Origin of the sequence: Curvibacter microcysteis, assembly GCF_028649455.1 — a bacterium.
Taxonomy (GTDB): Bacteria; Pseudomonadota; Gammaproteobacteria; order Burkholderiales; family Burkholderiaceae_C; genus Curvibacter; species Curvibacter microcysteis.
Genome location: NZ_JAQSIO010000014.1, coordinates 1 through 50,970, shown reverse-complemented (window position 1 = coordinate 50,970; position 50,970 = coordinate 1). Strand labels below are relative to the sequence as shown.

Sequence of the window (50,970 nt, the reverse complement as noted above, 5' to 3'; positions counted from 1 at the left end):
GGCATTGCCCAGGTGGGCGACGCGGTGAACCAGCTGGACCAGGTGACGCAGCAAAACGCGGCCTTGGTCGAGGAGAGCGCGGCCGCCGCCGACAGCCTGCGCAACCAGGCGGCACGCCTGGCGGAGGTGGTCAGTGCCTTCAAGCTCCAGGGGGGTGCGGGTCTGTCGATGGCCCAGCCCCTGCGCTCGCCGCATCCCGCAGCGTGGCGGGCTCCCACGCCAGCCCCGGTCGCTGCGTCCGCCCCCAAGCCCACCTTGGCGCGCGCAGCGCCTGCCAAAGCGCCGGCGCTCGCTGCCGCTCCCAAGCCTGTCGCACCCGCTGCAGCGGGCGCAGACGACTGGGAATCCTTTTAAGGGTGTTCGTCCCGGCCCTGCTTGCCGCGACCCGGCCGCCCACCAGCCAATGGGCCGTCAGGCCCAAAGCCACCGGCCAGCCGGTGATGCAGCCGAGGGCGAGGGGGCGTTGGTTGAGCCGTGATCCATGAAAAAAGCCACCGCGAGAGGGTGGCTTTTGAATGGGCGGGCCAGCCTCAAGGGCTGACCTGCCTGGGTGCCCGTCACGAGCCGTGACCAGCACCCTGTGTAGGTGTCTGCGAGTACCACCGGACCGGCATCCTGAACCGGGGGTTCAGGTGGGCAAGGGCAGACTGACGTTGGGTTCATCTGACGCGAGACGATCACGCTCACCAGCCAATGTACCAAGCCCGGGCTCAATGAGCATTGGTTCAAGGAAATATAAAGCCCGGCGCGTACCGCAGACGGTTTCTATTGTAGGCCCGACTGGGGGGCTTGCCAGGCTTCGTGGTCTGAGAGACAGCGGCTTGAAGGGCTTTTATTTGACGCACGCCCTGCGCGGGTGCAAGGCAGATTCAGATCAGGTGGCCGTCGTCACCCAAAGCGGCGTCGAGCTGGGCCATGAGCTGGCTGAGGCGGGCTTGCCGCGCGGGGTCCTCCGCGGCGTGTGTCGCGGGGTCTGGATTGGGCTGCGCGGTGGAGCCCGCCTGCTGGGCCTGGCGCGCCAGGGCCTGGGCTTGCAGGTCGGCGGTTTCACGGTCGGCCAGTTCAAAGGCAAAGTTCAGGGCGGCCAGCACCGCAATGCGGTCCCGTGCACGCACCTTGCCGGCGTCGCGGATCTTGCACATGGCGGTGTCGAGCCGTTCAACCGCGTCCAGCAAACGCGACTCGCGACCTTCGGGGCAGGCCAGCAAGTAGCTCTGCTGCATGATCTGAACTTCGACTTGTTTCATGTCCTTAGGCGGCGTCAGTGGGCGGCGGGGGCAGGCGTTCCAGCAGGGCTTCGACCCGTGAGCGCGCGGCGTTCAAGCGGGATTTGAGGCTGTCACGCTCGCGGGACAGTGCAGACACTTGCTCGGTGAGCAGTTGGTTGGTGCGCTGCAACTCTTCGTGGCGCAGCAGCAGCCGCTCAACTCGATCGGCGATCTGGTCAATGGGGTGCGGGACTGCGTTGGACATACAGCCCGTCATTGTAGGCCGAGCGTCAGTGAATAGTTTTAAAATGAAAGGGTTGGTGCTCGCGGTGTGGTTCGCATGCCGCAGTTCAACGGGAAGCAGGAACGGGCCTCGCCGCTGGCGAAATCTCCCCAAACCTGCGCTGCCCCCGCAACGGTCAAGCAGACGGGTCGCTCCGCGATCCGGCCTTTTTCACATCAGCCACTGGATGCTCTGAACACGCATCTGGGAAGGCGAGAAAGGTAGGTCTGCCAGCCCGGATACCGGCCAACAAGGTGGTGACCACCCCAGACGTCTCGCGACGGCTGAGGTGTTTGCCGTGACGTCCAATGCTGGCGGGGATGCCGGCGCGGACCAACTTGCTTTGTTTGTTTTCCATGAAGAACCCCACCGTTCGCTTGTGCGCTGCTGCGCCCGCTGTCTCCGCACGCCTGGCCTTGTTGCCGCTGGCCCTGTCGGCTTTCACCTTGCCCGCTTTGGCTCAAACCGCTTCGTCTGCGCCCGTGTTGCTGGCGGCCCTCAACCCGCTCAAAGAAACCGTGGTCACCGCCACCCGCACCGAGCAACCCCTGGCCGACCTGGTGGCTGATGTGTCCATCATCGACCGCGAGACCATTGAAAACAGCGGCCTGGGCGGCTTGGCCGATGTGCTCGCCCGCTTGCCCGGGGTTGAAATGTCGCGCAACGGCGGCCCGGGTGCCACCACCAGCCTGTTCCTGCGTGGCGCCGAGACCCGCTTCACAGCCGTCTACATCGACGGCGTGCGGGTGGATTCACAGTCCACCGGCGGCGCGGCCTGGGAGTCCATTCCCCTGGGCCTGATCGATCGCATCGAAGTGCTGCGTGGCCCGGCCGGCGCCGTCTACGGCTCCGACGCGATCGGTGGCGTGGTGCAAATTTTCACCAAGAAGGGCGAGGGCGCGCCTCAGCCCACCGTGGGCGTGGGGCTGGGCAGCCTGCGCAGCACCCATGCCGAGGCCAGCCTGAGCGGCAGCCAAAATGGGATCGATTACGCGCTGGGCGTGCAAAACAACACCAGCCTGGGTTTCAACGCCCGCACGGTGGCTACCGCCAATCCAGATCGCGATGGCTACCGCAGCAACTCTGGTTACGCCCGATTGGGTGCCCAGCTCAACCGGGACCACCGCCTCGAAGCCACGCTGCTGGCCAGCAACATGAACTCAGGCTACGACGCCAGCCTCAAGGCCGACGACCGCAACATGCACCGCCTGTATGCCGCTGGTCTGAACTGGATGACCCGTTGGAGCGACACCTACACCAGCCGGGTCAGTGTGACCGAGTCCTCGGACCACTACACCACCCAGCCCTCGCCCTACCAGACCACCACCCGCTTGCGCGGTTACCTGTGGCAAAACAACTGGAAGATCGGCCTGGCCTCGGTCTCTGCCGCCTTGGAGCGCAAGGAAGACCACTTGGTCAACAGCCCCATCGACCGCAGCCGTTCGCAAGACGCCCTGGCCCTGGGCTATGGCTTGCGCCTGGGTGAGCACACGCTGCAACTCAATGTGCGCCACGACCGCGACAGCGAGTTCGGCGCCCACAACACGGGCAGCGTGGCCTATGGCTATGCGATCACGCCCGCCTGGCGCGCCACGGCCTCGGCCGGCACGGCTTTCCGCGCGCCCACGCTGTACCAGCGCTTCAGCGAATACGGTCTGGCCAGCTTGCAACCAGAGACCAGCCGCAACCTCGAAGTGGGTCTGCGCTACCAGCAAGGCGGCAGCCTGTTCGGCGTGGTGGTCTACCAGAACAAGGTCAGCAACCTGATCAACTTTGGCGGTGCGGGCGCGTGCCGCTCGCCGTTTGGCTGCTACGCCAACACCGGCCGAGCCGAGTACTCGGGCGTCACCTTCACGGGTGAACAACGCGTGGCCAGCGTGCTGCTGCGCGGCTCGCTGGACGTGCAAGATCCCAAGGACCTGACCACCAACAAGCAACTGGCCCGCCGCGCCCGCCAGCACGGCACCCTGGGGGCGGAGACCCGTTACGGTCAGTGGCTGCTGGGTGCTGAAGCCCAATGGTCGGGTCGCCGCTACGACAACGCCGCCAACACCGTCACCCTGGGGGGCTACACGCTGTTCAACCTGCGTGCCAGCACCGAGATCGCGCCGGACTGGAAGCTGTTGGCCCGGGTCGACAACCTGGCCGACAAGTCCTACCAGTTTGCCAACACCTACGCCAATGCGGGGCGCCAGCTCTACGTCGGCCTGCTCTGGTCGCCGCGCCGATGAGCCACAGCCGGGCTTGGTGCCCCGTCGTCCTGGTGGCGGCCCCGGCCTCGGGCCAGGGCAAGACCACCGTCGCCTCGGCGCTGGCGCGGCTGCACCGCCGCGCCGGGCGCCGGGTGCAGGCCTTCAAATGCGGGCCTGATTTTCTCGACCCTTTCTGGCTGAGCCTGGCCAGTGGCGGACCCGTGCATTCGCTGGACCTGTGGATGAACGGCGAGGCCGATTGCGCCCGCCGTTTGCAGCAAGCGGCCAGCCAGTCCGATCTGGTGGTGGTCGAAGGGGTCATGGGCCTGTTCGATGGCCAGCCCAGCGCCGCCGACCTGGCCCGGCGCTTTGGCCTGCCGGTGCTGGCGGTGGTGGATGCCTCGGCCATGGCAGGCACTTTTGGCGCCTTGGCTTTTGGCCTGCAGCACTACCAGCCGGGCTTGCCCTGGCTGGGCGTGCTGGCCAACCGCGTGGGCAGTGAGCGCCACGCACAGATGTTGCTCGACGGCCTGCGTGAGCCCAGCACCTGGCTCGGGGCCCTGCCGCGTGACGGTGCCTGGACCTTGCCCGAGCGCCACCTGGGCCTGGTCTCTGCGCAAGAACTGCCCGACGCCCTGGCCCGCCTGGACGCGGCTGCCGACGCCTTGGTGGCCACCCCTCTGGGCCAGCGCGATCTGGCCGACGCCACCCAGTGGCCACGCTGGGACGGCCCCGGCTTGATCGACCCTGCTGAGCCCGTGGCGCCTCGCCTCGCGGGTCGCCGCATCGCGGTGGCGCGCGATGCCGCGTTTTGCTTCATCTACCCCGCCAACCTTGACACCTTGCAGGCGCTGGGAGCGGAGCTGTGTTTCTTCTCGCCCTTGAGTGACGAGGCCGTGCCGGCTTGTGATGCGCTGTGGCTGCCCGGCGGCTACCCCGAGCTGCACGCCCAAGCCCTGGCCGCCAACCCGGCCATGCAGGCCAGCTTGCAGGCCCATGTGGCGGCCGGCCGGCCGGTGTGGGCCGAGTGCGGCGGCATGATGGCTTTGTTTGACGAGTTGGTCGGTGTGGACGGCCAGGTCCACGCAGGCTGGGGCCTGTTGCCTGGCCGGGTGCTGATGCAAAAGCGCCTGGCTGCCTTGGGCCCGCAACAGTGGGACACCGGTGCCGGCGTGCTGCGTGGGCACACCTTCCACTACTCGCGCTGCGAGACGGCGCTGCAACCCATCGGCCACAGCCAACGCCCCAACCAGGCCGGCCCCACCCACGAGGGCGAGGCGGTGTATGCACAGGGCTCCGTGCGGGCCAGCTACTTCCACGCCTGGTTCGCCTCGGCTCCCGAGGCCGTGGCGCGCTTGTTTTTACCTGCGGAGGCCGCATGAGCCAAGCGACGCACGAGTTCATTCTGGGCGGTCAGAAAAGCGGCAAATCGGCGCGTGCCGAGACCCTGGCCCAGGTCTGGCTGCAAAGCCCGCAGCGCCAGGCCTGGCTGATCGCCACCGCCCAGCCCTGGGACGATGAGATGAGCCAGCGCATCGCCCGCCACCAGCAAGACCGCGCCCTGCGCGTGCCGGGGCTGCGCACCCACGAAGAACCGCGCCAGCTCGCCGAGGCCCTGCGCCGCCTGAGCGCCCCCGACACCCTGGTGGTGGTGGATTGCCTGACCCTGTGGCTGACCAACTGGCTCATGCCCGCCCCGGGCCAAGCGGCCCAAGATGCCGAGGCCCCGGTGGCCGAGTTGCTGCGGGCCCTGGCCCAGGTGCGCGGCCCGGTGGTGCTGGTGGGCAATGAGATCGGTCTGGGCGTGATCCCCATGGGCCGCGAGGTGCGCCAGTTTGTCGACCGCCTGGGCCGACTCAACCAGCAAGTGGCTGCGGCCTGCGATCGGGTCACCCTGATGGCGGCTGGCCTGCCCCTGAGCCTCAAAGCCGAGAATCCGCAGCCATGACCCAGCCCTTCCTGATTTTGATGCGCGCCACCTGGGCCTGCGCCTTGGCCGCCGCCACCCTGCTGGGCCCAGCCTGGGCCGCCTACGAGGTGCAAGACGACCGGGGCCAGTCGGCACGGTTTGAGCAGCAGCCGCAGCGCATCATCAGCCTGCTGCCGTCCCTCACCGAGTCCTTGTGCGAGATGGGCGCCTGCGCCCGCCTGGTCGGGGTGGACCGCTATTCCACCTGGCCGGCCAGTGTGCGCGCCTTGCCCCACCTGGGGGGCTTGGACGACGCCAATGTCGAGGGCATCGTGGCGCTGCGTCCCGATGTCGTGCTGCTGGCCAAGTCGGCCCGCGTCACGCCCCGGCTGGAGCAGTTGGGCCTCAAGGTGTTGGCGCTCGAGCCCAAAAGCCATGCCGACGTGCAGCGCGTGCTGCAGAAGATCGGCCAGGTGCTGCAGGTGCCTGAGGCCCAGGGCGCGGCCCGCATCTGGCGCGTGATCGACGCCGAGGTCTCGGCAGCGGCCCAGTCCCTGCCGGCGCGCGTGCGCCAGACCCGCGTGTACTACGAGGTCAACCGCGCGCCCTATGCCGCCAGCGAATCCTCTTTCATTGGCGAAACCCTGACCCGCCTGGGCGCGCGCAATGTGGTGCCCGCCTCGCTGGGGCCGTTTCCCAAGCTCAACCCTGAATTTGTGGTGCGGGCCAACCCCGACCTGATCATGATCGGCGACCGCAACTTTGAAGGCCTGAGCCAGCGCCCGGGCTGGGAGCGCATCCGCGCGGTGCGCGAGAACCGCATCTGCCGCTTCCCGCCCGAGCAGTCCGACGTGCTGGTGCGCCCGGGCCCGCGCATGGGCGAGGCCGCCCGGCTGATGGCGCGCTGCCTGCAGGAGATGGCCCCGTGAGCGCGCCCAGCTGGCCTGTGCCCCCGTCCTCCGTCCCTGCGGCCTGGACGCGCGCGGGCCTGCACCCGCTGTCTTTGCTCTTGGGCTTGCTGGCGCTGGCCGGGGTGTTGTTGGTTTTGGGCCTGTGCGTGGGCAGCACCGGCCTGAGCCCACTCAGCGAGCTGCTCAACGACCCCTTGGCGGGCCAGATCGTGCTCGACATCCGCCTGCCGCGCACCCTGGGCGCGCTGGCCGCGGGCGCCTTGCTGGGCCTGGCCGGCGCCGTGGCGCAAGGCCTGTTTCGCAACCCCTTGGCCGACCCGTATTTGCTGGGCAGTGCCTCGGGCGCCTCGCTGGGCGTGGCCACCGCCCTGGTGCTGTTGGGCCTCAAGCCAGCGTCCATGCTGATGTCCCCCGACTGGCTGACGCGGCTGGGCCTGACCGGCGCGGCCTTTGTGGGCGCGGTGCTGGCGGTGGGCCTGACCTTGCTGCTGGCCCGTGGCGTGCAGCAAACCCTGCGCCTGCTGCTGGCCGGGGTGATCGTGGGCGTGGTGCTGGGCGCCATGACCTCGCTGCTCTTGCTTCGCGTGCCCGACATCATGCAGCCCATGCAGGCCTTCATGCTGGGCAACACCGGCTTTGTGGGCTGGACCTCGGTGCTGCTGATGAGCTCGGTCTGGGGCGTCTGCGGCCTGGCCGCTTTGGGCGCTTCGCGGGTGCTCGATGGCCTGTCGCTGGGCGAGGCCACGGCCCTGAGCCTGGGCCTGCCCCTGGGCGCTTTGCGCGTGCTGCTGGTGGGCGTGCTGGCGCTGGCCACGGGCACCGCCGTGGCGCAGACCGGTCTGATCGCCTTTGTCGGCCTGGCCGCACCGCACTTGGTGCGGGGCCTGGTCAAGGCGGGCCACGCCTGGCAGCTGGTCTTGGCCAGTCTGGCTGGCGGCTGCCTGCTGTTGGTGGCCGATGTGTTGGCCCGTTGGTGCACCGCGCCGCAAGAGCTGCCCGTGGGCGTGCTGACGGCCGTGCTGGGCGGCAGCTACCTGCTGTGGCTGATGCACCGCCGCGGCGGCCTGGGAGGGCGAGCATGAACCGCTGGCCTCCCACCACCACACTGGCGCTGCAGGCGCGCGGGCTGAACGCCGACTTGGGCGGCCGGCCGGTGCTGCATGGCATCGACCTCGCTTTGCCGGCGGGGCGCTGGACCAGCATCGTCGGCCCCAATGGCGCGGGCAAATCCACCTTGCTGCGCGCGTTGGCCGACCTGTTGCCGCACCAGGGCACGGTCGAGCTGCAAGGCCGGCGCCTGGCCGACTGGCCCGCGCGTGAGCGCGGCCAGCGCCTGGCCTGGCTGGGCCAGAGTGAACACGCGGCCGACGACTTGCTGGTGTGGGACGTGGCCATGCTCGGTCGCCTGCCGCACCGTGGCTGGTTGGCCGCCCCCGACGCCCGCGACCACGCGGCGGTGGAGCAGGCCTTGCGCTGCACCCAGGCCTGGGATTGGCGCCACCGCAGCCTGGGGCAACTGTCGGGGGGGGAGCGCCAGCGCGTGTTGCTGGCCCGTGCCCTGGCCGTGCAGGCGCCGGTGCTGCTGATGGACGAGCCCCTGGCCAACCTCGACCCACCGCACCAGGCCGACTGGCTGACCACCGTGCGCACCCTGGTGCGCCTGGGCCACACCGTGATCAGCGTCCTGCACGAGGTCAGCATGGCCTTGCAGGCCGACGACGTGGTGGTCATGGCCGCCGGCCGAGTCTTGCACCACGGTGCTGCGGCCCAGCCCGAGACCCAGCGTTGCCTGGAACGCGTGTTCGACCACCGCCTGGCCATCCACGCCCTGCAGGGCCAGTGGGTGGCTTTGCCCGTGCTGACGCCTTTTGAATCCCACCTCCGAGACCCCCATGCAGATTGAAACCCCGCCCACCGAGAAGCCCTATGACAAAGCCGAGGGCGAACGCCGTGGCCTGATCATCATCAACACCGGCGACGGCAAGGGCAAAAGCACGGCCGCCTTTGGCCTGGCCCTGCGCGCCCATGGACGCGGCAAGGCCGTGCACATCTACCAGTTCATGAAAGTGCCCAGCGCCCGTTTTGGCGAGCACCGCATCTTCGAGCAACTGGGTGTGCCGGTCGAGGGCCTGGGCGACGGCTTCAGCTGGAAGAGCAAGGACCTGGAGCACTCCGCCCAGCTGGCCCGCGACGGCTGGCAGCGCGCGCGGGACCTGATCCTGGCGGGTGAGCACTTCCTGGTCGTGCTCGACGAAATCACCTACCCGTTGATCTACGGCTGGCTGCCCCTGGACGAGGTGCTGCAGACCTTGCGTGACCGGCCCCGCCATGTGCACGTCGCCCTGACCGGCCGGCGCTGTCCCGAGGAGTTGATCGCCATCGCCGACACCGTGACCGAGATGACCCTCATCAAGCACGCCTTCCGCGCCGGCATCCCCGCGCAGCGCGGCATCGAGGACTGAGCCGCTTGAGCCCACCCAACTCCGCGTCCGAGCACGGCGACCTGGTGAGCGCCGCCCCATTCACCGAGGCCGATCGCGCCGCGGTCTACCGCGCCATGGCGCAGCGCCGTGACATGCGCCACTTCAGTGGTGGCACAGTGGCGCCGGCGGTGCTGCGCCGCCTGCTGCAGGCGGCGCACGCCGCGCCCAGCGTGGGCTTCATGCAGCCCTGGCGCTTTGTTCGCATCACTGACGGAGCCACCCGCCAACGCTTGCACGGTCTGGTCGAGGCCGAGCGCGTGCTCACGGCCGAGGCCCTGGGGCAGCGCCAGGACGAGTTCATGCGCCTGAAGGTGCAGGGCGTGCTGGAGGCGGCCGAGCTGCTGGCCGTGGCCTTGTGCGACGGGCGCGAGCGCCATGTCTTTGGCCGCCGTACCCTGCCGCAAATGGACCTGGCTTCGGCCAGTTGCGCCATCCAGAACCTGTGGCTGGCCGCGCGCGCCGAGGGCTTGGGGCTGGGCTGGGTGTCGATCTTCGACCCGGCCGCCGTGGCGCGCGAACTGGCCTTGCCTGACGGCGCGGAGGTGATTGCCCTGCTGTGCCTGGGCCCCGTGCCCGGTTTTTATGAGCAGCCCATGCTGCAGCAGCAGCGCTGGGCGCAGCGCCAGCCCTTGCACGAGCTGGTGTTCGACCAGCGCTGGGGCCAGGCGTCGTCCTTGTTCGCTGCGGAGGATTCAGGTGCTGCGGCTTCGCCAACCCCCGCCAGCGCCTGGGGGTCTGGCGGTGTTTGAGTTCAGCCCGGACCTGTGGGTCGCCCCTGTCCCCCCGCTGTACCTGGCCGCGGCCGTGCCCGTGGCCCTGCTGCTCGACCAGCTGTTTGGCGAGCCACCGCCACGCCTGCACCCCGTGGTCTGGATGGGGCATTACCTGGGGAGGGCCGGGCGTTGGTTGGCGCCGCAGCAGGGCGTGGGCCCTTCACCCGAGGGCCGGCGCGACCTGTGGCGTGGCCTCGCAGGGGCTGTGCTGTGGGCTGTCGGCGCGGCCTGCGCCGTGGGCCTGGCCTGGCCGTTGCAGCAAGCCCTGATCCACCTGGGACCGGTGGCGGCAGTGCTGGGCCTGGGCCTGCTGCTCAAGCCGCTGCTGGCCTGGCGCATGCTGCGCCGCGAGGTGCAGGCGGTGGAAGCCGCCCTGGCCCAGTCTCTGGAGGCGGGGCGCAGCCGCCTGGCTTGGCTGGTGAGCCGCGACGTCAGCGCGCTCAGCGCCACCGAGGTGCGTGAGAGCGCACTGGAGTCCTTGTCTGAAAACCTCAACGACTCGGTGCTGGCGCCCCTGTTCTGGTTTGCCGTGGCGGGCCTCCCAGGGGCAGCCCTGTACCGCTTTGCCAACACCGCGGATGCCATGTGGGGCTACCCGGGCTGGCGGCGCAGTGCCTCGGGTGAGTGGCGCTACTGGGCCTGGGCCGGCAAATGGGCGGCCCGCGCGGATGATGTGCTGTCCTGGCTGCCGGCGCGCTTCACGGCGCTGCTGCTGCTCGGCCTCCGGCCTGGGCTGTGGGCTGGCTTGCCGGCACAGGCCCGCCAGACCCCGTCACCCAACAGCGGTTGGCCCATGGCGGCGCTGGCCCTGCGCCTGTCGGTGCGCCTGGCCAAGCCAGGGGTCTACACGCTCAACCCCGGCGCGCCGGCACCGGAAGCCCACCACACACCGCGTGCGATCGCCTTGTGCGGTCGCGTCGTGCTGGCAGGGGCCTTGCTGAGCATGGCGCTGGGCGCCGGGAGACCTTGGTGATCGCGGATTGGAAGCCCATCGTCCCAGGGCTGAGCCGTGAGCACGGCGGCCCCGACGCCGCCGGCGTGCCCGAGCACGACTTCTCCACCAACAGCAATGCCTGCGGCCCTTGCCCCAGCGCCTGGCATGCCGTGCAGCGCGCCGATGTCACGCGCTACCCCGACGCGCAGTACCAGCAGCTGCGCGCGCAGCTGGCCCAGCACCACGGGGTGGATGGGGCCCGCGTGGTGTTGGCGGGCAGCGCCAGCGAGTTCATCTTCCGCCTCACCGCCTGGGCGGCGCGCCAGGGCGTGCAACGGGTTGAGCTGCCGCGCCACGCTTACGGCGACTATGCCCACGCGGCTCAGGCCTGGGGCCTGGCCACGCAGCGCTATGCCGACTCGGGCCGGCTCGACCCCGCGCCCGGCGCGGATCCCGCCGCCGATGGCGTGCCCAGCCTGTGGCCGCCCGCACCCCGCCTGCGCTGGGCCTGTGACCCCAGCAGCCCGCTGGGGCAGGGCGTGGGCGTCGGTGTGTTCCAGGACTGCGACATCGCCGTGCTGGACCGGGCCTACCACCCGCTGCGTCTGAGCGGCCCCAGCGCCTGGGACGAGGCGCGCTTGCAGCGCGTCTGGCAGCTGTTCTCACCCAACAAGGCCTTGGGTCTGACGGGGGTGCGTGGCGCCTACGCGTTGGCGCCAGAGGGCGCCGAGGAGGCCGCTCAGGCGCTGGCTGCGCTGTGTCCGTCCTGGCCTTTGGGCGCCCAGGGCGTGGCCCTGCTGCAGGCCTGGTGCCAGCCAGAGAGCGCCGCCTGGTTGGTCGAGTCCCGGGCCACGCTGCGGCAATGGAAAGCCCGCCAACAAGCCTTGTTCCGCGACCAGGGTTGGACCGTGCGGCCCAGCCAGGCCAACTTCTTTTGCGTGCGCGTGCCGCCCGAATGGTCGCCCGCCTTGCCGGTGTGGCGCCAGGCCGGTGTCAAGCTGCGCGATGCGCATTCCTTCGACCTGCCAGGCCACTGGCGCCTGGGCGTCTTGCCGCCCGCGTCTCAGGACGCCTTGCAGGCTTTGTTGCAGCAGGGGCCGCCGCCCGTGCTGGCGGGTCCCCATCCTTCAAAATCCAGCCCATGACTGCTCCCCAACGAATCACCTCTGGCCCCGCGCACTGCGTGATGGTGCTGGGCACCACCAGCGGTGCTGGCAAAAGCTGGCTCACCACGGCGCTGTGCCGCTGGTACAGCGACCAGGGCTTCAAGGTCGCGCCCTTCAAGGCGCAGAACATGAGCAACAACGCCCGCGTGGTGGCGGGCCAGCAGGGCGGCGAGGGCGAGGTGGGCAGCGCCCAGTACTTCCAGGCCCTGGCCGCCCGGGCCGAGCCCGAAGTGCGCATGAACCCCTTGCTGCTCAAGCCCGAGGCCGACACGCGCAGCCAGGTGGTGCTGCTGGGCCAGGTCAGCCAGGCCCTGACCGAGATGCCCTGGCGCGGCCGCAGCGAGCACGTCTGGCCCGCCATTGCGCAGGCCCTGGACGACTTGCGTGCTGACTACGACGTGGTGGTCATCGAAGGCGCGGGTTCCCCGGCCGAGATCAACCTGCACGCCAGCGACATCGTCAACATGCGCGTGGCGCGCCACGCCCAGGCTGACTGCCTGTTGGTCAGCGACATCGACCGCGGCGGGGCCTTCGCCCACCTGTACGGCACCTGGGCGCTGCTGCCCGAGGACGAGCGCGCCTTGATCAAAGGCTTTGTGCTCAACAAGTTCCGGGGCGACGCCAGCTTGCTGGCCCCGGCGCCTGAGATGCTGCAAGCGCTGACCGGCGTGCCCACGGTGGCCGTCATCCCCATGCTGTGGGAGCACGGCCTGCCGGAGGAGGACGGCGTGTTTGACGACCGCAGCCGAGGGGCCGCCGGGGCGGTCCACACCCGCATTGCGGTGCTGGCCTACCCCCGCATCAGCAACCTGGACGAGTTTCAACCGCTCAAGAACGTGCCCGGTGTGCGCCTGCAATGGGCCCGCACCCCGGCCGAGTTGCAGGGCGCGGACTGGATCATCCTGCCCGGCAGCAAGGCCACCGCCGCCGACCTGGCTTGGCTGCGCGCCCAGGGCCTGGACCAGGCAGTGGCTGAGCATGCGGCCCGTGGCGGGCGCGTGCTCGGCGTGTGCGGCGGCCTGCAGATGCTGGGCGAAGCCTTGGTCGACACCCACGGCATCGACGGCAATGCACCCGGCCTGGGACTGCTGCCCCTGGTCACGGCTTTTGCGCCCGACAAAACCGTGCGCCGCGCGCGCAGCACGTTTGGCGCGGTGCAGGGCGCCTGGTCGGCCCTGGCGGGCTGCCCGGTGCAAGGCTATGAAATCCACCATGGCCAAACCGCCCAACACCCCGCCATGGCGGCCGCGGGGGACGTGGCCCTTGAGCTGCTCCCGGGCCTGGCTTGGCAGAACGCGGCCGGCAACGTGCTGGGCCTGTACCTGCATGGTTTGTTCGAGGACGCTCAGGTGTTGCAGGCCTTGTTTGGCGCCCAGGCGCGCACCCTGGAGCAGGTCTTCCAGGGCCTGGGGCAGGGCATTGACCAGCACTTCGATCCGGCTTGGCGTGCCGCGGCCCGGGCTGCCGCGCGCGCGCCGCGCTGAGGCCGCGGTCTGCCGAGGGCTGGGTGTTTTCTTGTAGACTGTGGCGCATGTCGTTCCAGAAATCTCCCTCGTCCTTGCGCTGCGCCCTGTGGTCGCGCGCTGGCGTTGCCGTGTCCGCACGGGGCGGGGCGGCGAGCCTGGACGGCATGAACGTCAGCACCATGATTATTTGCACCATGACCACCGCGGCCCCCTAGCAGCGTTGGGGTGGCCGTCACGGCTGCCCCTGGTGTCTTGTCCCCGAACGAACCCAGCCAGGCAGCTGGGTTTTCTTTTTGTTCGGAGATGTTTGTGTACCAAGATCCTGAAAGTCTTTATGCGCCCGCCTCGGGTCTGAAGTCGCCGGTCCGCGCCTTGCGCGTGGGCCTCATCGGCCTGGGCCATGTGGGCCTGGGCACCTACCGCGTGTTGTTGCGCAACCAGGCCGCCATCGCGGCGCGGGCGGGGCGGCCCATCGTCATCACTCAGGTGGCCGTGCGCGACCGCCAGCGCGCTGCTGCTTTGTTGGCGCCGCAGGTGCGCCTGGTCGAGGTCGAGGCCTTGCTGCGGGACCCCGACATCGACGTGGTGGTTGAAGCCGTGGGCGGCACCACCCTGGCCCGCGATTGGGTGCTGCAGGCCATCGCCCAGGGCAAGTCGGTGGTGACCGCCAACAAGGCCCTGCTGGCGCAGCACGGCGACGAGCTGTTTGCCGCCGCCGCTGCGCGCGGCGTGAGCGTGGCCTTTGAGGGCGCGGTGGCGGTCAGCATCCCGATCATCAAGGCCTTGCGCGAGAGCCTGAGCGCCAACCGCATTGACTGGGTGGCCGGCATCATCAATGGCACCAGCAATTTCATCCTGTCCGAGATGCGCGACAAGGGCTTGGGCTTTGACGCGGTGCTGCAAGAGGCCCAGCGCCTGGGCTACGCCGAAGCCGATCCGAGTTTTGATGTGGATGGCATCGACGCGGCGCACAAGCTGTCCTTGTTGTCGGCGCTGGCCTTTGGCACGCCGCTGCAGTTCGACCAGATCACGGTGCAGGGCATCCGCGACCTGCAGGCACAAGACGTCGGCCTGGCCGAGGCCCTGGGCTACCGCATCAAGCTGCTGGGCGTGGCGCAACGCCTGGGGACGGACGAGGCCTCGCCCGTGTCCCTGCGCGTGCAGCCGGTGCTGCTGCCGCGGCGCCACCCGCTGGCCAGCGTGGAAGGCGCCATGAACGGCATCCTGGTGCACGGCGATGCCTCGGGCCAGTCCTTGTTTTGCGGGGCCGGTGCCGGCGGCGAGCCCACGGGCGCGGCCGTGATTGCCGACCTGGTGGACCTGGCACGCCAGCCCGTGGGCCCGGCGGCGGCGCTGCGCGTACCGCACCAGGCCTTTCATGCTCAGGCCTTGCGTGCGCTGCCGGTCCAGCCCCTGGCCGAGTCCTCGGCCGCTTGTTATGTGCGCTGGCCGGTGCAGGACGCGCAGGCGGGCCTGGCGCTGCTCAGTGAGCGCCTGGCCGCGCAGGGGATTCCGGTGCGCAGCCTGCAGCCGCACCAGGTGCCCGGGCAGGCGCCGGCCTGGGTCCTGCTCAGTGCGGCGGCGCCTGAGTCGGCCTGGCGCGCCTTGCAAGCGGATTTGGGGGCCAGCCCCGTGTCGGCGGGGGCCTGGACGCGGCTGCGCATCGAGACCCTGGGCCAGGCCACCGACGTGGGGTGAGCCCGCATGGTACAAACCCAAGGCTGCACCGCCCTGGGTGCGGCCTGATTGATTGTTCCCCTTGGAGTTGCCCATGACCGCCTGGCCCCTGACCACCTTGATCACCTTGTTGATGGTGCTGCTCCTGCTGGGCACTGGCATGCTGGTGGCGCGCGCCCGGGGGCGTCATGGCATCGAGGCCCCGGCGGTGACGGGTCACCCTCTCTTTGAGCGCGCTTACCGCATCCAGATGAACACCCTGGAGAACACCGTGCTGACCCTGCCACTGCTGTGGCTGGCAGCCGGTTGGGGCCAGGACCGTTGGGCCGCGCTGGCGGGCGCGGTCTGGTTGCTGGGGCGGCTTTGGTATGTGAAGGCCTATCTGGACAACCCGGCCCGGCGCGGCCCCGCCTTTGGCCTGGCCTTGCTGGCCAGTGCCGCCCTGGGTTTGCAGGCCGCCTGGGGGGTGTTGCACACGCTGCTGGGCTGAGCGCGCCCCCCTGCGGGCATCAGGCCCAGGCTGGCTACACTCAAGCTCTTTTTGGCACTGAAGCGCGCGCACGTCATGGATCTCTTTTTGCTGGCCCTGCTGGGGGGCATCGCCGTTCATTTCTTCAAGACCCAGGAGCAGCGTCGACGCATTGTCTTGCTGGGCAGCGTGCTGGGTCAGTACCAGATCGAAAAGCTCATGGAGACCCTGACCGAGGGCTACCTTCGTGCCTTGGGCGAAAGCGACCCCGCGCGGCGTGACCAGGTCTGGCAGGTGCTGACCGGCTGTGAAACCAGCCTCAGCGACCAATTCAATCGCTTTGCCAGCGAATTTGCCCGGGTGGATGGCGCCCTGACCCGGGTCAGCCGCCTGCCCCTGGCCCTGCCTTGGGCGGACCGGCTGCCCCAGAGCCTGTCCTTTGATTTGCGCGAGCTGCTGAAGATCCATGCCCGAGGCCTGGCCCAGGGGGTGCAGTCGGGCAGCGTGGGCGTGGGTTTGTCGCCGCGCGACCGGGCCTTTCAATTGTCGGCCGAGCTGTTTTTGATGCAGCACAGCTGCCACTGGTTTTGCAAGTCCAAGGCCGTGGCCTCGGCCCGCTTGCTGGCCCGCCACAAGACCTCGCATGCCCAGGTGCTGGCGGCGGTGTCCCCCGAAACGCGCCAGGCCTACCTGGCTTTGGTCGGCGCTTGAGTCCTCGGGCAGGGGCTTCAAAGTCCCCTCGATCCGGGTATAAACCCTAGGCCCGTTACACTTCGCCGGCTTGCTCAGCGCATGGTGCCTGGGCGCTCCTCTCCTGACCTTTGACGCATCTCCACGCACGATGAGTGACTTGCTCCCCCTGGGCCACAGCACCTGGGAAACCATCACCCACTTGGGCTCGGCGGGCTTGATCCTGCCGGTCTGGCTGCTGGCCGCCTGGGGCGTCTGGTGGGGCGGGCAGCGCAGTGCCTTGCAGGTCTGGGGGCTCAGCCTGTGTGCCGCTGCGGGCCTGACCTTGATCACCAAGCTGATGTTCATGGGCTGGGGCTACGGCATCGCTGCGGTCAATTTCACGGGCATCAGCGGCCACGCCTTGCTGGCCACCTCGGTGCTGCCGCCTTTGCTGGGCGCCTTGCTGGCGCCGCAGGGCGGGCGTCTGCGTTGGCTGTCGGCGGGTTTGGGCCTGGCTTTGGCCGTGCTGGTAGGCGTGTCGCGCGTCAAGCTGGGCGCGCACAGCTGGAGCGAGGTCATGTCGGCCTGGTTGCTGGGCACGGCCGTCAGTGCCTGCGCCTTGCTGGCCTTGGGCCGGCTGAGCCCGGCCCCGCCCTGGGCCCGCCTGCTGCCCCTGGCTTTGTTGCTGGCCTTTGCTGGCCGCCAAGCCACGTACCTGCCCACGCACGAGTGGGAGATGCGCCTGGCGATTCGCCTGTCTGGTGCCGAGAAGCCCTTCACCCGTGAGCAGCTCAAGGCCTCGGGCGGCTGGCGGGCGCGTTCCCAGGCGTCCAACACCTCCAGCCTCTCTGACCGCCCTCAAGCTTTCGCGCCCCACTGAAGCAGCAGGCTGCCGCACGGCACCCGTGCGTGCAATGCGCTGGTGCTGGCGCTGGCTGGGATACCCAGTCGGGCCCAGCGGCCTGTGAGACCCCAGAAACATCAAAGCCCGCTGCGGTGAATCACCGTGGCGGGCTTTGTGCTGTGGGCTGGGGCGCAGGCCCCCGGACTCAGGGAGTCCGTGGCGATCAGAAGCTCAGTTCGCCGGTGTGCAGTTGGCCAGCGCGGTTGGCGGTGGCAGCGGCTTGACGCACTTCGGTGCGGGTCAGAGCCGACTTCACTTCCGGCAGCACGCGGGACTTGGAGTCCACCGACACAGCGGCGTCACGGGCCGCCTTGTTGGCTTCAGCGGTCACTTCAGCGCGGCTGCGTTGCGACACGGTGGCGGCGAATTGGTCGTTGTAGTCGGCTTCGCCGGCAGCAAAGCTGGGGGCGGCGGCGAAAGCGGCGGCGGCGATCAGGGCGGCGGAGATGATGTTGCGGTTCATGGTGTTTCCTTCAGGGGTGTCTGTCCGGAGGCTGCTGGCCGACATGGTCATCAGCGCGTCGATGGATGAACTTTATAGGGTTAACCATGACAATAAAAGAAGCTAACAAGCAAAATACTATTTCGTAATTGGCAACAAATGAGCTTGGGTCGCCTGAGGCCCGCCAGCGAAGCCGCGCCAAGCCGGGCAGAATCGCGCTTTTGTGAACGGCGCCGCATGAACTCCCTGCAACTCACCCTGAGGCTGATTGGCCTGGCTGCTTTCGGCAGCATGGCCTCCATGCGCATCTGCGATCCCATGTTGGTGGCCCTGGGGCATGACTTCCAGGTCAGCACCGGCGAGGCCTCGCGCGTGATCGCCTCGTTTGCGGTGGCCTACGGCACGCTGCAACTGTTCTACGGCCCCTTGGGCGACCGCCTGGGCAAGGTGCGGGTGATCGTGTTGGCCACCTTTGGCTGTGCGCTGTTCAGCGCCATCACCGCGCTGGCGCCGACCTTGGACTTGTTGGTGCTGTCGCGTGCGGCCATGGGCGCGGCGGCGGCCGGCATCATCCCGCTGTCCATGGCCTGGATTGGCGACCAAGTCAGCTACGACAAGCGCCAGGAGACGCTGGGCCGTTTCATGGGGGCGACCGTGACCGGCATGATGGCCGGCCAATGGTTTGGTGGCTTGGCGGCCGAGCACCTGGGTTGGCGCTGGGCGTTTGCGGTGTTGTCGCTGATTTTTTTGAGCGCCGCCTTGACCTTGGCCCACAAAACCGGGGCCTTGCGCGCTGGCTCCGTGCACGGGGGGCAGGGGGCCGCGATCAGCTTCGCCCAGTCGGTGCGCAACAGTGTGGGGCTGCTCAAGATCCCGCGCGTGCGCTGGGTGCTGGGGGTGACGGCGGTCGAGGGCGCCTTGGCGTTTGGCACCCTGGCTTTTGTGCCGAGCCGCATGGTCAGTGCCTTTGGCTTTTCGGCCTCGGCGGCGGGGGGCGCGATGATTCTCTATGGCGTGGGTGGCCTGCTGTACAGCCAGTTCGTCAGCCGCTGGCTGCGCTTGCTGGGCGAGCGCGGCCTCGCTTTGACCGGGGGCAGCCTGATGGCCGTGGCGCTGGCCGCGCTGGCCTGGGTGCCGGTCGCGGCCGTGGCCGTGGGCGCGTGTTTTTTCGCAGGCTTGGGCTTTTACATGCTGCACAACACCTTGCAGACGCAAGCCACGCAAATGGCGCCCCATGCCCGAGGCAGCGCAGTCACCTTGTTCGCGTGCCTGCTGTTTCTGGGGCAGTCGGTGGGGGTCTTGCTGGTGGCCTGGACGGTGGACCGCGGCGGTCTGTCTTTGGCTTTGGGCGGCGCTGGCCTGGCCTTGCTGGCCCTGTCGGCCTGGGTGTCGCGCCGGGTCGCGCCTCGGGCGGCGGTGGTGCCGGCCTGAGCCCGGGCGCCGCGCTGGCCCTTGGCTCAGGTCTGTGGCCGATCTCAGTAGCTGCTGAGCGGGCGTTCGCTGCGGGCGGCTTCCCAGGCCGCTTGGCGCACTTCAGTGCGGCTCACAGCCGACTTGACGTCGGGCAGCACGCGGGACTTGGCGTCCACCGACACCGCCGCGTTGCGGGCCGCCGTCAGGGCTTCAGCCTGCACTTCGGCGCGGCTGCGCTGGGCGGTGATCGGGGGGAACTGGTTCTGGTAGTCGCTCAGGCCATCAGCAAAGCTGGGGGCGCTGACAAAAGCAGCCGTGGCGGCGGCTGTCACAAGGGCGTAAGCAATCAGGGAGCGGGACATGGTGATTTCCTTGCAAGTCTGACAAAACGTTCCGGGCAGGTCGGGCCGGGGGCCTGGCTTGTCCAGCCTCGATGAAGCGTTGTTGCGTTGGCGACTCATCGATGGAGTGACTGTAGGTCATCGTTTGAAACAATAAAACAGGGAATGAGGCAAATGAAAATTCCTGAAATAGAAACAATCAGCGTGGGTTGAGGCAACCGTGCCGGCTCTGCGCTCAGTCGCTGCGGCGACAGGTGCCCTACCGGGGGGCGTCTTTATCATTCCGCCACCTCCTTTTGGCTGCCCCATGACTGTTCAAACTGCTTCCCCCCCGACTGACTTTCAATCCATTCCCGAGCGCATCCGCGAGCACGCGCGCACTGAGCCCCAGCGAGCGGCCTTGCTTGACACCCCAGAGGGCGGCGGGCGGCGACTCAGTTACGGCGACTTGGATCAGTTGATGGACCGCGTGGCGGCCAGCTTGCAGCGCGACGGTGTGAAGCCCGGTGAGGCTGTGGCCATCTGTGCCAGCAGTTCGACCCTGTACGCCGCGGTGTTCCTGGGGGCCTTGCGTGCGGGCGTGGTGGTGGCCCCACTGGCCCCGGGCAGCACCCCGCAAGCCTTGGCGGGCATGCTCGGTGATGCCCAGGCGCGCCTCTTGTTCTTGGACGCAGCCTCAGCCGCCACGGTGGCCGAGGCCGGGCGCGGCCAGATCGGCCGCATTGCCTTGGATGGCTCTGACGTGGGGCCAGCACTGGACGCCTGGCTGGTGCCCGCCGGCACCCCGGTGCAGGCGCTGACGCTGCAGCCCGCCTGGCCCTTCAACATCATTTACTCCTCAGGCACCACGGGCACGCCCAAGGGCATCGTGCAGTCGCACGGCATGCGCTCGGCCCACGTCAACCGGGGGGCGGTCTATGGCTATGGCCCGCAGTCGCTGACCTTGTTGTCCACGCCGCTGTACTCCAACACGACGCTGGTGGTGTTTTTCCCGACCCTGGCTTTCGGCGGCACCGTGTTGTTGATGCCCAAATTCGATGCGGGTGCCTACCTGCGCTTGGCGCAACAGCACCGCATGAGCCACACCATGCTGGTGCCGGTGCAGTACCAGCGTTTGATGGCCCACCCCGCGTTCGGCGAGCACGACCTGTCCAGCACCCACGTCAAGTTCTGCACCAGTGCGCCCTTCCATGCCGAGCTGAAGGCCGATGTGCTGCAGCGCTGGCCTGGCGGTCTGGTCGAGTTCTACGGCATGACCGAAGGCGGCGGCACCTGCATCCTGGAGGCCCACCTGCACCCCGACAAGCTGCACACCGTGGGCCGCCCGGCCGAAACGCACGACATCCGCTTGATTGACGACGAGGGCGTGGAGGTGGCACCCGGCCAGGCTGGCGAGGTGGTGGGCCATTCCGCCGGCATGATGACCGGCTACCACGGTCAGCCCGAGAAGACGCGCGAAGCCGAATGGTTCGCCCCCGATGGCAAGCGTTTCATCCGCACGGGCGATGTGGGCCGCTTTGACGAGCAAGGCTTTTTGACCTTGTTCGACCGCAAGAAGGACATGATCATTTCGGGCGGCTTCAACATCTACCCCAGCGACCTCGAAGCCTTGCTGCGCGAGCACCCCGCGGTGGCCGAAGCGGCGGTGGTGGGGGTGCCCTCCGTGGCCTGGGGTGAGACCCCTGTGGCCTTTGCCGTGGCACGTGCAGGCCAGGCCCTTGAAGCATCGGTTTTGCGCGATTGGCTCAATGAGCGGGTGGGCAAGACCCAGCGCCTGAGTGACCTGCAGTGGGTGGAGGAGCTGCCACGCAGCGCGATTGGCAAGGTCCTCAAGCGGGAACTTCGCGACGCCTACCAGGCGCCGGCAGCCTGAGGCAGCGGGGGGCTGAACCACCCCCGGGTCGCCGGGGGCTTCAGGGTTGCTTGATGCGCGAGACCTTGGTGCCTTCGAGACCCAGGGCGCCCATGATGCCGTTTTGGTCGAAGACGAAGGCGTAGACATCGTCCTTGAGGGTGGTGGTGGTCAGTCTTTTGGCCAGGCCCGCGTCGACCACCACGACACTGGGGCCCACGCCGACTTCCCAGCCGCTGCTCTCTTTGACGGACGCCAGGGCTTTGTCGGTCATGACAAACATCGCATAGCCGAAAGTCTGGGCGCCAATCTGCAGGCCGACGGAGGCGCTCACGGCGCTGTAGTAGCCATTGAACTTCTGGTTTTCAAACAGCACTCCCTCACCATAGGCGCCCCCAAAGACGAGACCTGCTTTGAAAATGCTCGGAAAGACCATGATGGCCTTGGCTTTTTGACCCAGGGCGGCTGCACCAGCCTGGGCCTTGTACAGGCTTGCCAGGGCGTCCTGGGCTTGGCGCTGCAGGTCATCACCCGTGGCAGCCTGGGCAGAAGGGGCCACCAGTGGGGTGCTGATGGCGGCGGCCGCACTGAGCAGCATGGCGGGAAGGGAACGTCGTTGAAGTTTCATGGGGGTGCACAACAGAAATCGACCACGGCGTCAGCCCGGCGGGCTGATCTGCGGGGGAGGACCGCGGTCGTAACGCGAACCCAAGCTTAGGTGCCTCCCCTCGGCAAATGCTTCTGCTTCCCGGCCTGTGCAATAGCTCTTACAAGCCGCAACCATTTGCGGTTCTGCCACTGGATTCGCTGTGGCAAATCTGCTCAAACCGACCGGCTCGGCCGCCTGGGAGGCGTCTGTCAGTTCGCGGGGCGCCCCATGGCAGACCGTCCCTGTGGCGCTCGCCTGCCGCCAAGTCGCCGAAGCGCCAAGCCGCTCACCCTGGCTTGCGCCCCACCCGGTAGCGCACCCCTTGTGGGCCGTAGGTTTCGGCATGGGGCTCTTCGTGTTGCAGGTGGAAGATGTCGCCGGGCTGGTAGCGCTGGCTGCCGCTTTGGGTCTCGATGGTGATGTCACCCTCCAGGATCAGCGCGCGGGCCTCAAAGGCGTGGGTGTGTTCGTCCATCTGGCCTCCAGCCTCACGCTGCACGGTCGACACCTCGGTGAAGCCCCGCGTGGCCAGGTCGGCATTGAATTCGGCTTCGGTCATGGGGGCTCCTTAGGGTGTAGTCCGGGTAGTCTAAAGCGCGACCCTTGCGTTTTTGATCCCTGGCAGGGAAAGCCCAGCCCGCATCAGGGCTGCTGTGGTTCGGGGGGCTCAAGGGCCTGGATGCGTCTGGCGCTGGCCCTGCGGCGGCGCAGCCCGCATAATCCCGCCCTTGGCTGTCGCAACCCGTGGCGGGCCGGCAGCGGTTTTTGAAGGGCCATTGTGAGAAAAGTATTCAGTTTCAAGGCCGAAGGCCGCCACCCGGACCGGGTGCTCGATGCGGTCAAGCACGAAATCCGCAAGTACCTCAAGCGCGAGCGCCGTCGCGTGCTGCCGGAGGGCACTGACTTCTGGGATTTCGACTGCCGTTTCGGCCTTGAAAAAGACAGCGCCGAGGTCGTGCTGCTGTCGACCCTGATCGCGCAGGTGGACGCGGCCGCCAAGGGCGGCGCCGAGCACGCCTATGTCGAGATCCTGGCCCGCGCGGCCCAACGTCCCCCGCGCCCACCCCGCGTGGAAGGTGAGGACGATGCCGACGACGCGGCCGATGACCAGCTCAACGACGAGGACGCCTTGCCATGATCCTGACCGACATCGCCATCCCGCATGAGTACAAGGGCCGCAAGACGGACACGCCCCTGTCCTTCATCGTCCACCCCTTTGCCGAGACCGAAGGCGAACATGCGGGCAAGTTCGAGGTCATGCTCAGTGGCCGCGGCGCGGGTGAAGACAAAGCCCGTTCGGGCTGGGTCACGCTGGATGAGCTGGCGGAGCTGTATGCGCGCGACCTGATGGTGCGCAAAGGCCTGCGCCTGCGCCTGCGTCCGCTCGAAGACGGGGTCTACCCCGACACCTACCCTGGCAAGAAAGTGCCCCGCACCGCCATTCCCAAGGGCAGCTCGTTTGACTTGCGCATCCTGGCGGTGGACCGCGCCAAGCAGGTGTCGCCGGGCGTGCGCGCCCTGATCATCCACCTCGAGACCCCACCCGAGTGAGGGGACGCGGCGGCCCTGGTCGCTGACGCCGGCGGTGGTGCTGCGCCTCAGGCGGCCGAAGCTTGTGACGCCGTCGCGCTCGTGTCGCTGCGGGCCTGGGGCCAGCCAAAGAACTGCGCCACCTCGTCGCGCCGGGCCATCGCATCGGCCCGACCCAGGGCCATCAATTCGCGCGTGAAGGGCGCCTCGAACAAGAGGTAGCTGGCCAGGGCCGAGCCTTGGGTCTGAGGCCCACCGGCCCGTCCCACCCCCACGCCGTGAAGCAAGCTGCGCACCGGGGCGGGCAGTGCGCCGACATGGCGCGCTGCAATGTCATCCAGGCGCTGGCTGGGCGCAATCACCAGGCACTCCACTGGGCGCAAGGGCGTTTGCGCCAGCGCCGCCGGCGGCAACAGGGACAGGGTGCGGTTGATGCGGGCCAGGCGCTCCACGTCCACCGCCAGTGCGTCCAGAAAAATGCTCGACAAAGCGTGGCCAGCGATTTGCGCCAGGCTGGGGTAGCGCCTGTCCACTGCGCGCGGGGCGGCGGGCTCGTGCATGCGGCCTGCGCCAATCACCAGCATGCGCTCCGCGCCCAGGTGGATGGCGGGCGACAGCGGCGCGCTCTGGCGCATGGAGCCGTCGCCATACCAGCCCACGGTGCCCTCGTGCATGATGCTGTGCGCCGGAAACACGAAGGGAATCGCGGCCGAGGCCAGCAGGTGCTCATGCCCCAGCTGCGTGGGCGCTGCGATGCGCTGTGAGCGCACCCAGGGGTGCAGCGGCTGGGCTGCGCTGTAGAAGGTGACATGCTCGCCGGTGCCGTAGCTGAAGGCCGTCACGGCCAGGGCTTTCAGGTGTCGCCGTGCCAGCATTTGCGGCAGGCGCTGCATGGGGATCAGCTCGTGCAGCAGGGTTTCCAGCGGGCTGTTGTCCAGCAGCGAGCGCGGCCGAAAGCGACGCCAGCGCGCCAGGGCCCAGCCCATGGACAGCATGGTCAGCCACTGGGCGCCGCTGCGGATCACGCCCAGCGCATCGGCGCGGTACACGCGGTCGGCCTGGAACTGCTCCCACACCTGCACCAGTTGCTGCACTGCGTCATCGAAGTGGTCGGCGTGGCAGGCCAGGGCGGCGCTGTTGATGGCCCCCGCCGAGGTGCCCACGATGATGTCAAACGGGTTGCGCTGCGAGGCGCTGGCGCCCAAGGCCTCGCGCCGCATTTGCGCCATGGCTTGGAGCACACCCACTTGGTAGGCGGCGCGCGCACCGCCGCCACTGAGCACCAGGGCGGTGGGGGGGCTGGGCGGCATGGGGGCTCCTTTCTGCGGTCACAGGGGCCACGGCGCTCACGCACCAGGCCTGCGACGCAGGATAGCGGCATTTCACGCCGCGTGGCCTCCGCATTGGCCCTGATGGCGCCAGCGCGCTCAGCCCCGGCTTTGGCCCAGGATGAAGTCGATGCAGGTGCGCACCGCGCGGGTCTGGTGCCGGTTGGGCATGTACAGCAGGTACATGTGGGTGCCGAAGATGCTGAGGCGGTAGTGGTCCAGCGCGGTCAACACCTGGCCGGCGGCGATCGCGTCCTGCACCACGTAGTCGGGCACCAGGCCCACGCCCAGGCCGCCCAGGATGGCGTCGCGCAAGAACGGAAAGTGCTCGGAGATCAGCGTGGGCTCCAGCGTGATTTCTTCGCGCGCTTCGCCCTGGTAGGCGCGCAGCCGCAGTTGCCGCCCCACCACCCCGGAGGTGATCACCGGTGCGGCGCGCAAGGCCTCCAGGCTGTCGGGCAGACCGTGCTGCGCAGCCCAGGCGGTGGAGGCACAGGCCAGGTAGCGCACGCTGCCCAGGTCGCGCGCCACCAGCAGGGGCGGCGGCTCGGGCATCACGCGCACGGCGATGTCGACGCCGTCGCGCACCAGGTCATCGACGCGGTTTTCAAACAGCACGTCCAGCACGATGCCGGGGTACAGGCGTTTGAACTCGAGCAGCCAGGGCGACATCACCATCTGCCCATAGCCGCTGGGCACGCTCAGGCCGACCCGGCCTTGCAGGCCCTGGCCGAGGGTGGCAATGGTTTCTTGCGCGGCCAGCACCTCGTTGACGATGCTGCGCCCGTGCTCGTACAGGCGGGCGCCCACCTCGGTGGGTTCGACGCGGCGCGTGGTGCGCCGCACCAGTTGCACGCCCACGGATTTTTCCAGCTGGTTGAGGTGGTAGCTGACGTTGGCGCGCGTCATCTTCAGCTTGCGCGCGGCCTGGCTCAGGTTGCCGGCATCGAGGATTTCGACCAACAAGGTCAGGGAACTGAGGTCCACAGCGGTTTGGGCTCTAGGTTGTCAAAAATTATTTGACAGTCTGTCAATGGTTCATGGGATTGTCAAGAAAGCTTATCGCCACAACAATGCAGCCCAGACCTCAAAGGCCACCACCAGGTGGCCGTGTTGCATTTCAGGAGACAAGACATGAGCCAAGCTGCTGCCACGCCCGACGCGGGTGCTGACACGACCTCCCCCGTGACCCAGCGCCGCGAGGGTGCCGTGCTGGTTGTCACCATCGACAACCCCCCCGTCAACGCCCTGGGGGCGGCGGTGCGCCGAGGTCTGCAAGCCGCCATCGCCCAGGCCGAGGCCGACGCCGAGGTCGCCCTGGTGTTGATCCATGGTGCGGGCCGCGCCTTCATTGCCGGCGCCGACATCCGTGAATTTGGCCAAACCCCGCAGCCGCCCGCGCTGCCAGACGTGTGCCGCCACATTGAGCAATGCCGCAAGCCCGTGCTGGCCGCCATCCATGGCCCGGCGCTCGGCGGCGGGCTGGAAATCGCTCTGTCGGCCCACTACCGCCTGGCCTTGCCGGGCAGCAAGCTGGGCCTGCCCGAGGTGCAACTGGGTCTGCTGCCGGGTTCAGGCGGCACCCAGCGCGCGCCGCGCCTGGCCGGTGTCAAGGCCGCCGTCGAGCTGATGCTCAGCGGCCGCCACATCGGTGCCGAAGAAGCGGCCCAGCTGGGCCTGATCGACCGCGTGGGCGCCGGCACCGACCCGCTCAGCGCCGGCCTGGCCTACGCCGCAGAACTGCTGGCCCAACAGGCCCCGGTGCGCCGCAGCTGCGACGCCCTGGGCCTGGCCGACAAGGCCGCTGCCCAGGCCGAACTGGACGCATTGCGCGCCGACACGGCCAAGAAGAGCAAGGGCCTGTTCTCGCCGCTGAAGATCATCGAAGCCGTGCAGGCCGCGCTGGACCTGCCGTTCGACGAGGGCATGAAGCGCGAGCGTGAGCTGTTCTGGCAGTGCATCGACAGCCCGCAGCGCGCCGGTTTGATCCACGCCTTCTTTGCCGAGCGCGAAGTGCTCAAGGTGCCCGAAGCCAAGGCCGCCCAGCCGCGCCCCTTCGCCACCATCGGTGTGATCGGCGGCGGCACCATGGGGGCCGGCATCACGGTGTCGGCGCTGGACGCCGGCTTCCCCGTGACCATGGTCGAGCGCGATGCCGAGTCCATTGCCCGTGGCCGCGCCAACGTTGAAAAGGTCTACGACGGCTTGGTCGCCAAGGGCCGCATGACGGCCGAGGCCAAGGCCGCTGTGATGGCGCGCTACACCGGCAGCACCTCCTACGACGCGCTGGCCCAGGTCGACCTGGTGATCGAAGCCGTGTTCGAGGAAATGGGCGTCAAGAAGGCCGTGTTCGCTGAGCTGGACCGCGTCTGCAAGCCCGGCGCCGTGCTGGCCACCAACACCTCCTACCTGGACATTGACGAGATCGCCGGCAGCGTCTCGCGTCCGCAGGACGTGGTCGGTCTGCACTTCTTCTCGCCCGCCAACATCATGAAGCTGCTGGAGATCGTGGTGCCCGCCCAGGTCAGCGCCGACGTGGTGGCCACCGCCTTTGTGCTGGCCCAAAAGCTCAAGAAGGTGCCGGTGCGTGCCGGTGTCTGCGACGGCTTCATTGGCAACCGCATCCTGGCCGTGTACCGCGCCGCGGCCGACCACATGATGGAAGACGGCGCCTCGCCCTACCAGATTGACCAGGCCCTGCGTGACTTTGGCTACCCCATGGGCCCGTTCCAGGTGTCCGACCTGGCGGGGGGCGACATCGGCTGGGCCACGCGCAAGCGCCGCGCCGCCACGCGCGACCCCCAGGCGCGCTATGTGCAGATCGCCGACCGCATCTGCGAGCGTGGCTGGTTTGGCCAGAAGACCGGGCGCGGCTACTACCTGTACCCGGCCGGTGCGCGCACCGGTGAGATGGACCCCGAAGTGCTGGCGATTGTGGACGCCGAGCGCGAGCGCGCCGGCATCACCCCGCGCGCCTTCAGCAACGACGAGATCCTGCGCCGCTACATGGCCGCCATGGTCAACGAAGGCGCCAACGTGGTGCACCAGGGCATCGCGCTGCGCCCGCTCGATGTGGACGTGACCTTTGTCCATGGCTACGGCTTCCCGCGCTACCGCGGTGGCCCGATGAAGTACGCCGACATGATCGGCCTGCCGCAGATCCTGGCCGACATCGAGGCCTTTGCCAAGGAAGACCCGCTGTTCTGGAAGCCCTCGCCCCTGCTGGTGGAGCTGGTCGCCAAGGGCGCCAATTTCGCCTCGCTGAACCAGTCCGAATGAACCGATTTTTGAAAAGAGACATCCCATGCGCCAAGCCGTCATTGTTTCCACCGCCCGCACCCCGCTGACCAAGTCGCACCGTGGCGAGTTCAACATCACCCCGGGCCCGACCCTGGCCGCCTTTGCCGTCAAGGCCGCGGTGGAGCGCTCGGGCATCGACCCGGCCCTGATCGAAGACGCCATCCTGGGTTGCGGCTACCCCGAGGGCATCACCGGCCGCAACATCGCGCGCCAGACCATCATCCGCGCTGGCCTGCCGCTGAGCATCGGTGGCACCACGGTCAACCGCTTCTGCGCCTCGGGCCTGCAAGCCATTGCCATGGCCGCTGGCCGCATCGTGGCCGAGGGCGTGCCGGCCATGATCGCAGGTGGTGTCGAGAGCATCTCGGGCATCAAGAGCCGCGACGACGCCCAGCTCACGCTCGACCCCTGGATCGTCGCCAACAAGCCCGACCTGTACCTGTCGATGATCGAAACCGCCGACATCGTGGCCCAGCGCTACGGCATCAGCCGCGAGGCGCAGGACCGCTTCTCGGCCGAGAGCCAGCGCAAGACCGAAGAAGCCCAACTGGCTGGCCGTTACGACGCCGAGATCGTGCCTTGCACCACCACCATGGCCGTGGTCAACAAGGAGACCAAGGAAGTCACGAAGCAAGAGGTGACCGCCACCGCCGACAACTGCAACCGCCGTGGCACCACCTACGAAGGCCTGGCCAAGTTGGCCCCGGTCAATGGCCCGGACAAGTTCGTCACCGCAGGCAACGCCTCGCAGCTGTCTGACGGCGCCTCGGCCTGCGTGATGATGGAAGCCGCCGAGGCCGAGCGCCTGGGCCTGCAACCCCTGGGGGCTTTCCGTGGCCTGGCCATTGCCGGCTGCGAGCCCGACGAGATGGGCATTGGCCCGGTGTTCGCCGTGCCCAAGCTGCTGGCCCGCCACGGCCTGACGGTCAACGACATCGACCTGTGGGAACTCAATGAAGCTTTTGCCTCGCAGTCCATCTACTGCCAGCAAAAGCTCGGCATCCCCGACGAGCGCCTGAACGTCAATGGCGGCGCCATCTCCATCGGCCACCCTTTCGGCATGACCGGCGCGCGCCTGGTGGGCCATGTGTTGCTCGAAGGCCGCCGCCGCCAGGCCAAGTACGCCGTGGTCACCATGTGCATTGCCGGGGGCATGGGTGCCGCCGGCCTGTTTGAAATTTTCTGAGCGAGTAGCCTCCATGGACCTGAATTTCACCCCTGAAGAAGAAGCCTTCCGCGCCGAGGTGCAAGGCTTTCTGCGCGACCAGCTGCCAGCCCGCCTGCGCGACAAGGTCAAGGCCGGTCTGCGCCTGACGCGCGAGGACTCGGTCGAATGGCACACCCGTCTGAACGAGCGCGGCTGGCTGGCCAACCACTGGCCCAGCGAGTACGGCGGCCCGGGCTGGAACGCGGTGCAGAAGTTCATCTTCGAGCACGAATGTGCCGTCGGCGGCGCGCCGCGCATCGTGCCTTTTGGCGTCAACATGCTGGGCCCGGTGCTCATCAAGTACGGCAGCGAAGCGCAAAAGCAGTACTGGCTGCCGCGCATCCTGAACGGCGACGACTGGTGGTGCCAGGGCTATTCCGAGCCCGGTTCCGGGTCGGACCTGGCCTCGGTCAAGACCACGGCTGTGCGCGACGGCGACCACTACATCGTCAACGGCCAAAAGACCTGGACCACGCTGGGCCACCACGCCAACATGATCTTCTGCCTGGTGCGCACCAACAAAGAGGCCAAGCAGCAGTCGGGCATCAGCTTCTTGCTGGTGGACATGAACAGTCCGGGCGTCGAAGTGCGCCCCATCATCACCCTGGACGGCGAGCACGAGGTCAATGAAGTCTTCTTCACCGACGTCAAAGTGCCGGTGGCCCACCTGGTTGGCGAAGAAAACAAGGGCTGGACCTACGCCAAGTACCTGCTGACCTACGAGCGCACCAACATCGCGGGCGTGGGCTTCAGCGTGGCCGCACTCGAGCGCCTCAAGCGCATCGCGGCCAAGGTGCAGCGCCACGGCCGCCCGCTGCTCGAAGACCCGGGCTTTGCCACCCGCTTGGCCAAGGTCGAGATCGACCTGGAGAACATGAAGACCACCAACCTGCGCGTGATCGCGGCGGTGGCTGGGGGGGGCGTGCCCGGCGCGGAGAGCTCGATGCTGAAGATCCGCGGCACCGAGATCCGCCAGGAACTCACCTCGCTGACGCGCCGCGCCATGGGCCCCTACGCGCTGCCCTTCATCGAAGAGGCCATGTACGAAGGCTATGCCGACGAGCCCGTGGGCCCGGCCGAGGCCGCCCAGGCCGCTGCCCTCTACTTCAACAACCGCAAGCTGTCGATCTTCGGCGGCTCCAATGAAATCCAGAAGAACATCATCTCCAAGATGATTCTGGGCCTGTGACACGAGGTCGCGATGAACTTTGAACACACCGAAGACCGCCGCATGCTGGCGGACACGCTGAACCGCTTCATCACCGAGCAATACCCTTTCGAGGTGCGCAACGAGGTGGCGGGCAGCGCCCAAGGCCTGAGCACCAGCGTCTGGCAGCAACTGGCCGAGATTGGCGCCCTGGGCGCCTTGTTCCCTGAGTCCGAAGGCGGCTTTGGCGGCGCCGGCTTTGACGTCAGCGTGGTGTTCGAGAGCCTGGGCCGCGGCCTGGTGGTCGAACCCTTCCTGGGCGCCCTGGTCGTGGGCCGCGCCCTGGCCGCGGCGGGCACCCCGGCGCAAAAGCAAGCCCTGGCGGGCCTGATCGACGGCAGCACCGTGGCCGCGCTGGCCCACGATGAGCCCGGCAGCCACTACGAGCTGTCCCGCGTGGCCACCCGCGCCACCCGCACCGCCACCGGCTGGCAGCTCGATGGCGCCAAGGCCGTGGTGCTGCAGGCCGAGGCGGCCCAGCTGCTGTTGGTGTCGGCCCGTGTGGCCGGTGACATCGAAGCCGAAGAGGGCATTTCTCTGTTCCTGGTGCCCACCGACGCGGCCGGCGTGCAGCGCCGGGGCTATGGCCGCATCGACGGCGGCCGGGCCGCTGAAGTCACGCTGCAAGCGGTGCAGGTCGGCGCCGAGGCTTTGCTGGGTGCCGAAGGCCAAGGCCTGGCCACGCTGGAGCTGGCCATCGGCTGGGGCCTGCTGGCCCTGTGCGCTGAGGCCGTGGGGGCCATGGACGTGGCCAAGCAGTACACGCTGGAGTACTTGCAGACGCGCAAGCAGTTCGGCGTGCCCATCGGCAGCTTCCAAGCCTTGCAACACCGCATGGCGGACGTGCTGCTGGAAGTGGAACAGGCCCGCTCGGCCGTCATCAATGCCGCGGCCGCCATGGACGCTGACCGCGTGACGCGCGAGCGCGCGCTGTCGGCCGCCAAGGTCAGCATCGGTCGCATTGGCGCCCTGGTGGCTGAAGAAGCGGTGCAAATGCACGGCGGCATCGGCATGACCTGGGAGCTGCCCCTGGCCCACTACGCCAAGCGCCTGGTCATGATCGACCACCAATTCGGCGACGAAGACCACCACCTGCAGCGCTACATCGCGCTGGGCCGCCAGGCCTGACACCGGAGCCGACCATGAGCGATCTGCTGCTGCAAGCCCGCGACGGCGCCGTGCTGGTGCTGACGCACAACAACCCCAGCGTGCGCAACGCGCTGTCGCCCGAGTTCTACGCCGAGCTGACGGCAGCCCTCACGGCGGCGGCCCAGGACGACCGCGTGGGCGCCGTGGTGCTGACCGGCGCGGCCGGGCACTTCTGTGCCGGTGGCGACCTGCGCCAACTGGCCAAGCGCCGCGAGTTGCCCTTGAGCGAGCGGCGCCAGCGCCTCGAAGGCCTGCACGACCTGGTGCGGGCCCTGCGCGACAGCCCCAAGCCTGTCATCGCGGCGGTCGAGGGCGCGGCCGCCGGCGCGGGCCTGTCGATCGCCCTGGCCTGTGACCTGCTGGTGGCGGCGCGCAATGCGGTGTTTTCGGTGGCCTACGTCAAGGTCGGCCTCACACCCGACGGCGGCGCCACCGCCTTCCTGGCCGAGTTCGTTTCGCGCCAGGTCCTGACCGAGCTGTGCCTGACGGGCGAACGCCTCTCGGGCGAGCGCCTGCACGCGCTGGGCGCGGTCAACCGTCTGAGCGAGCCGGGTGACGCCCTGGCCCAGGCCACGGCCCTGGCCCAGCAGATCGCCGCCGGCCCGCTGCGCGCCAACGCGCGCATCAAGGACCTGTGCCGATCCGCCCCCCAGGCCCCCCTGGCCGAGCAACTGGACCGCGAGGCCGAGCACATGGTGCAGGCCCAGGGCGACGCTGAATCGGCCGAGGGCATTGGCGCCTTCTTGAACAAGCGCACGCCCGACTTTGTCGCGCTGCGCCGCGCCGGCGCCTGAGGCGTCGGTTTTTTTGAATTCTGGAGAGACAAGCAAGATGGCTCAACTCAACTCTGGCCTGCCGCTGGCAGGCGTGCGCGTGCTGGACCTGTCGCGTGTGCTGGCCGGGCCCTGGTGCGGCATGGTGCTGGGCGACTTTGGCGCCGAGGTGATCAAGGTCGAACACCCGGGACGCGGTGACGACACCCGCGACTGGGGCCTGCGCGTGGGCCAGACCGAAACCGCCTACTTCAACAGCGTGAACCGCAACAAGCGCTCGGTCACGGTGGACCTGCAAACCCCCGAGGGCCAGCAGATCGTGCGCGACCTGGCCGCGCAAAGCGATGTAGTGATCCAGAACTTCAAGTTCGGCGGCCTCGACAAGCTGGGCCTGGGCTATGAGCAGATCAAGGCCGTCAAGCCCGACATCATCTACTGCTCGATCTCGGGCTACGACCGCAGCGGCCCCGAGGCGGCCCGCCCCGGTTACGACCTGGTGGTGCAGGGCGAGGCCGGCCTGATGGCCCTCAATGGTGAGGCCCACCAGCCCCCGTTGAAGTTCGGCGTGGCGGCGGTCGACATGTTCACGGGCATGTACTCGGCCCAGGCCGTGCTGGCCGCCTTGTTCGAGCGCCAGCGCACCGGCCAGGGCCGCCACATCGAGATGGCCTTGTTCGACTGCGGCCTGATGATCACCGCCTACTACGGCCTCGAAGCCATGCTGATGGAGAAGGACCCGCCGCGCTACGGCAACGCCCACCCCTCCATCGTGCCCTATGGCGTGTTCGACGCGGCCGATGGCCCGGTGGTCATCACGGTCGGCAACAACGCCCAGTTCGAGCGCTTTGCGCGCGAGGTCATCGAGCGACCCGACATCGCGGCTGACGAGCGCTTCAAGACCAACCTGGGGCGGGGCTCCAACCGCGAGGTGCTGGTGCCCGAGATCCTGCGCGAGCTCAAGAGCCGCCCGCGCAAGCTGCTGCTGGAGCGCCTGGCGGCCGCCGGCATCCCCTGCGGCGAGGTGCTGGGCCTGCACGAGGCCCTGACCTCCGAGCGCGCGGTGCGCGGCGGCCTGGTCACCGAGCAGCCCCACCCGGTGGCGGGCAGCACCCATGTGCTGGCGCCCCCGTACCGCCTGGACGGCGAGCGCCTGCCCGTGCGCCGCGCCCCACCCACGCTGGGCGAGGGCACGCGCGAGGTGCTGGCCGACCTGCTGGGCTACACGCCGGAGCAGCTGGCGGGGCTCAAGGCCCGAGGCGTGCTCTGAGCTGCCGACCCGACCCGACAAGAACACGAATTCCGGAGACACGTTTCATGACCTTTTCCCTCAGCCCCCGTGGCCTGAGTCGCCGCCTGCTGCTGGCCGCCCTGGCGCTGGCCGGCTCGGCTGCGCTGGCGCAGAGCTACCCCAGCCGCCCGATCAAGCTGATCGTGCCCTTTCCGCCGGGCGGGCCCACCGACACGGCTTCACGCATCCTGGGCCAGCGCCTGGCGGAGCGCCTGAAGCAGCCCGTGGTGGTGGAGAACCGCGCGGGCGCCTCGGGCTCCATCGCCGCGTCTCAGGTGGCCAAGGCCCCGGCCGACGGCTACACCCTGATGATGCTGGCCACGCCCACGCTGCTGGCGCCGCACCTCTACAAGAAGGCTGGCTATGACATCGTCAAGGACTTCAGCCCCATCGCCTCGGTCTATGACCTGCCCATCGTGGTGGTGGTCAACCCCAACGTGCTGCCCGACGTCAGCACCTTGCCGCAGCTGATCGCCAAGGCCAAGGCCCAGCCCGGCAAGCTCAACTACACCAGCTCGGGCGCGGGCAGCTTTGGCCACCTGAGCATGGAGTTGCTCAAGCAACTGGGCCAGTTCGACATGCAGCACGTGCCCTACAAGGGCGGTGTGCCTGCCATCACCGACTTGCTCGGTGGCCAGGTGCCCGTGATGTACGCCGACATGGTGGCGGCCTTGCCCCACATCCAGGCCGGCAAGCTGCGCGCCCTGGCCGTGGGCTCGCCCAAGCGGGTCAGCGTCACGCCCGACGTGCCCACCGTGGCAGAGCAGGGCTTCGCCAGTTTCGAGGCCGTGTCCTGGGGCGCATTGCTGGCCCCGGCCGGCACGCCCAAGGACGTGGTCAAACTGCTCAGCGACCAGGTCAAGGCCGTGCTGGCTGAAAAAGACACGCAGGACAAGTTGCTGCAGGCCGGCACCTTCCCGGCCTACCAGCCGTCCGAGGCGCTGGCCCAGCGCATCCGCCAGGACGACGCCAAGTGGGGCAAGGTGATTGTGGACAAGGGGATCTCGGTCGATTGAGCGGGGCCGCCCCGGTCGGCCGTCCGCCAGGGCCGGGCCGGGGTCCCGTAACGGACAGCGGTTCGTCCCGCTTCACGCTAACTTCCCAGCGTGGATCAAGTGCCCTGTCCCGATCCCTCATTTGACGCGGCTGCCCAGACCTGGCCCCTGGCGGGCTGGGTCCCCTGAAGTCCTCTTTTCTGCCCTGACACCATGACCGCTTCCACTGCCTCTGTTTCCGCTGACGCCGCTGTCCAGGCGCCACCCCGCCACGCCCCGTTCCGCCAGACCCTGCGCGTGCACAGCCTGGCCGACATCCGCCGCATCGAGGCCCTGGCCCCGCTGGCGCAGGCGATGCCGGTGCGCAGCACCTACGAGATCATGTGCAACTCAGCGGCCGCATTTGGCGACAAGACGGCGCTGACCTTTTTGCGCAGCGCCGACCCGGCCGACGCCCCCATCCGCTGGAGCTACCGCCAGCTGCTGGCCGGCATCCACCAGACCGCCAATGCCCTGCACCGCCTGGGCGTGCAGCCCAGCGACGCGGTGGCCGTGCTGCTGCCCGGTTGCCTGGACTACCACCTGGCCCTGTGGGGAGGGGAGGCCGCGGCCATCGTGCAGCCGCTCAACCCGCTGCTCAGCGACGAAAAGCTGGTCGCCCTGATGCGTGCCGCTGGCGCTCGCGTGCTGATCGCCTATGGCGCCGAGGCCGATGCCGAGATGTGGTCCAAGGCCTTGCGCATCCGCAGCCAGGTACCCAGCCTCACGACGCTGCTGCGCGTGCCCCCGCTGGACGAGCCGGCCTCGGCCCGCCCCGCGCTGCCCGACGGTGTGCAGTGCTTCCGCGCGCTGATCGAGGCCCAGCCCTCAGACCGCCTGCTCAGCGGGCGCGACATCCAGGCCAGCGACATCGCGGCCTACTTCCACACCGGGGGCACCACCGGCGCGCCCAAGCTGGCGCGGCACAGCCATGGCGCGCAGGTTTTCACGGCCTGGTCCAGCGTGCAGGTGCAGGGCCTGGGTCCGGACGATGTGACCCTCAACGGCTACCCGCTGTTCCATGTGGCCGGCGTGCTGCCGGGGGCGCTGACCGCGCTGTCGGCGGGTGTGGAGACCGTGATCCCCACCACCGCGCTGATGCGCAACCGTGAGGTGATCCGCAACTACTGGAAGCTGGTCCAGACCTACCGCACCACCGTGCTGTCGGCCGTGCCCACGGTGCTGGCGGCGCTGGCCAATGTGCCCGTGGACGGCGCTGACATCTCCAGCCTGCGCTACGCCCGCACCGGCGCGGCGCCGCTGCCGCCCGAGCTGTCGGCGCGCTACCAGCAGCTGTTTGGCCTGCAGGTGCACGAGTCCCTGGGCATGACCGAGATGGCCGGCATCTCCACCATCACGCCGCCCGGCGTGGTGGCGCCCGCGGGCTGCGTGGGCTTCCCGCTGCCTTTTGTGCAGCTGCGCATCGTGCGCCTGGATGCCAGCGGCAACGCCAGCGACGAGGACCTGCCCGTGGGGCAGCCCGGCATGATCTTGTTCAAGTCGCCCAACCTGTTCTCGGGCTTTGTGGACCCGGCCGACAACGCCCGTGCCTTCACCGCCGACGGTTGGCTGGCCACGGGAGACCTGGGCTTTGTCGACGAGCAGGGGCGCTTGCACATCTCGGGCCGCTCCAAGGATTTGATCATCCGCAGCGGCCACAACATCGACCCCAAGGTGATCGAAGACGCCGTGGCGGCCCACCCCGCGGTGCAGCTCAGCGCCGCCGTGGGGGCGCCCGACGCCTACGCCGGCGAGCTGCCTGTGCTGTTTGTCAGCCTGGTGCCGGGCCAGAGCGCCAGCGTGCAGGAGCTGCTGGACTTCACCGCCCAGCGCGTGGACGAGGCGCCAGCGCGGCCCCGCCACCTGACCATCCTAGACGCCCTGCCCATGACCAATGTGGGCAAGATCTTCAAGCCCGACTTGCGCGTGCTGGCCACCCGGGCGGTGATTGCCGAGTTGGCCGAGACCCAGGCCCGTGAGGCCGGGCTGGCCACGCCGCCGGCGCTGGACGTGCAGGTCCAGGGCGAGCGCTATGTCGTCGCCCCAGCCACCCCCACCGCCTTGCCCGAGGCCTTCCGCCAGGGCCTGGCCCAGGCGCTGGCCCGGCTGCCCGTCCAGGCCCAATGGCAGGACGCGCCCGCAGCGCTTGCGCCAGCCAGTGCCCCGGCGGTTTGACGCCGCACCGCCCCCGTTTTTGAGTTCGTGATACCAACAGGCCCAAGCCACAGGAGACAAGACCATGACCCAAGCCCCCACCCGCCGCCAATGGCTCAGCCAAGCCAGCGCCGCTGCCCTGGCCCTGGCCGGCCCCAGTGCCTTCGCCCAAAGCGCGTCGGCCAGTGCCTGGCCCAACAAGGCCATCAAGCTGATCGTGCCTTTCAATGCGGGCGGCGCCACCGACATCTCGGCGCGCGTGATCGCAGAGAAGCTCTCGACCCGCCTGGGCCAGCCCGTGCTGGTGGACAACCGCGGTGGCGCGGCCGGCATCCTGGGCACGGACGCGGTGGCCAAGGCCGCGCCGGACGGCTACACCTTTGTGCTCTCGCTGAGCACCTCGCTGCTGATCAACCAGTTCCTCTACACCAAGATGCCCTACAACCCGCAGCGCGACCTGGCCCTGGTGTCCCAGGTGGCTGATGCGCCCACGGTGTTGGTGGTCAATGCCAATGTGCCGGTCAGCACGGGCCCAGAGCTGATGGCCTACATCAGCAAGAACAAGGGCAAGCTGTCCTACGGCTCCTGGGGCGTGGGCTCGCAAGCCCACCTGGTGGGCGCGCAGATCAGCCAGACCCTGGACGCCGACATGTCCCATGTGGCTTACAAGGGCGAGGCCCCGATGCTGCAAGACCTCATTGGCGGCCAAATCCAGATCGCCATTGCCAGCGCCCTGGGCGCCAAACCGCACATTGACTCTGGCAAAATCAAAGCGCTTGGCGTGACCGGGGAGCAGCGCATGACGGTGCTGCCCCAAGTACCCACCTTGCCGGAACAAGGTTTGAAAGACGAAGTCTTCCGCACCACGGGCTGGGTGGCGATCGCTGCACCGGCCAAAACCCCGGTGGAGGTGGTTCAACGCATGTCGGCCGAAGTGCGTGCCGTGTGTGCCCTGCCTGAAGTCCGTGAGCGCTTTGCCGCCATGGGCTTCACCACGGTGGGCAGCACGCCCGAACAGTTTGCTGCGTTCTATAAACGTGAATACCCGGTCTGGGAGCGCCTGGTGAAAGCCTCTGGCGCCCAGCTCGACTGACACCCTGATTTGAAGAAAGAGGAAAGCACTATGAAGATTCTCGTCCCCGTCAAACGTGTGGTGGACTACAACGTGAAGGTCCGGGTGAAGTCGGACAACACGGGTGTGGACATCGCCAACGTCAAGATGAGCATGAACCCCTTTGACGAGATTGCCGTCGAAGAAGCGGTGCGCCTGAAAGAAAAAGGCGTGGCCACTGAGGTGATCGCGGTGAGCTGCGGCGTGACCCAGTGCCAAGAGACCTTGCGCACGGCCATGGCCATTGGGGCTGACCGTGCCATCCTGGTCGAGACCGACGCTGAACTGCAGCCGCTGGCCGTGGCCAAGCTGCTGGCCGCCCTGGTCGCCAAAGAGCAACCGGGCCTGATCATCCTGGGCAAGCAAGCCATTGACGACGACGCCAACCAAACCGGCCAGATGCTGGCGGCCCTGGCCGACCTGCCGCAAGCCACCTTCGCCAGCAAGGTCGAAGTGGCTGGCGACAAGGTCAACGTGACGCGCGAAATCGACGGTGGCCTGGAAACCCTGAGCCTGTCGATCCCGGCGGTCATCACCACCGACCTGCGCCTGAACGAGCCGCGCTACGTGACGCTGCCCAACATCATGAAGGCCAAGAAGAAGCCGCTGGAGATCGTCAAGCCCGAAGACCTGGGTGTGGACGTCAGCCCGCGCCTGAAGACCCTCAAGGTCAGCGAGCCGCCCAAGCGCGGTGCTGGCATCAAGGTGCCCGACGTGGCCACCCTCGTGAACAAACTGAAAACTGAAGCCAAGGTGATCTGACCATGACCGCACTTGTTATTGCCGAACACGACAACGCGACCCTCAAGGGCGCGACCCTGAACACCGTCACCGCCGCTGTGCAAGCCGGTGGTGATGTGCATGTGCTGATCGCGGGCCACAACGCTGGCGCCGCCGCTGCCGCTGCGGCGCAAATCGCGGGTGTCAGCAAAGTCATCCACGCCGACAGCGAAGCCCTGGGCCACGGCCTGGCCGAGAACGTGGCTGCCCAAGTGCTGGCGATTGCCGCCAACTACAGCCACATCCTGTTCCCGGCCACGGCCGGGGGCAAGAACGCCGCGCCGCGCGTGGCCGCCAAGCTGGACGTGGCGCAGATCAGCGAAATCAGCAAGGTCATCAGCGCCGACACCTTCGAGCGCCCGATCTATGCGGGCAACGCGATCGCCACGGTGCAAAGCACGGACGCCACCAAGGTGATCACGGTGCGAGGCACGGGCTTTGACGCGGCAGCGGCCACGGGTGGCAGTGCGGCCATCGAGACCATCGCGGCAGCAGCCGACAGCGGCAAGAGCGCGTTTGTGGGCAGCGAGATCGCCAAGAGCGACCGCCCCGAACTGACGGCGGCCAAGATCATCGTGTCGGGTGGCCGGGCCTTGGGCAGTGCCGAGAAGTTCAATGAAGTGATCACACCGCTGGCCGACAAGCTGGGCGCGGCCATTGGTGCGAGCCGCGCTGCGGTGGACGCGGGCTACGCGGCCAACGACCTGCAAGTGGGGCAGACGGGCAAGATCGTGGCGCCGAGCCTGTACGTGGCGTGCGGCATCTCGGGCGCGATCCAGCACTTGGCGGGGATGAAGGATTCGAAGGTGATCGTGGCGATCAACAAGGACCCGGAAGCGCCGATCTTCAGTGTGGCCGACTACGGTCTGGAAGCGGACCTGTTCGCGGCCGTGCCGGAACTGGTGGGCGCGCTCTGAGCGGCTCACGCCTTTGGGCCCATGCGGCCCAGACGCCAAAGGCACCGCTTGCGGTGCCTTTTTTTCGCCGGCGAGCCGGGCTTCAAGCACCCGGCGCCAGGGGGCGCAGCAGGCCTTCCAGCTCGTCAGGGCTGAACTTCAGGCCCTGGGCGCCGTCCTCGCCCAACACGCCTTCGGTGAGCCGCGCCTTGCGCTGTTGCAGCGCCAGCATGCGCTCTTCGATGCTGCCTTGCACCACCAGTCGGTAGACGAAGACGGTTTGGGTTTGCCCAATGCGGTGGGCCCGGTCGGTGGCCTGTTGCTCCACGGCCGGGTTCCACCAGGGGTCGAGGTGGATCACGGTGTCGGCCGCGGTCAGGTTCAGGCCGATCCCGCCGGCTTTGAGGCTGATCAAAAACACCGGCGCCTGCCCCTCTTGGAAGGCCTGGACCAAAGCGCCGCGCTGGGCGGGCGGGGTGTCGCCGGTGAGCTTCAGCCAGGCCACGCCCAGCTCATCCAAGGTCTCGCCAGCGCGGGCCAGCAAGCCCGTGAACTGGGAGAACACCAGCACGCGCCGCCCCTCGGCCACCAGCTCAGGCAGCAGCTGGGCCAAGGCCTCCATCTTGGCGCTGGGCATGCTGGGCGGCAGGGTCAGGCCCGGCACCAGGCCGGGGTCGCAGCAGACCTGGCGCAGCTTGAGCAAGGCGTCCAGGATGCTGATCTGCGCGCCCGCAATGCCTTGGCGGTGCAGCACGCGGCGCACCAGGTGGTCGGCGGCCACGCGCACGCTTTCATACAGCTCGCGTTGCGCGCCTTCCAGGGTCACGGGCAGGGTGACCTCGACCTTGTCGGGCAGCTCGCGCGCGACCTCGGTCTTGCGCCGGCGCAGGATGAAGGGGCGCAGGCGCTCGGCCAGCAAGCGGGCGCGCAGGCTTTCGCCATTGACCTCGATGGGCTTGCGCCAGTGCTGCTGAAAATGCCGCGCGCTGCCCAAAAAGCCCGGCATCAAAAAATCAAACAAGGACCACAGCTCGCCCAGGTGGTTTTCCATGGGGGTGCCGGTCAGGCACAGGCGGTGCCGCGCCTCCAGTTGTCGCAGGGCGCGGGCACTGCGGCTGTCGGCGTTCTTCACCATCTGGGCCTCGTCCAGGATCAGCAGGTGCCAGGGCTGGGTGCGCAGCCGCGCCAGGTCCCGCCACAGCAAGGCGTAGCTGGTCAGCACCACCTGGTGCTGGGCCAGTTGGTCAAAGAGCGCGCTGCGCTGCGGGCCGTGCAGGGTCAGCACCTTCAAGTCCGGCGCCAGCCGGGCCAGCTCGGCCTGCCAGTTGAAGATCAGCGAGGTGGGCAGCACCACCAGGGCCGGGCGGTCCAGGCGGCCGGCCTGGGCCTCGGTCAACAGGTGGGCAATGGCCTGGGCCGTCTTGCCCAGGCCCATGTCGTCGGCCAGCACACCATGCAGGCCTTGGGCGCGCAGGTACTGCAGCCAGGCCAGGCCTTGCTGTTGGTAAGGGCGCAGGGCAATGCCCAGGCCGGTCGGCGCTGCCACGGGCGGTGGGCTGCCGCTTTGGCGCAGCCGGGCCACCCAGGCGGCCAGGCCCTCGCTGCCTTGCACATGCCAGGGCACCAGGGGGGCGCTGGCGGCGTCGGGAGCGCCTGCGCTGTCCGCGGCTCGGGTCAGGTCCGGGCTTTGCAGGGCCTCCAGGCGTGGCAGGTCCCAGCTCGACAAGCGCCAGGGGCCAGGCCTGCGCTGCGGGTCGGTCAGCAGGTCCAGCAGGGCCGCGACGATTTTTTTCAAGGGTGCCGCTGGGGCCTCGATGCGCCGTCCGCCTGGGGCGCGCAGGGCGATCAAGGCATGGTCATCGATGGCAAACAGCGCGTCGGCGCTCAACCAGCGGGCATCGCGGCGCAGCAAGTCAGCCAGCAGCGGAGCCAGGTCCAGGGTCTCGCCGTCGATGTCCACGCCCAGCGACAAAAACCAGGCGCCTTGGCGCGGCGGCAGGCCCAGGGGGGCGATCTCGGGCTCGCGCACCCCCAGGGGGCCGGCCACTTCGTGGCCCAGCAGCTCGCCGGTGTCGGGCTGCACCAGAACACGCCAGGCCTCGACTGGCACGCTCAAGTGGGCAAATCCCGGGCGCAGCAACACGCTCCAGCCTTCGGCTTGCAGGGCTGGCACTTCATCGGCCCACCAGTCGGCAAAGTCACTTTCCTGTACCAGGGTCCACAGCTGCTCGGCGCGTGCGCCGGGCAGGGCGGCTTCGGCGGCTTCGGGGACGCGCCACTGCAAGGTGTCGGCCGGCAGGGGGCGCAGGCCCAGGGTGCGCACACGGTCGGCCGCCTGCGCTTCGGCGGCCAGGTCACGGTGCAGCAGCACGGCCTGGCCCTGTGGGTCGGTCAGGCGCTCGGTGGGCAGGGGGCGGCTGTTCAACACCGTGCGCGCTGCCGGGGTGGACCACAGCGGCTGGCCAGCCTCTTCGTAAAGCCAATCGACCCAGACCACGGTGACGCTGTCGCCGCGCGGCCCGAACACGCCGTCTCGGCACATGCCCAGCAGGCCGTCGCCGCGGCCCAGGGTTTGCAGGGTCAGGCGCGGTGTCAACTGCCCGCGCACGGTGCGCAGGCCAGGGCGGCGCAGGACGGGGGCTGTGGGCAGGTCGGACCCGGGCAGGGCTGCAGGGGGCAGGGGAGGCATGGGCTTGATTGTCGCCGTGCCTGGGGCCCGTGCAGGCTGGGTGGACAATGCAGGCCCTGCTGATTTTTCAAGACTGCCATGTCCGACGCCCCGAATTTTCTGACCCCCTGGCTGCCCGAGGTGGCCGACCTGCACGACCCTGCGCTCAGCGCCCGTTTGCAGCAGGTGTTGGACAACAAGACCAAGCCCCTTGGCTCGCTGGGCCAGCTCGAAAGCCTCGCCTTGCAATTGGGGCAGATTCTGGGCACGGAGGCCCCCCGCTTGCAGGCGCCGCAGATGCTGGTGTGCGCGGCCGACCACGGCCTGGCCGCGCGCGGCGTGTCGGCTTACCCCAGCGACGTGACCTGGCAGATGGTGGAGAACTTTCTGGCCGGTGGGGCCGCTGTCAGTGTGCTGGCCCGCCAACATGGCCTGGCCCTGACCGTGGTCGACTGCGGTGTGCGCCATGACTTTGGCCCGCGCCCCGAAGCCGCCCCCGGCGCGGCGCGCCTGCTGGTGCGCAAGGTGGGCCCCGGCACGGCCGACGCCAGCGCGGGCCCGGCCATGAGCGAGGCCGAATGCGCCCAGGCCGTGCGCCAGGGCCGCGAGGTGGTGGCCAGCCTGCCTGGCAATGTGCTGCTGCTGGGCGAGATGGGCATTGGCAACACCTCCGCTGCTTCGCTGCTGCTGGCCTGGTGCAGCGGCCGCCCAGTGGCGGAATGCACGGGGCGCGGCACCGGCCTGGACGTCCCGGGCGTGGCGCGCAAAGTGGCGGTGCTGGAGCAGGTCATGGCCCGCCATGCCGACCTGCGCGACCCAGCCCAGGCCTTGGCGGCGCTGGGTGGTTTTGAGCTGGCCACCCTGGTGGGGGCCGTGCTGCAGGCGTCCGCCGAGCGCCGCGTGGTGCTGGTCGACGGCTTCATCACCACGGCGGCGGTGATGCTCGCCTGCGCCCTGGTGCCCACGGTGCGCCAGCGCTGCGTGTTTGCCCACCAGTCGGGCGAGCGGGGCCATGCGCTGATGTTGCAGCAGCTGCAGGCGCAGCCCTTGCTGTCGCTGGGCTTGCGCCTGGGGGAGGGCTCGGGCGCGGCGCTGGCTTGGCCGCTGCTGCAGTCGGCTTGCCTGGTCTTGGCCGAGATGGCCAGTTTTGCCTCGGCGGGTGTGTCCCAGGCCTGAGGGGCGTGCGGGCCTCAGGCCTCGCAGACCCGGTTGCGCCCCTCGCGCTTGGCCAGGTAAAGCGCCTGGTCGGCCCGGCTGAGCATGGCGTCCAGGCTGTCGTCGGGGCCCAGGGCGGTGGTCAGGCCCACGCTGACCGTGCAGGCCAGCTCGGGGCGGGACGGCGGGGCCAGGCGCACCCGCTCGGCCACCACGCGGGCCGCGCGCGCATCGGTGGCTGGCAACAACACCAGGAACTCTTCGCCACCATAGCGGCCCAACTGGTCGGGGCGGCGCAGCACGGCGCGGGTGCGGTTGGCAAAGTCGACCAGCACCGCATCGCCTTGCTGGTGGCCTTGCAGGTCGTTGATGTCCTTGAAGTGGTCCAGGTCCAGCATCATCAGGGACAGTGGCTCGCCGTAGCGCTGCAGGCGGGCGAGTTCGTTCTCCGCCAGTTCCAGCACGGCGCGGCGGGTCAGGGCCTCGGTCAGCGAGTCGTGGCTGGCCACATGCTCAAACTCGCGGCGCAGCCGCTCGGTGGCCAGCAGCACGGCGCCAATCGTCAGCATCTGCACCGACATGGCGTTGGACGACACGTACACCACCTGCAGCAAGCCGGGCTCCATCATGCTGTGCCCGGCCAAGCCCGCCGCCACACTGACCATGCGCAGCACCAGCACCGAGGTTTGAGCCCCCATCGCCACCATCGTGAAACGCAGGCCAAAGCTCGTGGGCTGCTGCATCAAATAGCGGATTTGCTGCAAGAACAGGCCGCACAGCAGGCCATTGACCACCAGCAGGCGCACACCGTAGTTGGGCTCGACCAGGGTGAACCAGGCCACCACCGGGGTGCTGGCCAGAATCAATCCAGCCCACAGCCGCCAGCGCGCCCAGCCCTGAAAAAAATGCTGCAAGCCGACGGAAAACAGCAGGGTGCCCAGCAGGAGGATCAGGTTGGCCAGCACCACTGTCAGCCAGTCCGGGGCCACGTCGCGCAAGCCATACAGGCCGGCCGCCGTGAACCACGCCAGGGGCGAGGCCGCCAAGAGGCGCAAACCACCTTGCAATTTGCGCGGGTAACTGCGGCGCACGAAAAACAGGACCATGGCCATCACCAAGCCCATCAGGGCCGACAGGGTGATGATGGAGCGTGGGTCCAGGACCGACATGGGCATGCGCCGGGATCAGGCCCGGTAGGTGCGCGTCAAAACGCGCGATGAACGGTCTGGAGAACGCATGAAACCAGTATACGGGCGCCTTTGGCGACTGGATGGTCTTGGTACGCTGCGGACAACCCTTAGCGCTGAACATTCCCGCCAATGGCATTGATCGCCCACGCCATTGCCGCGGCCCAGCCCCCATGCCTAGACTGGCCCCGCGCCCGGCAAGCTGCCCGGGCTTTCCAACGGAGGCCTTGTCTTCATGAGCGAACTACCTGCCGCCTCGGCAGCCCGTCCCCCCGGGCCCGTCCCCCAAGGGGCCCCCTTGCGCGGCGTGCGCGTGCTGGACCTGACCCGCCTCTTGCCCGGTCCCGTGTGCACCCAGCACCTGGCTGACCTGGGGGCCGAGGTGATCAAGATCGAAGACACCGGGGCCGGGGACTACGCCGCCGCCCCGGTGCGCGCCCTGGTCAACCGCAACAAGCTGGGCTTGTGCCTGGACCTCAAGCAGCCGGCCGGCCTGGCGGTGCTGCAGCGCCTGGTGCGCGAGGCTGACGTGCTGGTGGAGGGCTTTCGCCCCGGCGTGATGGCGCGCCTGGGGGCGGGCTACGAGGCCCTGGCCGCCTTGAACCCGCGCCTGGTCTATGTCAGCCTGACCGGCTACGGCCAGACCGGCCCGATGCGCGACGCGGCGGGCCACGACCTCAATTACGCAGGGTGGACTGGCGTGGCCGAACAGATCGGCCAGCCCGGTCAGCCTCCTGCCTTGTCCAACGTGCCGGTGGCCGACCTGCTGGGCGGCACCATGACCGCCGTGATGGGGCTGCTGGCCGCCTTGTTTGACGCCCAGCGCAGCGGCCTGGGCCGCCATGTGGACATCGCGGTGGCCGACGGCCTGCTGGCCCATGCCGTGCTGCCCCTGGCCGCCGTCAACACGCGGGGCGTGACCCAGCCGCCCGGCCAAGGCAAGCTGACCGGTGCCTTGCCCTGTTATGCCCTCTACACCGCGGCCTGCGGCGGCTACCTGGCCGTGGCCGCTTTGGAGCGCAAGTTCTGGAACCTGTTTTGCCAGCAGCTGCAGCGCCCCGATCTGCAGCCCCGCCACCAACCGGCCACGCCCGCCGAGTGCGAGGCCGTGCGCGCCGAGGTGCAGGCCCTGGTGGGCGCCCACAGCCTGGCCTGGTGGACCGAGCATCTGGCGGGCGTGGACTGCTGCGTCACCCCCATCCTCAAGTTGGAGCAGGCCTTGGACCTGCCCCAGTTCGCCGAGCGCGGCATGGTGCTGCCCCTGGCCGGAGGCGGGCGCCAACTGGGCTGCCCGGTGCGCATGACGGGTTTTGAATTTGAAGTGCGCCACCCCGCACCCACCGCCGGTGAGCACACCGAGGCGCTGCTGAGCGCCGCCGGCTACACGCCGGCCGAGCAGGCCGCATTGCGCGCCCAGGGCGCGGTGGCCTGAGCCATGTCGACAGAGCCGGTCGGGCGCAGCGGGGCACAGACCCCGCGCCCCGGACTGGCGTGGTTTTTTTAAAACAGGAGACAACACCATGTGGACTTTGCGGGTCAAGACCCCGGCGGCACGCCAGCGATCTTCTTTCACCCGGCGCGCGGCGCTGTGGGCGGCCGGCCTGGCCGTGGCCGGCGGGCTGAGCGCCCCCGGCGCCTGGGCGCAGACCCCTGAGGCCTACCCCAGCCGACCCATCACCTTGATCCTGCCCTTCCCGCCGGGCGGGGCCACCGATGTGCAGATCCGCGCCCTGGCGCAGGCGGCCTCGCGTGAATTGGGTCAGCCCATCCTGATCTCCAACCGCCCCGGCGTGGGTGGCACCCTGGGGCCAGCGGGCATGGCGCAGACGGCGGCGCCTGACGGCTACACCGTTTCCTTGATCGCCGCCACCCTGTTTCGCCTGCCCCACCTGATGAAGGTCAGCTTTGACCCGGTGGCCGACTTCAGCTACCTGATCTGCCTGACCGGCTACACCAACGGTCTGGTGGTGCGCCAGGACGCGCCCTGGAAGACCGTGCAAGATCTGCTGGCCGACGCGCGCCGCCAGCCTGGCGCCATCAGCTATGGCAGCACCGGCAAGGGCAGTGGCGGCCACATTGCCATGGAGCGCCTGGCCCGTGCGGCGGGCGTGCAGTTCAACTTCATCCCCTACAAAGGCATGGCCGAAGAGACGGCGGCCTTGCTGGGCGGCCACCTGATGGTCATCTCCGACCCGGGCTGGGGCGCGCTGGCGGAGTCGGGCAAGGCCCGCGTGCTGGCCACCCTGGGGGAGTCGCGCTTGAAACGCTGGCCCCAGGTGCCCACGCTGCGCGAGCTGGGCCATGACATCGTGGTCAATTCACCCATTGGCCTGGCAGGCCCCAAAGGCATGAGCCCCAAGGTGGTCCAGGTGCTGCATGACGCCTTCCGCAAAGCCATGAACGACCCTGGTTTTGTGCGCGCCCTGGAGCAAAACGACCAGGTGCCGCTGTACATGAGCGCGGAGGACTACACCCGTTACGCGGCTGAGCAGACCGCCCGCGAGAAGGTCTTTGTGCAGGAACTGGGACTTAAACTCGACTGATGTCGCACGAGGTCACCACCCGCCACACCATCGCCATCCTGCAAGTCAGCCAAATCTTGCAGGGCTATGTGGCCCGGGGCGGCGATGCGCAGCGCCTGCTGCGCCGTGCCGGCATCGTGCCCGCGCTGCTGGATTCGCCCCTGTCGCGCGTCACCCAGGCGCAGTACGCGGCGTTGATCCAGCTGCTGAGCCGGCACACCCGGGATGAGCTGTGGGCCTTGTGCAGCCAGCCCGTGCGCCTGGGCAACTTCAGCCAGATGTGCCGCCTGCTGGTGCACTGCCGCAGCCTGGGCGAGGCGCTTCGCACGGGCTTTCGCTACTACCACCCCTTGTTGCAGGACTTTGTGCCGCGCCTGGTGGTGCAGGGCAGCCAGGCCTCGGTGCACCTGGTGTCCAACGGCCCGCGCGACCCCGAGCGCGGCTATGCCGACCGCACCTTTTGCTTCTTCACCTACGGCCTGGCCTCGTGGCTGGTGGCGCGGCGCATTCCCGTCACCGAGGTCATGTACCGCCACTTGGACACGGGCTACAGCAGCGATGCCGGTCGCCTGTTCCAGGCCCCGGTGGTGTATGGCCACCCCTGGGTGGGCTTTCGCTTTGATGCGCGCTGGCTCGACCTGCCGGTGGTGCAGAACCCGCAAAGCCTGGAGGAGTTCCTGCGTCAGGCCCCGGCCAGCCTGCTGATCAAGTACCGCGACCAGACCAGCTTGACCGAACGCATCCGCCGCCTGCTGCGGCGCCACCTGAGTGGCGAAATGCCTTCGCTGGAGTTCGTCAGCCAGTACCTGGCCATGACCCCGCAAACCCTGCGCCGCCGCCTGCGCGACGAGGGCCAGGGCTACCAAGCCATCAAGGACGACCTGCGCCGCGACGCGGCCATCGAGTACCTGCACCAGCCCGAGCTGACCCTGCTGGACATCGCCAACCGGCTCGGGTTCTCCGAGGCCAGCACCTTCCACCGCGCCTTCAAGGGCTGGACCGGTCAAGCACCGGGGGTGTATCGGCAGACCCGGCTGCTTGGTGGGGTGGGCAGCGGCGAGCGGGCGTGAGGGGCGCGGCGACCACGCCGCCAGCGTCGCCGCATCGATGGCCGCCGCCGTCACACGGCCCAGATCCCTGGGCTGGGAGTGCTTGTGTGGGCGCTCATCAAAAGAAGTTTTGCCTTGTTGGGTCGCGCTTTTACACCAGAGTCTTGGATCAATTTTTCAAATCCGAGTCAAATACTCGGTTAATGATAAATTTGTTAAATGTTTCATTTAAATCAATAAAAATGTAGAAAATTTACAGAAGGAGACCAAATGTCCATGCACCTCGTGTCTGTTCGGGCCAAGTTGTCCGCCGCCTTCGGCGGCTTGACTGTGCTGGTTTTGATCGTGTCTGGCCTGGCCATCATCGAGTTGCAGGCGGCCAATCAGGCCTTCAAATCGTATGTGAATGGCATCAACACGCGGGCCACGTTGGCTGCCAGCATTCAAGCCCAGGTGGATGCCCGTGCCATCGCTGCGCGCAACCTCGTGTTGGTGACCAAGCCGGCCGATGTGGAGGTTGAAAAGGCCGCCGTCGCCAAGGCGCACGAGCAGGTTCAAAAAAATCTTGCAAAACTGAAAGAAATGGTGGCTCTCCCGGATGTGCCGGCCCAGGCCAAAGCACTGGTCGATGACATCAGCAAAATCGAACAAGCCTACAGCCCGGTGGCCTTGTCCATCGTCCAGCTGGCCCTGCAAAACAAGCGTGACGAAGCCATCGCCAAGATGAACGAGGAGTGCCGGCCCTTGTTGATGGCATTGGTCGGTAAAACCAATGCCTATGCCGAGTTGACCGCGCAGCGTTCGGCCCTGCTGATCAAAGGGGCTGAGGAGCAGCACAGCAACCAACGGACTTGGCTGGTGGCTGCTTGCTTGATTGCCGTGGTGGCGGCCGTGGTGGCTGGGATGTTGATCGTGCGCAGTCTGACCAGGGCTTTGGGGGCTGAGCCTGGGGTGCTGGGCCAAGCTGCCGAAAAAGTGGCTGGTGGGGATTTGAGCCCGGTCTTGGGGGCGGATTCGGCACCGGCTGGCAGCGTGCTGGCTTCTCTGGGCACCATGCAGCAAAGTCTGGTCCGAATCGTGGGCCAAGTGCGTGGCGCGGCAGATTCCATCGCGACGGGGACGTCGGAAATCTCGGTCGGCAATGCGGATCTGAGTCAACGCACAGAGAACCAGGCCAGCGCCTTGGAGGAGACCGCCGCGACCATGGAACAGTTTGGCACCACCGTGCGGCACAACGCCGACAACGCCAGGCTGGCCAATCAACTGGCGCTCAATGCCTCGGAGGTGGCCAGCAAGGGGGGCACCGTGGTCGCCCAGGTGGTCGAGACCATGAAGGGCATCAACGACAGTTCCAAGAAGATTGGCGACATCATTGGCGTCATCGATGGCATCGCCTTCCAGACCAACATCCTGGCCCTGAACGCGGCGGTCGAGGCCGCCCGTGCCGGTGAACAAGGCCGTGGCTTTGCGGTGGTGGCCTCCGAGGTGAGAAGCCTGGCAGGTCGGTCTGCCGAGGCCGCCAAGGAGATCAAGTCCCTCATTGGCGCCAGTGTCGACCAAGTCGAGCAAGGCACGGTCCTGGTGGATCAGGCCGGGCAGACCATGGAAGAGGTCGTGGCCGCCATCACGCGGGTCAGCGACATCGTGGGAGAAATCAGTTCGGCCAGTTCGGAACAGAGCTCGGGCGTGACTCAGATTGGCGAAGCCATCAACCAACTGGATCAAACCACGCAGCAGAACGCGGCGCTGGTCGAAGAGAGCGCTGCTGCCGCGCAGAGTCTGGAGCACCAATCCGCTCAGCTGGTCACGGCCATGGCCGTGTTCAAACTGAGTGGCGAGGCCCATCGCAGCGCCCAGGCTCAGCCCAAGAAGCCGCTGCCTCGGCCCCACGTCTTCAAGGCGGCGGCCAAGCCCAAGTCCAGCCTGAAGTCTGCCAAAGCCGCGCCCGAGTTGCCCTTGGCCAAGCCGCCTGCATCGGCGCTCACCAGCTCGGCCAAGGCGGGTGCAGAGGATCAATGGGAGAGCTTTTAAAGCGGGCCGGATTCACCTCGGCAGGGTTCCCGGCGCCCGTAGCGGCCCACCAGGCGCTGCGCTTTGCAACCGTTGAGGGCCAGCCCATGGGTGCCAAGGACGTTCAGCATGGGGTGGCCAGCCGCGAGCCACTTCTCTGCATCTGCCAGAGGCGGCCTGAGTAAACTGCCTCGCGGCGCCCAGCGGGTGCACGCATGCCCTTTCCTCAGTCCCTGTCACACCATGAAACTTGGCTACACCATCGTCTACGTGCCCGATGTCGAGGCGTCTCTCGTTTTTTTTGAGAAGGCCTTCGGCTTCGAGCGCCGATTCCTGCACGAGTCAGGCACCTACGGTGAATTGGCCACAGGCGAAACGACGCTTTCCTTTGCGGCCCATGAGCTGGGTCACACCAACTTCGAGGGCGGGCACGTCGCAGCCTCCGAATCCGCCTTGCCCTTGGGCATGGAACTGGGCCTGGTCACCCCTGACGTGGCGGCAGCCCACGTCCGGGCGCTGCAAGCCGGCGCACGTGAATGGGCCGCTCCCAGCCAAAAGCCCTGGGGTCAGGTCGTGTCTTATGTGCGGAGCCCAGACGGCACCCTGATCGAACTGTGCTCGCCCATGGGCGCGTGAGGGGGCGGCGCCGGTGGGGAACCTGCTCAGCTCAGGGGGAAGGAGCACGCCCCTGGGCTGCTGAAGCTCAGCGCGTCACGTTGGCGTCGGCCACCGTCAAAGCCGTCATGTTCACGATGCGGCGCACCGTGGTGCTGGCCGTCAGGATGTGCACCGGCTGGGCCGAACCCAGCAGCACCGGGCCAATCGCGATGTTGCCGCCAGCCGCCGTCTTCAGCAGGTTGTACGAGATGTTGGCCGCA

47 protein-coding genes, 1 pseudogene and 1 riboswitch are annotated in these 50,970 nt (G+C 68.3%); of the genes and pseudogenes, 37 read left to right on the top strand and 11 right to left on the bottom strand.

Annotated elements, in window-relative coordinates; translation table 11 throughout:
* A pseudogene (locus tag PSQ39_RS21050) lies at positions 1 to 354 on the top strand (methyl-accepting chemotaxis protein); the annotation flags it as partial.
* A 515-nt stretch (positions 355 to 869) separates the two neighbouring features.
* Here the strand turns inward: PSQ39_RS21050 and PSQ39_RS21045 are convergent.
* Together PSQ39_RS21045 and PSQ39_RS21040 are read right to left on the bottom strand one after the other, a co-directional pair.
* Positions 870 to 1,247: a cell division protein ZapA gene (locus tag PSQ39_RS21045; RefSeq protein ID WP_273929552.1), complete on the bottom strand. Its 378-nt coding sequence runs from the start codon at positions 1,245 to 1,247 to the stop codon at positions 870 to 872.
* Positions 1,248 to 1,251: 4 nt separating this feature from the next.
* On the bottom strand, positions 1,252 to 1,473 hold the full coding sequence (locus tag PSQ39_RS21040) for a cell division protein ZapB (protein ID WP_273929549.1): 222 nt from the start codon (positions 1,471 to 1,473) through the stop codon (positions 1,252 to 1,254).
* Between the two features lie 36 nt (positions 1,474 to 1,509).
* Positions 1,510 to 1,756, top strand: a riboswitch (cobalamin riboswitch).
* Positions 1,757 to 1,847: 91 nt separating this feature from the next.
* Here PSQ39_RS21040 and PSQ39_RS21035 point away from each other — a divergent pair.
* From PSQ39_RS21035 to PSQ39_RS20965, 15 genes are all read left to right on the top strand, one after another.
* Positions 1,848 to 3,722, top strand: a complete 1,875-nt coding sequence (locus tag PSQ39_RS21035; protein WP_273929547.1) for a TonB-dependent receptor domain-containing protein — start codon at positions 1,848 to 1,850, stop codon at positions 3,720 to 3,722.
* On the top strand, positions 3,719 to 5,065 hold the full coding sequence (locus PSQ39_RS21030) for a cobyrinate a,c-diamide synthase (RefSeq protein WP_273929544.1): 1,347 nt from the start codon (positions 3,719 to 3,721) through the stop codon (positions 5,063 to 5,065). Before PSQ39_RS21035 ends, PSQ39_RS21030 begins: the two co-directional genes overlap by 4 nt.
* Complete coding sequence (cobU, locus tag PSQ39_RS21025; protein WP_273929542.1) at positions 5,062 to 5,631, top strand: bifunctional adenosylcobinamide kinase/adenosylcobinamide-phosphate guanylyltransferase; 570 nt, start codon at positions 5,062 to 5,064, stop codon at positions 5,629 to 5,631. The genes PSQ39_RS21030 and cobU overlap by 4 nt, the downstream gene beginning before the upstream one ends.
* A gap of 20 nt (positions 5,632 to 5,651) precedes the next feature.
* Positions 5,652 to 6,521 (top strand): ABC transporter substrate-binding protein, encoded by an 870-nt coding sequence (locus tag PSQ39_RS21020; protein ID WP_273929563.1) that lies wholly within the window; start codon positions 5,652 to 5,654, stop codon positions 6,519 to 6,521.
* 59 nt (positions 6,522 to 6,580) lie between these two features.
* Entirely contained in the window at positions 6,581 to 7,585 is a 1,005-nt protein-coding gene (locus PSQ39_RS21015; RefSeq protein WP_273929561.1) for a FecCD family ABC transporter permease, read from the top strand.
* A complete protein-coding gene (locus PSQ39_RS21010) occupies positions 7,582 to 8,406 on the top strand; it encodes an ABC transporter ATP-binding protein (RefSeq protein WP_273929539.1) in 825 nt (274 codons plus the stop codon). The genes PSQ39_RS21015 and PSQ39_RS21010 overlap by 4 nt, the downstream gene beginning before the upstream one ends.
* Positions 8,396 to 8,965 carry a cob(I)yrinic acid a,c-diamide adenosyltransferase gene (gene cobO / locus PSQ39_RS21005; RefSeq protein WP_273929537.1) on the top strand — a complete coding sequence of 190 codons (570 nt, stop codon included), beginning with the start codon at positions 8,396 to 8,398 and terminating at the stop codon, positions 8,963 to 8,965. The genes PSQ39_RS21010 and cobO overlap by 11 nt, the downstream gene beginning before the upstream one ends.
* A 44-nt stretch (positions 8,966 to 9,009) precedes the next feature.
* Entirely contained in the window at positions 9,010 to 9,735 is a 726-nt protein-coding gene (gene bluB / locus PSQ39_RS21000; protein WP_273929559.1) for a 5,6-dimethylbenzimidazole synthase, read from the top strand.
* Positions 9,728 to 10,732 (top strand): adenosylcobinamide-phosphate synthase CbiB, encoded by a 1,005-nt coding sequence (gene cbiB / locus PSQ39_RS20995; RefSeq protein ID WP_409242065.1) that lies wholly within the window; start codon positions 9,728 to 9,730, stop codon positions 10,730 to 10,732. Before bluB ends, cbiB begins: the two co-directional genes overlap by 8 nt.
* Positions 10,729 to 11,838: an aminotransferase class I/II-fold pyridoxal phosphate-dependent enzyme gene (locus PSQ39_RS20990; protein ID WP_273929535.1), complete on the top strand. Its 1,110-nt coding sequence runs from the start codon at positions 10,729 to 10,731 to the stop codon at positions 11,836 to 11,838. The genes cbiB and PSQ39_RS20990 overlap by 4 nt, the downstream gene beginning before the upstream one ends.
* Positions 11,835 to 13,343, top strand: a complete 1,509-nt coding sequence (locus PSQ39_RS20985) for a cobyric acid synthase (RefSeq protein ID WP_409242064.1) — start codon at positions 11,835 to 11,837, stop codon at positions 13,341 to 13,343. Before PSQ39_RS20990 ends, PSQ39_RS20985 begins: the two co-directional genes overlap by 4 nt.
* Positions 13,344 to 13,634: 291 nt before the next feature.
* Positions 13,635 to 15,023 carry a homoserine dehydrogenase gene (locus tag PSQ39_RS20980; protein ID WP_273929533.1) on the top strand — a complete coding sequence of 463 codons (1,389 nt, stop codon included), beginning with the start codon at positions 13,635 to 13,637 and terminating at the stop codon, positions 15,021 to 15,023.
* Positions 15,024 to 15,096: 73 nt separating this feature from the next.
* Positions 15,097 to 15,492 (top strand): MAPEG family protein, encoded by a 396-nt coding sequence (locus PSQ39_RS20975; protein WP_273929531.1) that lies wholly within the window; start codon positions 15,097 to 15,099, stop codon positions 15,490 to 15,492.
* 75 nt (positions 15,493 to 15,567) lie between these two features.
* Positions 15,568 to 16,182: a hypothetical protein gene (locus PSQ39_RS20970; protein WP_273929529.1), complete on the top strand. Its 615-nt coding sequence runs from the start codon at positions 15,568 to 15,570 to the stop codon at positions 16,180 to 16,182.
* Between the two features lie 130 nt (positions 16,183 to 16,312).
* Positions 16,313 to 17,023 (top strand): phosphatase PAP2 family protein, encoded by a 711-nt coding sequence (locus tag PSQ39_RS20965; protein WP_273929528.1) that lies wholly within the window; start codon positions 16,313 to 16,315, stop codon positions 17,021 to 17,023.
* A gap of 187 nt (positions 17,024 to 17,210) precedes the next feature.
* Here PSQ39_RS20965 and PSQ39_RS20960 read toward each other — a convergent pair whose 3' ends face one another.
* The gene (locus PSQ39_RS20960) at positions 17,211 to 17,510 is read right to left on the bottom strand and encodes a hypothetical protein (protein ID WP_273929526.1); all 300 of its coding nucleotides are present in this window, start codon (positions 17,508 to 17,510) and stop codon (positions 17,211 to 17,213) included.
* Between the two features lie 216 nt (positions 17,511 to 17,726).
* Here PSQ39_RS20960 and PSQ39_RS20955 point away from each other — a divergent pair, with 216 nt between their 5' ends.
* Entirely contained in the window at positions 17,727 to 18,920 is a 1,194-nt protein-coding gene (locus tag PSQ39_RS20955; protein ID WP_273929524.1) for an MFS transporter, read from the top strand.
* A gap of 44 nt (positions 18,921 to 18,964) precedes the next feature.
* Here PSQ39_RS20955 and PSQ39_RS20950 read toward each other — a convergent pair whose 3' ends face one another.
* Positions 18,965 to 19,264 carry a hypothetical protein gene (locus PSQ39_RS20950; RefSeq protein WP_273929522.1) on the bottom strand — a complete coding sequence of 100 codons (300 nt, stop codon included), beginning with the start codon at positions 19,262 to 19,264 and terminating at the stop codon, positions 18,965 to 18,967.
* Between the two features lie 286 nt (positions 19,265 to 19,550).
* On the opposite strand from PSQ39_RS20950, the gene PSQ39_RS20945 reads away from it, so the two are divergent.
* A complete protein-coding gene (locus PSQ39_RS20945; protein ID WP_273929520.1) occupies positions 19,551 to 21,116 on the top strand; it encodes a class I adenylate-forming enzyme family protein in 1,566 nt (521 codons plus the stop codon).
* A gap of 40 nt (positions 21,117 to 21,156) precedes the next feature.
* On the opposite strand, the gene PSQ39_RS20940 is transcribed toward PSQ39_RS20945, so the two are convergent.
* Both PSQ39_RS20940 and PSQ39_RS20935 read right to left on the bottom strand, forming a co-directional pair.
* Positions 21,157 to 21,723: a lipid-binding SYLF domain-containing protein gene (locus PSQ39_RS20940; protein WP_273929517.1), complete on the bottom strand. Its 567-nt coding sequence runs from the start codon at positions 21,721 to 21,723 to the stop codon at positions 21,157 to 21,159.
* A gap of 307 nt (positions 21,724 to 22,030) precedes the next feature.
* The gene (locus PSQ39_RS20935) at positions 22,031 to 22,303 is read right to left on the bottom strand and encodes a cupin domain-containing protein (RefSeq protein ID WP_273929516.1); all 273 of its coding nucleotides are present in this window, start codon (positions 22,301 to 22,303) and stop codon (positions 22,031 to 22,033) included.
* Between the two features lie 219 nt (positions 22,304 to 22,522).
* Here PSQ39_RS20935 and PSQ39_RS20930 point away from each other — a divergent pair, with 219 nt between their 5' ends.
* The gene (locus PSQ39_RS20930) at positions 22,523 to 22,882 is read left to right on the top strand and encodes a DUF6172 family protein (RefSeq protein WP_273929514.1); all 360 of its coding nucleotides are present in this window, start codon (positions 22,523 to 22,525) and stop codon (positions 22,880 to 22,882) included.
* The gene (locus PSQ39_RS20925; protein WP_273929512.1) at positions 22,879 to 23,295 is read left to right on the top strand and encodes a hypothetical protein; all 417 of its coding nucleotides are present in this window, start codon (positions 22,879 to 22,881) and stop codon (positions 23,293 to 23,295) included. Before PSQ39_RS20930 ends, PSQ39_RS20925 begins: the two co-directional genes overlap by 4 nt.
* Before the next feature lie 47 nt (positions 23,296 to 23,342).
* Here the strand turns inward: PSQ39_RS20925 and PSQ39_RS20920 are convergent, their stop codons facing one another.
* Both PSQ39_RS20920 and PSQ39_RS20915 read right to left on the bottom strand, forming a co-directional pair.
* Positions 23,343 to 24,584 carry a patatin-like phospholipase family protein gene (locus PSQ39_RS20920; protein WP_273929510.1) on the bottom strand — a complete coding sequence of 414 codons (1,242 nt, stop codon included), beginning with the start codon at positions 24,582 to 24,584 and terminating at the stop codon, positions 23,343 to 23,345.
* 117 nt (positions 24,585 to 24,701) lie between these two features.
* Positions 24,702 to 25,589, bottom strand: a complete 888-nt coding sequence (locus tag PSQ39_RS20915) for a LysR family transcriptional regulator (protein ID WP_273929508.1) — start codon at positions 25,587 to 25,589, stop codon at positions 24,702 to 24,704.
* 147 nt (positions 25,590 to 25,736) lie between these two features.
* Between PSQ39_RS20915 and PSQ39_RS20910 the strand changes: the two genes are divergently transcribed.
* The 11 genes from PSQ39_RS20910 to PSQ39_RS20860 all read left to right on the top strand — a co-directional run bounded on the left by PSQ39_RS20910 (position 25,737) and on the right by PSQ39_RS20860 (position 39,522).
* A complete protein-coding gene (locus PSQ39_RS20910) occupies positions 25,737 to 27,881 on the top strand; it encodes a 3-hydroxyacyl-CoA dehydrogenase NAD-binding domain-containing protein (RefSeq protein WP_273929506.1) in 2,145 nt (714 codons plus the stop codon).
* 25 nt (positions 27,882 to 27,906) lie between these two features.
* Positions 27,907 to 29,088: an acetyl-CoA C-acyltransferase gene (locus PSQ39_RS20905; protein WP_273929504.1), complete on the top strand. Its 1,182-nt coding sequence runs from the start codon at positions 27,907 to 27,909 to the stop codon at positions 29,086 to 29,088.
* 13 nt (positions 29,089 to 29,101) lie between these two features.
* Positions 29,102 to 30,298 (top strand): acyl-CoA dehydrogenase family protein, encoded by a 1,197-nt coding sequence (locus PSQ39_RS20900; RefSeq protein ID WP_273929503.1) that lies wholly within the window; start codon positions 29,102 to 29,104, stop codon positions 30,296 to 30,298.
* A 12-nt stretch (positions 30,299 to 30,310) separates the two neighbouring features.
* Positions 30,311 to 31,444, top strand: a complete 1,134-nt coding sequence (locus tag PSQ39_RS20895) for an acyl-CoA dehydrogenase family protein (RefSeq protein ID WP_273929501.1) — start codon at positions 30,311 to 30,313, stop codon at positions 31,442 to 31,444.
* A gap of 14 nt (positions 31,445 to 31,458) precedes the next feature.
* A complete protein-coding gene (locus tag PSQ39_RS20890) occupies positions 31,459 to 32,259 on the top strand; it encodes an oxepin-CoA hydrolase, alternative type (protein WP_273929499.1) in 801 nt (266 codons plus the stop codon).
* A 37-nt stretch (positions 32,260 to 32,296) separates the two neighbouring features.
* Positions 32,297 to 33,505: a CaiB/BaiF CoA transferase family protein gene (locus tag PSQ39_RS20885; protein ID WP_273929497.1), complete on the top strand. Its 1,209-nt coding sequence runs from the start codon at positions 32,297 to 32,299 to the stop codon at positions 33,503 to 33,505.
* Between the two features lie 47 nt (positions 33,506 to 33,552).
* Positions 33,553 to 34,542 carry a Bug family tripartite tricarboxylate transporter substrate binding protein gene (locus PSQ39_RS20880; protein ID WP_273929496.1) on the top strand — a complete coding sequence of 330 codons (990 nt, stop codon included), beginning with the start codon at positions 33,553 to 33,555 and terminating at the stop codon, positions 34,540 to 34,542.
* A 192-nt stretch (positions 34,543 to 34,734) separates the two neighbouring features.
* Positions 34,735 to 36,735 (top strand): acyl-CoA synthetase, encoded by a 2,001-nt coding sequence (locus PSQ39_RS20875; protein WP_273929494.1) that lies wholly within the window; start codon positions 34,735 to 34,737, stop codon positions 36,733 to 36,735.
* Positions 36,736 to 36,799: 64 nt separating this feature from the next.
* Entirely contained in the window at positions 36,800 to 37,807 is a 1,008-nt protein-coding gene (locus tag PSQ39_RS20870) for a Bug family tripartite tricarboxylate transporter substrate binding protein (RefSeq protein ID WP_273929492.1), read from the top strand.
* A gap of 30 nt (positions 37,808 to 37,837) precedes the next feature.
* Positions 37,838 to 38,587, top strand: coding sequence for an electron transfer flavoprotein subunit beta/FixA family protein (locus tag PSQ39_RS20865; RefSeq protein ID WP_273929490.1), 750 nt, complete (start codon positions 37,838 to 37,840; stop codon positions 38,585 to 38,587).
* A gap of 2 nt (positions 38,588 to 38,589) precedes the next feature.
* Complete coding sequence (locus PSQ39_RS20860; protein ID WP_273929488.1) at positions 38,590 to 39,522, top strand: electron transfer flavoprotein subunit alpha/FixB family protein; 933 nt, start codon at positions 38,590 to 38,592, stop codon at positions 39,520 to 39,522.
* Between the two features lie 82 nt (positions 39,523 to 39,604).
* Here the strand turns inward: PSQ39_RS20860 and PSQ39_RS20855 are convergent, their stop codons facing one another.
* Positions 39,605 to 42,190: a DEAD/DEAH box helicase gene (locus PSQ39_RS20855; protein WP_273929486.1), complete on the bottom strand. Its 2,586-nt coding sequence runs from the start codon at positions 42,188 to 42,190 to the stop codon at positions 39,605 to 39,607.
* A gap of 78 nt (positions 42,191 to 42,268) precedes the next feature.
* On the opposite strand from PSQ39_RS20855, the gene cobT reads away from it, so the two are divergent.
* Positions 42,269 to 43,345, top strand: a complete 1,077-nt coding sequence (cobT, locus tag PSQ39_RS20850; protein ID WP_273929484.1) for a nicotinate-nucleotide--dimethylbenzimidazole phosphoribosyltransferase — start codon at positions 42,269 to 42,271, stop codon at positions 43,343 to 43,345.
* 14 nt (positions 43,346 to 43,359) lie between these two features.
* Here cobT and PSQ39_RS20845 read toward each other — a convergent pair whose 3' ends face one another.
* Positions 43,360 to 44,493 (bottom strand): GGDEF domain-containing protein, encoded by a 1,134-nt coding sequence (locus PSQ39_RS20845; RefSeq protein ID WP_273929482.1) that lies wholly within the window; start codon positions 44,491 to 44,493, stop codon positions 43,360 to 43,362.
* A gap of 253 nt (positions 44,494 to 44,746) precedes the next feature.
* Between PSQ39_RS20845 and PSQ39_RS20840 the strand changes: the two genes are divergently transcribed.
* The 5 genes from PSQ39_RS20840 (at position 44,747) to PSQ39_RS20820 (ending at position 50,728) form a co-directional block, all read left to right on the top strand.
* A complete protein-coding gene (locus PSQ39_RS20840) occupies positions 44,747 to 45,943 on the top strand; it encodes a CaiB/BaiF CoA transferase family protein (RefSeq protein ID WP_273929480.1) in 1,197 nt (398 codons plus the stop codon).
* Positions 45,944 to 46,031: 88 nt separating this feature from the next.
* Entirely contained in the window at positions 46,032 to 47,054 is a 1,023-nt protein-coding gene (locus tag PSQ39_RS20835) for a tripartite tricarboxylate transporter substrate binding protein (RefSeq protein WP_273929479.1), read from the top strand.
* On the top strand, positions 47,054 to 48,103 hold the full coding sequence (locus PSQ39_RS20830) for an AraC family transcriptional regulator (RefSeq protein ID WP_273929477.1): 1,050 nt from the start codon (positions 47,054 to 47,056) through the stop codon (positions 48,101 to 48,103). The genes PSQ39_RS20835 and PSQ39_RS20830 overlap by 1 nt, the downstream gene beginning before the upstream one ends.
* 249 nt (positions 48,104 to 48,352) lie before the next feature.
* Positions 48,353 to 50,113 carry a methyl-accepting chemotaxis protein gene (locus PSQ39_RS20825; RefSeq protein WP_273929475.1) on the top strand — a complete coding sequence of 587 codons (1,761 nt, stop codon included), beginning with the start codon at positions 48,353 to 48,355 and terminating at the stop codon, positions 50,111 to 50,113.
* Positions 50,114 to 50,335: 222 nt separating this feature from the next.
* A complete protein-coding gene (locus tag PSQ39_RS20820) occupies positions 50,336 to 50,728 on the top strand; it encodes a VOC family protein (protein WP_273929473.1) in 393 nt (130 codons plus the stop codon).
* Positions 50,729 to 50,795: 67 nt separating this feature from the next.
* On the opposite strand, the gene PSQ39_RS20815 is transcribed toward PSQ39_RS20820, so the two are convergent.
* The coding region (locus tag PSQ39_RS20815; RefSeq protein ID WP_273929554.1) for a phosphate acyltransferase at positions 50,796 to 50,970 on the bottom strand (175 nt) is incomplete at its 5' end.

What these genes read in the sequence shown, in the direction of transcription:
- PSQ39_RS21045 (WP_273929552.1), bottom strand. Translation starts at nt 1,247, where the DNA reads ATGAAACAAGTCGAAGTTCAGATCATGCAGCAGAGCTACTTGCTGGCC.
- PSQ39_RS21040 (WP_273929549.1), bottom strand. Translation starts at nt 1,473, where the DNA reads ATGTCCAACGCAGTCCCGCACCCCATTGACCAGATCGCCGATCGAGTT.
- PSQ39_RS21035 (WP_273929547.1), top strand. Translation starts at nt 1,848, where the DNA reads ATGAAGAACCCCACCGTTCGCTTGTGCGCTGCTGCGCCCGCTGTCTCC.
- PSQ39_RS21030 (WP_273929544.1), top strand. Translation starts at nt 3,719, where the DNA reads ATGAGCCACAGCCGGGCTTGGTGCCCCGTCGTCCTGGTGGCGGCCCCG.
- cobU (WP_273929542.1), top strand. Translation starts at nt 5,062, where the DNA reads ATGAGCCAAGCGACGCACGAGTTCATTCTGGGCGGTCAGAAAAGCGGC.
- PSQ39_RS21020 (WP_273929563.1), top strand. Translation starts at nt 5,652, where the DNA reads ATGCGCGCCACCTGGGCCTGCGCCTTGGCCGCCGCCACCCTGCTGGGC.
- PSQ39_RS21010 (WP_273929539.1), top strand. Translation starts at nt 7,582, where the DNA reads ATGAACCGCTGGCCTCCCACCACCACACTGGCGCTGCAGGCGCGCGGG.
- cobO (WP_273929537.1), top strand. Translation starts at nt 8,396, where the DNA reads ATGCAGATTGAAACCCCGCCCACCGAGAAGCCCTATGACAAAGCCGAG.
- PSQ39_RS20985 (WP_409242064.1), top strand. Translation starts at nt 11,835, where the DNA reads ATGACTGCTCCCCAACGAATCACCTCTGGCCCCGCGCACTGCGTGATG.
- PSQ39_RS20975 (WP_273929531.1), top strand. Translation starts at nt 15,097, where the DNA reads ATGACCGCCTGGCCCCTGACCACCTTGATCACCTTGTTGATGGTGCTG.
- PSQ39_RS20970 (WP_273929529.1), top strand. Translation starts at nt 15,568, where the DNA reads ATGGATCTCTTTTTGCTGGCCCTGCTGGGGGGCATCGCCGTTCATTTC.
- PSQ39_RS20965 (WP_273929528.1), top strand. Translation starts at nt 16,313, where the DNA reads ATGAGTGACTTGCTCCCCCTGGGCCACAGCACCTGGGAAACCATCACC.
- PSQ39_RS20960 (WP_273929526.1), bottom strand. Translation starts at nt 17,510, where the DNA reads ATGAACCGCAACATCATCTCCGCCGCCCTGATCGCCGCCGCCGCTTTC.
- PSQ39_RS20955 (WP_273929524.1), top strand. Translation starts at nt 17,727, where the DNA reads ATGAACTCCCTGCAACTCACCCTGAGGCTGATTGGCCTGGCTGCTTTC.
- PSQ39_RS20950 (WP_273929522.1), bottom strand. Translation starts at nt 19,264, where the DNA reads ATGTCCCGCTCCCTGATTGCTTACGCCCTTGTGACAGCCGCCGCCACG.
- PSQ39_RS20945 (WP_273929520.1), top strand. Translation starts at nt 19,551, where the DNA reads ATGACTGTTCAAACTGCTTCCCCCCCGACTGACTTTCAATCCATTCCC.
- PSQ39_RS20940 (WP_273929517.1), bottom strand. Translation starts at nt 21,723, where the DNA reads ATGAAACTTCAACGACGTTCCCTTCCCGCCATGCTGCTCAGTGCGGCC.
- PSQ39_RS20935 (WP_273929516.1), bottom strand. Translation starts at nt 22,303, where the DNA reads ATGACCGAAGCCGAATTCAATGCCGACCTGGCCACGCGGGGCTTCACC.
- PSQ39_RS20925 (WP_273929512.1), top strand. Translation starts at nt 22,879, where the DNA reads ATGATCCTGACCGACATCGCCATCCCGCATGAGTACAAGGGCCGCAAG.
- PSQ39_RS20920 (WP_273929510.1), bottom strand. Translation starts at nt 24,584, where the DNA reads ATGCCGCCCAGCCCCCCCACCGCCCTGGTGCTCAGTGGCGGCGGTGCG.
- PSQ39_RS20910 (WP_273929506.1), top strand. Translation starts at nt 25,737, where the DNA reads ATGAGCCAAGCTGCTGCCACGCCCGACGCGGGTGCTGACACGACCTCC.
- PSQ39_RS20905 (WP_273929504.1), top strand. Translation starts at nt 27,907, where the DNA reads ATGCGCCAAGCCGTCATTGTTTCCACCGCCCGCACCCCGCTGACCAAG.
- PSQ39_RS20900 (WP_273929503.1), top strand. Translation starts at nt 29,102, where the DNA reads ATGGACCTGAATTTCACCCCTGAAGAAGAAGCCTTCCGCGCCGAGGTG.
- PSQ39_RS20895 (WP_273929501.1), top strand. Translation starts at nt 30,311, where the DNA reads ATGAACTTTGAACACACCGAAGACCGCCGCATGCTGGCGGACACGCTG.
- PSQ39_RS20890 (WP_273929499.1), top strand. Translation starts at nt 31,459, where the DNA reads ATGAGCGATCTGCTGCTGCAAGCCCGCGACGGCGCCGTGCTGGTGCTG.
- PSQ39_RS20885 (WP_273929497.1), top strand. Translation starts at nt 32,297, where the DNA reads ATGGCTCAACTCAACTCTGGCCTGCCGCTGGCAGGCGTGCGCGTGCTG.
- PSQ39_RS20880 (WP_273929496.1), top strand. Translation starts at nt 33,553, where the DNA reads ATGACCTTTTCCCTCAGCCCCCGTGGCCTGAGTCGCCGCCTGCTGCTG.
- PSQ39_RS20875 (WP_273929494.1), top strand. Translation starts at nt 34,735, where the DNA reads ATGACCGCTTCCACTGCCTCTGTTTCCGCTGACGCCGCTGTCCAGGCG.
- PSQ39_RS20870 (WP_273929492.1), top strand. Translation starts at nt 36,800, where the DNA reads ATGACCCAAGCCCCCACCCGCCGCCAATGGCTCAGCCAAGCCAGCGCC.
- PSQ39_RS20865 (WP_273929490.1), top strand. Translation starts at nt 37,838, where the DNA reads ATGAAGATTCTCGTCCCCGTCAAACGTGTGGTGGACTACAACGTGAAG.
- PSQ39_RS20860 (WP_273929488.1), top strand. Translation starts at nt 38,590, where the DNA reads ATGACCGCACTTGTTATTGCCGAACACGACAACGCGACCCTCAAGGGC.
- PSQ39_RS20855 (WP_273929486.1), bottom strand. Translation starts at nt 42,190, where the DNA reads ATGCCTCCCCTGCCCCCTGCAGCCCTGCCCGGGTCCGACCTGCCCACA.
- cobT (WP_273929484.1), top strand. Translation starts at nt 42,269, where the DNA reads ATGTCCGACGCCCCGAATTTTCTGACCCCCTGGCTGCCCGAGGTGGCC.
- PSQ39_RS20845 (WP_273929482.1), bottom strand. Translation starts at nt 44,493, where the DNA reads ATGTCGGTCCTGGACCCACGCTCCATCATCACCCTGTCGGCCCTGATG.
- PSQ39_RS20840 (WP_273929480.1), top strand. Translation starts at nt 44,747, where the DNA reads ATGAGCGAACTACCTGCCGCCTCGGCAGCCCGTCCCCCCGGGCCCGTC.
- PSQ39_RS20835 (WP_273929479.1), top strand. Translation starts at nt 46,032, where the DNA reads ATGTGGACTTTGCGGGTCAAGACCCCGGCGGCACGCCAGCGATCTTCT.
- PSQ39_RS20830 (WP_273929477.1), top strand. Translation starts at nt 47,054, where the DNA reads ATGTCGCACGAGGTCACCACCCGCCACACCATCGCCATCCTGCAAGTC.
- PSQ39_RS20825 (WP_273929475.1), top strand. Translation starts at nt 48,353, where the DNA reads ATGTCCATGCACCTCGTGTCTGTTCGGGCCAAGTTGTCCGCCGCCTTC.
- PSQ39_RS20820 (WP_273929473.1), top strand. Translation starts at nt 50,336, where the DNA reads ATGAAACTTGGCTACACCATCGTCTACGTGCCCGATGTCGAGGCGTCT.